Source organism: Halosolutus sp. YCN4 (assembly GCF_059736495.1).
On record NZ_JCASSM010000008.1, the window covers coordinates 1 to 56,659 of the forward strand.

The 56,659-nt window shown below is 61.5% G+C and carries 60 protein-coding genes and 2 tRNA genes (1 of these 62 cut by a window edge); 51 read left to right on the forward strand and 11 right to left on the reverse strand.

The window, feature by feature from the left end; translation table 11 throughout:
- The first annotated feature begins 176 nt into the window (after positions 1–176).
- The 5 genes from AC6I6X_RS21665 to AC6I6X_RS21685 all read left to right on the forward strand — a co-directional run bounded on the left by AC6I6X_RS21665 (position 177) and on the right by AC6I6X_RS21685 (position 3,973).
- Positions 177–500 (forward strand): DUF7969 family protein, encoded by a 324-nt coding sequence (locus tag AC6I6X_RS21665; RefSeq protein ID WP_497932651.1) that lies wholly within the window; start codon positions 177–179, stop codon positions 498–500.
- Positions 501–551: 51 nt separating this feature from the next.
- Positions 552–1,628 (forward strand): Mrp/NBP35 family ATP-binding protein, encoded by a 1,077-nt coding sequence (locus tag AC6I6X_RS21670; protein ID WP_497932652.1) that lies wholly within the window; start codon positions 552–554, stop codon positions 1,626–1,628.
- On the forward strand, positions 1,625–1,873 hold the full coding sequence (locus AC6I6X_RS21675) for a DUF7976 family protein (protein WP_497932653.1): 249 nt from the start codon (positions 1,625–1,627) through the stop codon (positions 1,871–1,873). Before AC6I6X_RS21670 ends, AC6I6X_RS21675 begins: the two co-directional genes overlap by 4 nt.
- A gap of 389 nt (positions 1,874–2,262) precedes the next feature.
- A complete protein-coding gene (locus AC6I6X_RS21680; protein WP_497932654.1) occupies positions 2,263–3,198 on the forward strand; it encodes a helix-hairpin-helix domain-containing protein in 936 nt (311 codons plus the stop codon).
- A gap of 115 nt (positions 3,199–3,313) precedes the next feature.
- On the forward strand, positions 3,314–3,973 hold the full coding sequence (locus tag AC6I6X_RS21685; protein ID WP_497932655.1) for a uracil-DNA glycosylase: 660 nt from the start codon (positions 3,314–3,316) through the stop codon (positions 3,971–3,973).
- A gap of 45 nt (positions 3,974–4,018) precedes the next feature.
- Here the strand turns inward: AC6I6X_RS21685 and AC6I6X_RS21690 are convergent, their stop codons facing one another.
- A complete protein-coding gene (locus AC6I6X_RS21690; protein WP_497932656.1) occupies positions 4,019–4,237 on the reverse strand; it encodes a hypothetical protein in 219 nt (72 codons plus the stop codon).
- 112 nt (positions 4,238–4,349) lie between these two features.
- Here AC6I6X_RS21690 and AC6I6X_RS21695 point away from each other — a divergent pair, with 112 nt between their 5' ends.
- The 3 genes from AC6I6X_RS21695 to AC6I6X_RS21705 all read left to right on the forward strand — a co-directional run bounded on the left by AC6I6X_RS21695 (position 4,350) and on the right by AC6I6X_RS21705 (position 6,429).
- Positions 4,350–5,090, forward strand: coding sequence for a hypothetical protein (locus AC6I6X_RS21695; RefSeq protein WP_497932657.1), 741 nt, complete (start codon positions 4,350–4,352; stop codon positions 5,088–5,090).
- 41 nt (positions 5,091–5,131) lie between these two features.
- Positions 5,132–5,215 (forward strand) — tRNA-Ser (locus tag AC6I6X_RS21700).
- 383 nt (positions 5,216–5,598) lie between these two features.
- Complete coding sequence (locus AC6I6X_RS21705; RefSeq protein WP_497932658.1) at positions 5,599–6,429, forward strand: hypothetical protein; 831 nt, start codon at positions 5,599–5,601, stop codon at positions 6,427–6,429.
- Between the two features lie 43 nt (positions 6,430–6,472).
- Here the strand turns inward: AC6I6X_RS21705 and citE are convergent, their stop codons facing one another.
- From citE to glmS, 5 genes are read right to left on the reverse strand one after another with little or no spacing between them, the layout of a single operon-like run.
- The gene (gene citE, locus AC6I6X_RS21710; RefSeq protein WP_497932659.1) at positions 6,473–7,516 is read right to left on the reverse strand and encodes an L-malyl-CoA/beta-methylmalyl-CoA lyase; all 1,044 of its coding nucleotides are present in this window, start codon (positions 7,514–7,516) and stop codon (positions 6,473–6,475) included.
- Between the two features lie 55 nt (positions 7,517–7,571).
- Positions 7,572–8,741, reverse strand: coding sequence for a 2-methylfumaryl-CoA hydratase (gene mch / locus AC6I6X_RS21715; protein WP_497932660.1), 1,170 nt, complete (start codon positions 8,739–8,741; stop codon positions 7,572–7,574).
- On the reverse strand, positions 8,734–10,008 hold the full coding sequence (locus AC6I6X_RS21720) for a methylaspartate ammonia-lyase (protein WP_497932661.1): 1,275 nt from the start codon (positions 10,006–10,008) through the stop codon (positions 8,734–8,736). Before AC6I6X_RS21720 ends, mch begins: the two co-directional genes overlap by 8 nt.
- Positions 10,008–11,441 carry a methylaspartate mutase subunit E gene (locus AC6I6X_RS21725; protein ID WP_497932662.1) on the reverse strand — a complete coding sequence of 478 codons (1,434 nt, stop codon included), beginning with the start codon at positions 11,439–11,441 and terminating at the stop codon, positions 10,008–10,010. Before AC6I6X_RS21725 ends, AC6I6X_RS21720 begins: the two co-directional genes overlap by 1 nt.
- Positions 11,442–11,882: a methylaspartate mutase subunit S gene (glmS, locus tag AC6I6X_RS21730; RefSeq protein WP_497932663.1), complete on the reverse strand. Its 441-nt coding sequence runs from the start codon at positions 11,880–11,882 to the stop codon at positions 11,442–11,444. It abuts the gene before it with no gap.
- A gap of 152 nt (positions 11,883–12,034) precedes the next feature.
- On the opposite strand from glmS, the gene mct reads away from it, so the two are divergent.
- The 8 genes from mct (at position 12,035) to AC6I6X_RS21770 (ending at position 17,552) form a co-directional block, all read left to right on the forward strand.
- Entirely contained in the window at positions 12,035–13,207 is a 1,173-nt protein-coding gene (gene mct, locus AC6I6X_RS21735; protein WP_497932664.1) for a succinyl-CoA:mesaconate CoA-transferase, read from the forward strand.
- 264 nt (positions 13,208–13,471) lie between these two features.
- Positions 13,472–13,798, forward strand: a complete 327-nt coding sequence (locus AC6I6X_RS21740; protein WP_497932665.1) for a DUF5785 family protein — start codon at positions 13,472–13,474, stop codon at positions 13,796–13,798.
- 132 nt (positions 13,799–13,930) lie between these two features.
- Positions 13,931–14,692 (forward strand): GTP cyclohydrolase III, encoded by a 762-nt coding sequence (locus AC6I6X_RS21745; RefSeq protein WP_497932666.1) that lies wholly within the window; start codon positions 13,931–13,933, stop codon positions 14,690–14,692.
- 90 nt (positions 14,693–14,782) lie between these two features.
- Entirely contained in the window at positions 14,783–15,388 is a 606-nt protein-coding gene (locus tag AC6I6X_RS21750; protein WP_497932667.1) for a CBS domain-containing protein, read from the forward strand.
- 100 nt (positions 15,389–15,488) lie between these two features.
- Positions 15,489–16,703, forward strand: a complete 1,215-nt coding sequence (locus AC6I6X_RS21755; protein WP_497932668.1) for a phosphoglycerate kinase — start codon at positions 15,489–15,491, stop codon at positions 16,701–16,703.
- Positions 16,681–17,187 carry a GNAT family N-acetyltransferase gene (locus tag AC6I6X_RS21760; RefSeq protein WP_497932669.1) on the forward strand — a complete coding sequence of 169 codons (507 nt, stop codon included), beginning with the start codon at positions 16,681–16,683 and terminating at the stop codon, positions 17,185–17,187. Before AC6I6X_RS21755 ends, AC6I6X_RS21760 begins: the two co-directional genes overlap by 23 nt.
- A 12-nt stretch (positions 17,188–17,199) precedes the next feature.
- Positions 17,200–17,273: transfer RNA gene (locus AC6I6X_RS21765), tRNA-Thr, on the forward strand.
- 126 nt (positions 17,274–17,399) lie between these two features.
- A complete protein-coding gene (locus AC6I6X_RS21770) occupies positions 17,400–17,552 on the forward strand; it encodes a hypothetical protein (RefSeq protein ID WP_497932670.1) in 153 nt (50 codons plus the stop codon).
- A 37-nt stretch (positions 17,553–17,589) separates the two neighbouring features.
- Here the strand turns inward: AC6I6X_RS21770 and AC6I6X_RS21775 are convergent, their stop codons facing one another.
- A complete protein-coding gene (locus AC6I6X_RS21775; RefSeq protein WP_497932671.1) occupies positions 17,590–17,715 on the reverse strand; it encodes a hypothetical protein in 126 nt (41 codons plus the stop codon).
- On the opposite strand from AC6I6X_RS21775, the gene AC6I6X_RS21780 reads away from it, so the two are divergent.
- From AC6I6X_RS21780 to AC6I6X_RS21815, 8 genes are all read left to right on the forward strand, one after another.
- Complete coding sequence (locus AC6I6X_RS21780) at positions 17,699–18,175, forward strand: hypothetical protein (RefSeq protein WP_497932672.1); 477 nt, start codon at positions 17,699–17,701, stop codon at positions 18,173–18,175. The genes AC6I6X_RS21775 and AC6I6X_RS21780 overlap by 17 nt on opposite strands.
- Positions 18,176–18,362: 187 nt before the next feature.
- The gene (locus AC6I6X_RS21785) at positions 18,363–20,453 is read left to right on the forward strand and encodes a minichromosome maintenance protein MCM (RefSeq protein ID WP_497932673.1); all 2,091 of its coding nucleotides are present in this window, start codon (positions 18,363–18,365) and stop codon (positions 20,451–20,453) included.
- A gap of 2 nt (positions 20,454–20,455) precedes the next feature.
- Positions 20,456–20,833 carry a hypothetical protein gene (locus tag AC6I6X_RS21790; protein WP_497932674.1) on the forward strand — a complete coding sequence of 126 codons (378 nt, stop codon included), beginning with the start codon at positions 20,456–20,458 and terminating at the stop codon, positions 20,831–20,833.
- 2 nt (positions 20,834–20,835) lie between these two features.
- Entirely contained in the window at positions 20,836–21,003 is a 168-nt protein-coding gene (locus tag AC6I6X_RS21795) for a hypothetical protein (RefSeq protein ID WP_497932675.1), read from the forward strand.
- Between the two features lie 130 nt (positions 21,004–21,133).
- Positions 21,134–21,364 (forward strand): hypothetical protein, encoded by a 231-nt coding sequence (locus tag AC6I6X_RS21800; RefSeq protein ID WP_497932676.1) that lies wholly within the window; start codon positions 21,134–21,136, stop codon positions 21,362–21,364.
- Positions 21,361–21,753 (forward strand): hypothetical protein, encoded by a 393-nt coding sequence (locus AC6I6X_RS21805; RefSeq protein WP_497932677.1) that lies wholly within the window; start codon positions 21,361–21,363, stop codon positions 21,751–21,753. The genes AC6I6X_RS21800 and AC6I6X_RS21805 overlap by 4 nt, the downstream gene beginning before the upstream one ends.
- A complete protein-coding gene (locus AC6I6X_RS21810) occupies positions 21,746–21,973 on the forward strand; it encodes an ArsR family transcriptional regulator (protein ID WP_497932678.1) in 228 nt (75 codons plus the stop codon). The genes AC6I6X_RS21805 and AC6I6X_RS21810 overlap by 8 nt, the downstream gene beginning before the upstream one ends.
- Before the next feature lie 2,087 nt (positions 21,974–24,060).
- Positions 24,061–25,344 (forward strand): outer membrane protein assembly factor BamB family protein, encoded by a 1,284-nt coding sequence (locus AC6I6X_RS21815; protein ID WP_497932679.1) that lies wholly within the window; start codon positions 24,061–24,063, stop codon positions 25,342–25,344.
- A 197-nt stretch (positions 25,345–25,541) separates the two neighbouring features.
- Here AC6I6X_RS21815 and AC6I6X_RS21820 read toward each other — a convergent pair whose 3' ends face one another.
- Positions 25,542–25,754 (reverse strand): hypothetical protein, encoded by a 213-nt coding sequence (locus AC6I6X_RS21820; protein WP_497932680.1) that lies wholly within the window; start codon positions 25,752–25,754, stop codon positions 25,542–25,544.
- A gap of 276 nt (positions 25,755–26,030) precedes the next feature.
- On the opposite strand from AC6I6X_RS21820, the gene AC6I6X_RS21825 reads away from it, so the two are divergent.
- From AC6I6X_RS21825 to AC6I6X_RS21950, 26 genes are all read left to right on the forward strand, one after another.
- The gene (locus AC6I6X_RS21825; RefSeq protein WP_497932681.1) at positions 26,031–26,573 is read left to right on the forward strand and encodes a hypothetical protein; all 543 of its coding nucleotides are present in this window, start codon (positions 26,031–26,033) and stop codon (positions 26,571–26,573) included.
- On the forward strand, positions 26,570–26,752 hold the full coding sequence (locus tag AC6I6X_RS21830) for a hypothetical protein (RefSeq protein WP_497932682.1): 183 nt from the start codon (positions 26,570–26,572) through the stop codon (positions 26,750–26,752). The genes AC6I6X_RS21825 and AC6I6X_RS21830 overlap by 4 nt, the downstream gene beginning before the upstream one ends.
- 137 nt (positions 26,753–26,889) lie before the next feature.
- A complete protein-coding gene (locus AC6I6X_RS21835) occupies positions 26,890–27,543 on the forward strand; it encodes a hypothetical protein (protein ID WP_497932683.1) in 654 nt (217 codons plus the stop codon).
- Between the two features lie 6 nt (positions 27,544–27,549).
- On the forward strand, positions 27,550–27,771 hold the full coding sequence (locus AC6I6X_RS21840) for a hypothetical protein (protein WP_497932684.1): 222 nt from the start codon (positions 27,550–27,552) through the stop codon (positions 27,769–27,771).
- Between the two features lie 73 nt (positions 27,772–27,844).
- Positions 27,845–28,465 (forward strand): 4'-phosphopantetheinyl transferase family protein, encoded by a 621-nt coding sequence (locus tag AC6I6X_RS21845; RefSeq protein WP_497932685.1) that lies wholly within the window; start codon positions 27,845–27,847, stop codon positions 28,463–28,465.
- Positions 28,458–30,080 carry a phage terminase large subunit family protein gene (locus AC6I6X_RS21850; RefSeq protein WP_497932686.1) on the forward strand — a complete coding sequence of 541 codons (1,623 nt, stop codon included), beginning with the start codon at positions 28,458–28,460 and terminating at the stop codon, positions 30,078–30,080. The genes AC6I6X_RS21845 and AC6I6X_RS21850 overlap by 8 nt, the downstream gene beginning before the upstream one ends.
- A gap of 3 nt (positions 30,081–30,083) precedes the next feature.
- Positions 30,084–31,988, forward strand: coding sequence for a phage portal protein (locus AC6I6X_RS21855; RefSeq protein WP_497932687.1), 1,905 nt, complete (start codon positions 30,084–30,086; stop codon positions 31,986–31,988).
- A gap of 327 nt (positions 31,989–32,315) precedes the next feature.
- A complete protein-coding gene (locus AC6I6X_RS21860; protein ID WP_497932688.1) occupies positions 32,316–34,064 on the forward strand; it encodes an XkdF-like putative serine protease domain-containing protein in 1,749 nt (582 codons plus the stop codon).
- Between the two features lie 2 nt (positions 34,065–34,066).
- Positions 34,067–34,993 carry a phage major capsid protein gene (locus AC6I6X_RS21865; RefSeq protein WP_497932689.1) on the forward strand — a complete coding sequence of 309 codons (927 nt, stop codon included), beginning with the start codon at positions 34,067–34,069 and terminating at the stop codon, positions 34,991–34,993.
- 15 nt (positions 34,994–35,008) lie between these two features.
- Positions 35,009–35,329 (forward strand): hypothetical protein, encoded by a 321-nt coding sequence (locus tag AC6I6X_RS21870; protein WP_497932690.1) that lies wholly within the window; start codon positions 35,009–35,011, stop codon positions 35,327–35,329.
- Complete coding sequence (locus tag AC6I6X_RS21875; RefSeq protein WP_497932691.1) at positions 35,329–35,751, forward strand: hypothetical protein; 423 nt, start codon at positions 35,329–35,331, stop codon at positions 35,749–35,751. The genes AC6I6X_RS21870 and AC6I6X_RS21875 overlap by 1 nt, the downstream gene beginning before the upstream one ends.
- 3 nt (positions 35,752–35,754) lie before the next feature.
- Positions 35,755–36,063 (forward strand): hypothetical protein, encoded by a 309-nt coding sequence (locus AC6I6X_RS21880; protein ID WP_497932692.1) that lies wholly within the window; start codon positions 35,755–35,757, stop codon positions 36,061–36,063.
- Between the two features lie 6 nt (positions 36,064–36,069).
- On the forward strand, positions 36,070–36,789 hold the full coding sequence (locus AC6I6X_RS21885; RefSeq protein ID WP_497932693.1) for a hypothetical protein: 720 nt from the start codon (positions 36,070–36,072) through the stop codon (positions 36,787–36,789).
- Entirely contained in the window at positions 36,786–37,250 is a 465-nt protein-coding gene (locus tag AC6I6X_RS21890; protein WP_497932694.1) for a hypothetical protein, read from the forward strand. The genes AC6I6X_RS21885 and AC6I6X_RS21890 overlap by 4 nt, the downstream gene beginning before the upstream one ends.
- A complete protein-coding gene (locus AC6I6X_RS21895) occupies positions 37,247–37,792 on the forward strand; it encodes a hypothetical protein (RefSeq protein ID WP_497932695.1) in 546 nt (181 codons plus the stop codon). The genes AC6I6X_RS21890 and AC6I6X_RS21895 overlap by 4 nt, the downstream gene beginning before the upstream one ends.
- A 40-nt stretch (positions 37,793–37,832) precedes the next feature.
- Positions 37,833–38,747: a phage tail tube protein gene (locus AC6I6X_RS21900; RefSeq protein WP_497932696.1), complete on the forward strand. Its 915-nt coding sequence runs from the start codon at positions 37,833–37,835 to the stop codon at positions 38,745–38,747.
- A gap of 1 nt (position 38,748) precedes the next feature.
- The gene (locus AC6I6X_RS21905; RefSeq protein WP_497932697.1) at positions 38,749–39,294 is read left to right on the forward strand and encodes a hypothetical protein; all 546 of its coding nucleotides are present in this window, start codon (positions 38,749–38,751) and stop codon (positions 39,292–39,294) included.
- Between the two features lie 705 nt (positions 39,295–39,999).
- Positions 40,000–44,070, forward strand: a complete 4,071-nt coding sequence (locus AC6I6X_RS21910) for a PAS domain S-box protein (RefSeq protein ID WP_497932698.1) — start codon at positions 40,000–40,002, stop codon at positions 44,068–44,070.
- A gap of 126 nt (positions 44,071–44,196) precedes the next feature.
- Positions 44,197–45,642: a hypothetical protein gene (locus AC6I6X_RS21915; protein WP_497932699.1), complete on the forward strand. Its 1,446-nt coding sequence runs from the start codon at positions 44,197–44,199 to the stop codon at positions 45,640–45,642.
- Between the two features lie 33 nt (positions 45,643–45,675).
- Complete coding sequence (locus AC6I6X_RS21920) at positions 45,676–45,855, forward strand: hypothetical protein (protein WP_497932700.1); 180 nt, start codon at positions 45,676–45,678, stop codon at positions 45,853–45,855.
- A gap of 36 nt (positions 45,856–45,891) precedes the next feature.
- Positions 45,892–46,563 carry a hypothetical protein gene (locus AC6I6X_RS21925; RefSeq protein WP_497932701.1) on the forward strand — a complete coding sequence of 224 codons (672 nt, stop codon included), beginning with the start codon at positions 45,892–45,894 and terminating at the stop codon, positions 46,561–46,563.
- Positions 46,564–46,569: 6 nt separating this feature from the next.
- Positions 46,570–47,712 (forward strand): hypothetical protein, encoded by a 1,143-nt coding sequence (locus tag AC6I6X_RS21930; protein WP_497932702.1) that lies wholly within the window; start codon positions 46,570–46,572, stop codon positions 47,710–47,712.
- Positions 47,713–49,128, forward strand: a complete 1,416-nt coding sequence (locus AC6I6X_RS21935; protein WP_497932703.1) for a glycine-rich protein — start codon at positions 47,713–47,715, stop codon at positions 49,126–49,128. It begins immediately after the preceding gene.
- Positions 49,129–49,544: 416 nt separating this feature from the next.
- Entirely contained in the window at positions 49,545–49,766 is a 222-nt protein-coding gene (locus AC6I6X_RS21940) for a hypothetical protein (RefSeq protein ID WP_497932704.1), read from the forward strand.
- Positions 49,767–49,773: 7 nt separating this feature from the next.
- Positions 49,774–52,533, forward strand: coding sequence for a carbohydrate-binding protein (locus AC6I6X_RS21945; protein ID WP_497932705.1), 2,760 nt, complete (start codon positions 49,774–49,776; stop codon positions 52,531–52,533).
- Between the two features lie 424 nt (positions 52,534–52,957).
- Positions 52,958–53,374: a hypothetical protein gene (locus tag AC6I6X_RS21950; protein ID WP_497932706.1), complete on the forward strand. Its 417-nt coding sequence runs from the start codon at positions 52,958–52,960 to the stop codon at positions 53,372–53,374.
- 284 nt (positions 53,375–53,658) lie between these two features.
- Here AC6I6X_RS21950 and AC6I6X_RS21955 read toward each other — a convergent pair whose 3' ends face one another.
- Positions 53,659–53,946 (reverse strand): amphi-Trp domain-containing protein, encoded by a 288-nt coding sequence (locus tag AC6I6X_RS21955; protein WP_497930578.1) that lies wholly within the window; start codon positions 53,944–53,946, stop codon positions 53,659–53,661.
- Between the two features lie 224 nt (positions 53,947–54,170).
- Positions 54,171–55,171 (reverse strand): IS630 family transposase gene (locus AC6I6X_RS21960; protein ID WP_497932707.1). Its coding sequence is split into 2 segments (ribosomal slippage): positions 54,171–54,679 and positions 54,679–55,171, totalling 1,002 coding nucleotides; the frame shifts between segments, so codons are not numbered across the junction.
- An 80-nt stretch (positions 55,172–55,251) separates the two neighbouring features.
- Here AC6I6X_RS21960 and AC6I6X_RS21965 point away from each other — a divergent pair.
- Positions 55,252–56,112 (forward strand): IS5 family transposase, encoded by an 861-nt coding sequence (locus tag AC6I6X_RS21965; protein WP_497932708.1) that lies wholly within the window; start codon positions 55,252–55,254, stop codon positions 56,110–56,112.
- Between the two features lie 135 nt (positions 56,113–56,247).
- Here the strand turns inward: AC6I6X_RS21965 and AC6I6X_RS21970 are convergent, their stop codons facing one another.
- Positions 56,248–56,659 carry the end of a DUF1214 domain-containing protein gene (locus AC6I6X_RS21970; RefSeq protein WP_497932709.1) on the reverse strand. 791 nt of this gene lie beyond the right edge of the window, so the window shows 412 of its 1,203 coding nt (coding positions 792–1,203); its start codon lies off the right edge, out of view; its stop codon occupies positions 56,248–56,250.

Genomic DNA, 56,659 nt, shown 5'->3' on the forward strand with positions numbered 1-56,659 from the left:
GTGTCTGCTCGCGCTCCACAAATTCTAACTGAATGTCGGTGCTAGGTAGCGTGAGGCGGTTGAATTCGGGCATGGATACCGCGAATTCCACCGCCTCGCTTCTTCAAACTCTAATCTGAACAGCGCCCGTCGCCGGAGCCCGCAGGCTTACGGTCGTCACGCACCTAGGGCCGTCGATGACCGTCACCGTCCGATACACCTGTCCATACTGTGGGGCCGTCGTCAGCGTCGAGCGCGCGCCCGACCTCGCGGACCGATCGGTCACCACGGTCCCACAGCCTGGCTGGGAGTACGCCAGACCGGACGACGACGACCTCGAGTCGGCGGACGGGATCGAGTTTCTCTGCGGCGAGGACGGCCCGATCACCGATCTCGAGGGAGAGCCGATCGAGGGCTGCGGACGGCCGTTCTACCTGAACTTCGTCCGCTACGAACAGGGGGTCGAACTCGACCCGGATCCGCCGACCTACGGCGGGCCGCGCTTCGACTTCGACGTGTAGCGGACCGGGAACGAACACAACCCTTTTCGACGGGCGGGCGTTGCTATCGGTATGGACGAAGCCGCCGTACGCGACCGCCTCCGGACGGTCGAGGATCCGGAACTCGGCGACGACATCGTGTCGCTCGGGTTGCTCAACGACGTCACCGTCGACGGCGATCGGGTCGACGTGAATCTCGCGCTCGGGGCCCCCTACTCCCCGACCGAAACGAACCTCGCCGGCGAGGTTCGCGAGGTGCTCGCGGACGAGGGCCTCGAGGTCGATCTCTCCGCGAGCATCCCCGACCGGGACGACCTCGCGAGCGAAGAACAGGTTCTGCCGAACGTCAAGAACGTGATCGCCGTCGCCTCCGGGAAAGGCGGCGTCGGCAAGTCGACCGTCTCGGTGAACCTCGCGGCGGGGCTCTCGAAACTGGGCGCGCGCGTCGGCCTCTTCGACGCCGACGTCTACGGGCCGAACGTCCCGCGGATGGTCGACGCCGACGAACCGCCGATGGCCACCGAGGACGAGACCCTCGTCCCGCCCGAGAAGTACGGCGTGAAGCTGATGAGCATGGCGTTCCTCACCGGCGAGGACGACCCGGTGATCTGGCGCGGTCCGATGGTCCACAAGGTCATCACCCAGTTGACCGAGGACGTCGAGTGGGGCCACCTCGACTACCTCGTGGTCGACCTCCCGCCGGGAACCGGCGACACCCAGCTGACGATGCTCCAGACGATGCCCGTCACCGGCGCGGTGATCGTCACGACGCCCCAGGACGTCGCGCTCGACGACGCCCGGAAGGGCCTGGAGATGTTCGCCAAGCACGACACCGTCGTGCTCGGCATCGCCGAAAACATGTCGACGTTCGCCTGCCCCGACTGCGGCAGCGAACACGACATCTTCGGCTCCGGCGGCGGCCGAGCGTTCGCGGACGAACACGAGATGCCGTTCCTCGGCTCGATCCCGCTCGACCCGGCCGTCCGCGAGGGTGGCGACGGCGGAAAGCCGACGGTGCTCGAGGACGAGACGGCCACCGGCGACGCCTTCCGGACGATCACCGAGAACGTCGCTAACAACACCGGGATCGTCCACCGGCGAAGCGTCTCCCAGACCAGACGCAGCGAAGCCGCCTCGCCCGATCGATGACCGCCGCGGACGAATCCGATCGCGAACCCGCCGGCGAGTTCGACCCGGACCCGGAGCGCGTCGACTGCCTCCGCGAGATCGCGGACGAGATCCGCGACGAGTCCAGCGAGAGCAAACAGCTCGCGAACATTCTTTACCGGACGAGCGACCTCTACGACGCGGACGAGGAGACCACGCCGGAGGAGATCGTCCGCAACGTCAAACTCATCCTCGAGGTCAAGGAACGCGGCGGCCTCGAGCGCTGAGCGCTCGTACTGACTCGTTTTTCGACGAACCGCGACGCTACTCGAAGCATCGGGAGCGTCGCCTCCAGTTCGGTCGAACGGAGAGCGCGACTCGAGGGGTGACTGCGGCACGACCGTCCGACGGCGTGGACCCCACCGCGTTTTCGCCGATCGTACGGCTATCGCGGCGACCGTTCGCGAACCTGCGTGGCGAATCGAATCTGGGCGAGGATCGCGCACCTCGAGAAGACATTTGATGGTATCTAACTACTTTTGGTACCTTGCAAGGGTGTCGCTTATCCCTTCGTGCCCGCTCTATTCGGACAGGAACGTAGCGAGGTACTCGCCTCGCACTGTCTCCAACGATATCCATGACCAACACAACGACACCGATCGAAACGACGTTCGAAATGCAGCGACAGTCTATCAAACAGAGCCAGCAACTCTTCGAGCAGGGCCTTCAGTTCCAGGAGAACATCGCCGAAACGTTCCTCCAGAACGGGTTCGCGGCCCAGCGAAGCGCACAGCGCCAGGGGACCGAACTCGCCCGAAAGGTCTTCGACGCACATCTCGAGGCGGTCGAGTCTGCCCTCGACGAAGATGCCCACGACGTCCGATCGACCGTCGACAAACAGTTCGAGGACGGGACGAAGCAAACTCAGCAGTTGATGAACGAGGGATTCGAGCAGTCCGCCGAACTGTTCCAGCACCTGCTGCACGCGCAGTTCGACGCCCTCGAGTCTGCGCTCGACGGGGACGGATTCGACGTCCGATCGGCCGTCGACCGGCAGTTCGACGAGTTCGAACAGGCTCACGAAGAGACCTGGGACGAGTTCGAGACCGGGATCCATGAAGCGGTCGACGACCTCACCGAGCAACAGAAAGCACTGCTCGCGGAGTCCACCGAGTCGCTCCTCGAGGCCCAACAGGAGACCGAACAGCAGACCGTCGACGGCGTCCGGCAGGCAGAGGAGGCCGCGGAATCCGTCCAACAGCAAACCGAAGAGATGGTCCAGACGACCCAACAGGGAGCCGAGTCGGTCACTGAAACGACACAGGAAAGCGCCCATGACCTCGTCGGCGAAGCGGCCGAGGCGACCGAAGACGTCACAACCGAGACCACTGACGCGATCGAAACCGCAGCCGAAGGCGGAACCGAAGCCGTCGAACAGAACCTGCAGTCGATCGCGGGCGTCGGACAGGTCTACGCGGATCGCCTCGCCGGGGCGGGCATCGAGACGATCGGCGACCTCGCCGACGCGCAGGCGAGCATCGTCGCCGAGGCTGCGGAAATTTCGGAAGCGAACGCCACCCAGTGGATCGACGCGGCTCAGTCCCAGGAGTAATCGCAGTACGCCGCTGGGATTCTCGAACCCGGGTCGACGGCGCTATCGTTCGTGAATCGTGTGAGAATCGCCGGTCAGGCGCGTCGTTTTTGGGTCTCTACCTCGAGAATCGACCGTGGACGCGAACCAGCAGACTCCGGCGAACCCGTACGGGATGGACGAGGAGTGCCGAAACTGTCCGGCGCTCTGTGAGACGCGCACGCAGGTGGTCCACGGCTACGGCGACGTCGGCGCGGACTTCCTGTTCGTCGGCGAGCGCCCCACGGCCCGGGCGGACGCGGTCGGCGTCCCGTTCCTCCGGGACGGGGACGATGCCGACGACGGATCCGATCCGGAGGGGACCACGCTCCGACGGATGCTCGAACGCCTCGGACTGTGCGACGCCACCTCGCCCGCCGATCGGCCCGCCGTCGAGAACGTCTACCTGACGAACTGCACCCGCTGTCGCGATCCCGATCGACATCCGACCGACGAGGAGATCGCGAACTGCGAGCCGTACCTCAACGCGGAGATCCGCATGATCAACCCGGAGATCCTCGTCCCGGTCGGCGAGCGCGCCCTCGAAGAGATCGGGACCGAGTACACGACGACGCCGGCCGACGACCTCTCGTTACCGGACGTCCACGCGACGACGATCCGCGGTCGCGGGTTCGAACTCGTTCCGATGGTCGAACCCCGGGACCAGACCGACGCACAGACCCAGGCGTGGCTCGAACACTTCGTCGACCTGATGGCCTCGGACTACCGCCAGACGAAGGGGCGACGGGAGCGATAGCGCGTTGGCGGACGATCGGAGAAACTGTGCCGGCGGACCGACCGCTCACCAGTACGGATTCTCGCGCCACCGCTTCGATCGGGCGCCGGTGGCGGCCAGCGCGCCGACGAAGACGACAGTAACGGCGAGCGTCGCGACCGTCGGCACGAGCCACTCGCCGGGCGTACCGAGCAGGTAGCTACTGACGAATCCATAGACGCCGACGATCGCGAGACAGACGATCGTGAGCGTCGCGAGCAGTCCGGAACCGGTTCGGCGGCCCATGGCCAGCAGTGAGCACCCCATCATCATAATTCGTGCGCTTTCGGCGAGAATCGAATCGGCCGTGCCGTCCGGAAGCGCCGCGTTCAAGGGCTGCGCCGACCGAGAGTGAGGTATGCTCATCGTCGTCCCGGTCGATCCGCCCCGGGAGGGACTCGTCCTGTCCGCGCTCGTCGATCGGACGCCGCTGTCGGCGTCGGAGGCGGCCGCCCTCTACGAAGCGGCGGCGATCGACGTGCTCCGCGCCGCGGCCGCGAGCGGCGGCGAACTGCTGGTCAACTACCGCGACGCCGAGACGCTCCCGGACGAGTACGCCGACGGCGATCCCGAGGCCGAGAGCAGGGCGCTGGTAGCGTCGGCGCTCGAGGACGCCGACGAGGTCCGGTTCGAGCGCCAGGTCGGTTCGACGCGCGCCGCCAGAATCGGTAACACGGTCACGCACCTGCTCGACCGCGAGGGGGTCCAGCACGTCGGCGTTCTGGAACCGACCGTCCCGCTCGTCGCTCGCACGGAACTCGACGGAGCGGCGATGTCGCTCCGTCGCCACGACGTCGTCCTCGGGCCGTCCACCGGCGGGCGGACCTACTTCGCCGGCTTCGCCGACCCGATCGACTTCACCGACGCCTACGACCCCCCCGCGCTGTCGACGCTGGCCGATCGGACCGCCGACGCGGGATTCAATCTCGGGTTCGCACCGATGCTGCCGACGATCACGACCGAATCGGGGCTGGCCGCGACGAAGGCGATGCTCGACGCGCGGGCCCAGGCCGACCGACCGGGCGGCGCGGCCACGGCCGCAGTTCTCGCGGACCTGGGAGTCGTCGTCGGGAGTGACGGGGCGATCGATCGGCGGTAGACCGATAACCATTTTGGACCGCGAGCAGAAGGGGAACTTGCGGTGGGGTGGCAGAGCGGCCTAACGCGCCTGCCTTGAGAGCAGGTGGCTGTCAAGCCTCATGGGTTCAAATCCCATCCCCACCGCTTCTGCGACGAACGGACGTGGGGAGCGAAGCGTGGACAATTAGATTTGAATCAGACCGGGGTTCTGCGAGCAATGCGAGCAGGTTCTCGGGCGTGGTTCAAATCCCATCCCCACCGTTGCTTTCGCGAACAAACTCGTGAGCGACAGCGAGGGCGATGGGATTTAAACGAGACCAGTCGCGCGCAGCGGAGCGAGCACGTCTGGGCGTGGTTCAAATCCCATCCCCACCGGTTTCCCGCAAACGAACTCGTGAGCGACAGCGAGGTCGATCGGGTTCCAATTGCAGATGGAAGCCGGGGGAGCCGACAATCCAACCGGGAATCGGCGTCAGCGACTGATTCGCGGGCACGCTCTCAAGATGCCGGAGCGCAAATCGCTACCCATGTGGCCACCGGCCGTCGCGGGTGGGCCGCCGATACACGCGATCGCCATCTCAGCACTCGGCGACGTGTTGGTCCCGACGTTCGCGCTCGGACTCGCGCTCGTTCACGTCGTCGCCGGTCGACTCCAGGTTCTCGATGCGATCCCGCGCAGCCGATGGCTGTCGATCGCGGGGGGCATCTCGGTCGCGTACGTCTTCGTTCACGTGCTCCCTCGAGTCGGGGCCGCAGCGGAGACGATCGACGAGAACGGGACGATCCTCGCGGCCCTCGACTACCACGTCTACTTCGTCACGCTCGTCGGGTTCGTCGTCTTCTACGGCCTCGAACGGTTCGCAACGGTCGGGTTCGGCTCGACGTTCGCCCGCACGGGATCGATCGTGGGCCGCGCTGTCGACGAGTCCCGACGCCCGACCGCCCGAGCGGCGTCGACCGGCGTCTTCTGGATTCACGTCGGATCGTTCGCGGCGTACAACGCCCTCGTCGGCTACCTCCTCGTTCATCCGGAGGAGCCGGGGGCGGTGAGTCTGACGTTCTTCTTCGTCGCGATGGCGTTGCACTTTCTCGTCAACGACGTCGGTCTGTACGAGCACCACGGACGAACGTACCGCGGGTACGGCCGATGGGTTCTCGCCGTCGCCGTCTTCGTCGGGGTTGCCGTCGGATACGCGACCCCCGTCAGCGAGTTCACCCTCGCGCTCCTGTTTGCGTTCCTCGCAGGGGGTGTCGTGCTCAACGTGATCAAGGAGGAACTCCCCTCCGAACGGCAGAGCCGTTTCTGGGCGTTCGTCGCCGGCGCAGGGGGGTACTCGCTCCTGTTGCTCACCGTCTAGCACCCGTCGGAGAAAGGCGACCGCGCACGCGGCCCGACGGTCGCTACTCGTAAGACAGTTCGAGTTCGCGAGCGCGCTCGAGCAGGTCCGCGTCGTAGTACTCTTCGGTCTGTTCCGGCCGGGTGTCGTCGATCGCCCGGACCTGCTGGACCGTGTTGCGGAAGACCTTGAACGTGGCCTCGTCGACCATCTGGCCGTCCAGCGTGACCGCGCCGGTGCCCTCGGCCTTGGCCTCGTTGAAGCGTTCGATCTTGCTCACGTCGCGTTCGAGTTCCTCCTGGGTCGGCATGTGGATCGTGTTCGCCTGGATCGTCTGCTTGGGGTACAGCGACCACGAGCCGTCGAGTCCGAGGTGGGCCTCGTATTCGACCTGGTCCGCGTAGGCGTCGGCGTTGTAGTAGGTCAGGCCCGCGCGCTCCTTGAACAGGTCGTCGAACGGACCGCCGATCGCGAGCAGGTCGCCCGCGCTGGCCTCGTTCGAGAGTTCCTCGAGGAGCGCGTCCCAGCGCGGGCGACCGTCGCCGAGGTCGCGCGCACCGAGTTCGGCCGCGTAGTCGACCGGCCCGAAGACGAGCGCGGTAAGCCGGGACTCCTCGCCGAATTTGGAGATCTCGTGGAGATCCGAGCGAGCACGGCCGGTCTCGACGATGATCGAGAGCTTGATCGAGCCGTCGGCGTACCCGTATTCGGCCTCGGCCTCGGCCACGGCTTCGGCGGCGCGTTTCACGTCCTCGATACGACCGACCTTGGGGACGACGACGCCGTTGATCTCGTCGCCGATCTCGCCGACGAGTCGGTCGATCTGTTCGCGGCCGCGAGACCGGAACGACTCGTCCTCGTAGCTCCACTCGACGCGGGGCCAGATCTCGCCGGGGAAGTCGTACTCGGGGACGAGTTCGATCGTGTTCTCGAGCCCCTCGGCTTTCATGTTCGGCGCGGTGCCGTCCTCGATGTCGGGAACCAGCCAGTCGGGGGCCTGAAAGCCCTCGGCCTCGAGGCCGGAGCGGAGGTACTTCGCCGAGTCGTCTTTCGGAACGGCGGCCGGTGCGGTCTGGAAGGTTCGGCAGAGTCGGATGTCCTCGGTCATGTCTGGATTGTCTGGATCTGTAGTTATCGGCAGTCAATTATAACGTTCGATCGTGTTAGTTAGAACGCTTTCGAATCTCCGCGGTTCGTGTCCCCGAATAGACGGGTTCGTCGTTCTGGTTGAACGCGATGTGTTCGAAGGTGACGGTGCCCGCCTCGTCGCTCGAGGCGTCGTTCTCGGACGACGTCCGAGAGCCAGTCGAGGTCTCCTCGACGCTGTCCTCGGCCTCGAGCACGCGGGTGAACGCGTAGACGGTGTCGCCGGCCGCGACGAACGTGTGGAACTGTTCGTCGTCGAAGCCGACCTCGCGCCACGTCCGCTCGTCCGATCGGGCGTGGCCAAGCGCGGTCGATCGCGTGACGTCGCCGTAGGTGACGATGTCGCCCGACGGCGAGTCGCTCATGACGTCGACGTTGTGGTGCTGTTTGGCCGTGTTGAGCGTCGCGAGGGGGAGCGAGGCGACGGTCACGTCGTCCTGCGTGCGTCCCCGTTCGTGGCGGTACGCGACGACGGCGTCGCGCTCCTCGGCCGCTTCGAGCGCCGCCGCGAAGTCCTCGAAGTAGCCGCCTTCGGGGGTGACGAACTCCGCGGGGAGGTCGGGACCGTCGCCGTCCTCTTCCGCGGCCGCAGCGCCGCCCCCGTCCGTCGCGACCGGTTCGCGACGGGGGATCATGTTCGTCCGCTCGTAGGAACAGAGCACCTCGCCGGTCTCGGCGTCCCTGCCGCGGGTGCGCCAGGAGACGATGCCGTACTCGGGCCGGGAACTCGAGGTGGCCGTGTTCACGACCTCGCTCTCGACGTGGAGTTCGGTACCCGCGTAGACCGGCGTCCCGGGGAACCGGACGTCGGTGCGGCCGAGGAAGTAACCGCCTTTCTCGCTCAGGTCCTCGACGGTGATCCCCAGCGTCGCGGCGGTGAGGAAGTCGGGGTGGATCGGCGGTTCCTCGAAGCCGCGGTCTTCCGCGGCGTCGGATCGCCAGTAGGCCGGATCGTGGTTCAGGGTCTGGCTCATCCAGGACTCGTTGCCCCAGCGGGTGAGCGTGAGGCCGGGGTCGTGCTCGATGAGGTCGCCTTCCTCGAAGTCCTCGAAACAGTTACCCTTCTCCCTCGTCTCGGCCTGTTCGAGCGCCTGTGCGAACGTGTCGGGATCTGTCCAGTCAACCGGTCGCGGTTCGCTCCGCTCTCCGCTCCCGTTGTCGGAATCCCGTTGCGATTCCCTAGTCATCTGCGGTAATTTCGTCGGTCTCGGTCGTCTGTTCCCGCTCGCGGCGAGCGATCGTCCGTCGCATCTCGTTCTCGACGATCATGTAGCCCTCGTCGAAGCCCATGCCGGGCTTTGCGAGCACCTGCGCGGCGTCCGTCGCGAGCGCGACGTGGGCGCATGCGCGTGCGGAGGTTTCCGTTTCGTTGCAGGTGCCGCCGAGGTAGGCCCGGGTGTCGGTCCCCTCGCAGTAGCGGACGGCCTGTCCGCTGCGGTGGATGCCGCCAAGGTCTGGCGTCTTGACCTGCACGAGGTCGGCCGCGCCCGCGTCGACGAACGCCTGCACGTCCTCGAAGGTGTTACACCACTCGTCGGCGACGATGTCGACGCCGACGCCCGCATCCGCGAGTCCCTCGCGGAGTTCGACCATCGCGTCGATCTGGTCCGCGCGATCGCCGACGTCCATCGGCCCCTCGATCTGAATCGGGTACGGGGCGGCGGCCTCCTTGAGCGCGGCGAAGTAGTGGACGACCTCGTCGCGATCGTACGGCGCGCCGAATATCTCGCCGATCATGCCGTAGACGTCGATGTGAAACCGGGGCTCGTACCCCTCCGGGCCGAGTTCCTGGGCGCGTTCGACGAGCCACTCGACGTACTCCAGCAGGGTCTCGCCGTTCTCGCCGATCTTCTCGACGCTGTTGATCAGCGCGTGGGGAAGCACCGGCACGCCCTTGACGAACATCTTCTCGGTGTTGGTGTACCGATCGTCGCCGGACTGGCCGAAGACCGGCACCGGTTCCGTCGCGGGGTCGGTGCCGAGCGCGTCGGCCATCACGTCGGTGCGCGTAGTGTTCCGGGCGTCCGCGGCCGCCGCGAGGAGGGCCTGCGAGACGCCGTAGCGGATCGCGGTGTGGAGCCGATCGCCCTGGACCCGCAGTTCCTCGAGTGCTTCGGCGTTGTCGAGGAACGCGGTCGCGTCGCGACCGACGAGCGCCTCGGCGACCGGCCCCTCGACGACGGGTTCGTACTCCGCGGCCTGGAACAGCGGGTCGCGCCCGCCGGCACCGGAGTACTGGACCGCGGCACAGTCGCCCCGCACGACGGTGCCGTCGGCGAGTTCGATGTCGACGATGAGCGTCTCGCCGGCCTGGCGTATTTCGTCGAAGCCGTCTGTGACGGGCTCGCCCTCGTAGGTGAACCCGTCCTGTTCGGCTCCGCGCTTGATCGCGCGCTGGTCGTCGAAGAAGAACCCGGAGTAGCCGGGCGTTGCGTGAATTGCCTCGATCTGCATCAAACGTCACCCTGTGGTCGACCGATGAGTTTTCCGTCGCTGATCGCGTCGACGTCGTCTGCAACCATCCGGAACGACTGCTCGCGTCCCTCCGTGTCCGCACGCCGGGAGAGGCGCGCCTTGTGGATCTCCTTGATGTCCTCGTCCATCGCGAGGTCGGCCCACTCGAAGATGCGGACGCGACCGTCGTCGTCGCGGGCCGGCAGGATCGCCCCCTTCGCGCTGTCGCTGGGGGCGAAGGGGACGTCGAGCGCGCCCGAATCGAACGCCTCGATCGTTCCCCGGACGACGTCGCCGTCGCCGTGTTCGAAGATGGTGTCCATCAGGCACCGCGTCTCGCGCTCGATGAGGTCCTGTTCCTCCGCGATGCCGTCGATGTCGATCTCCTGCTCGATCGCCATGTCGATGACCTGTCGCGTCGTGCGCAGGCCGGAGGCGTTCGCCTCCTTGGTCGGGACCCCCTGGAACTCCTGTGGGGACTTGGTGATGACCTTGTCGGGTTTTGCGATCGCGGCGGTCATGCCGCCGAGGCTGATGACGCCGTTGGCGCGGGCCTCGTCCGGCGGGAAGCCGCCCATCCACTCGTGGAAGACCGTGGTGACGACGACCTCGTCCGGGAGGTACTCGTCACCCAGCTTCTGGAGGGCGTTCAGGGCGGCGACGTCCTGGACGACGTTGCCGACCTGCCCGTAGCCGAGCGTGATCGATCGCACGCCCTGGGTCGCCGCCAGCTGGCCCTCGACGATCATGATCGCGATCGCGATCGAGGGCGGGACGAGCGTTCCCGTGAGGGGACCGAACGGTTCGCGGTTGATCCGCACGCCGCGTTCGGTGTACGCGCCCGCGAGACGATCGACGAACTGCCACTTCTCGATGGTCTCCTCGAGTCCGTGGCGCTTCGTGTAGGGAATGTTGTAGGAGATCGGCCCCCCCTCGAAGCTCTGGAAGCCGCCGGCGAACGTGATCGCCGCGAGCAGTCGGGCGTCCGGCGTCCCGTGGCGCACCTCGATCGGCGCGTCGATCGCGTCGATCAGTTCGCGACAGCCGTCGACGCCGTGGTTGACCGCGGGAAAGCCGTTCAGGGTGTCCTCGCCCGTCTCGCGGGCCTTGTCGAGGCCCTCCTGGGCCTTCCCGTACTCGTTGTCCCGCGTGTAGGAGTCGATCGTGGTCGGCAGGAGATCCGCCTGCCCCTCCCGGTGGAGGTACTCGAGGAGTTCGATCTGGTCGTCGAGCCTGGGGACCCCGGCCCGGGGCTGGAGGAGGGGTTTGTCGGCCGACTCGAGGACGTCCGCGAACCGCTTGCGGTCGGGCAGCGATTCGTGGTACTCGATCGCGTCCTCGAAGTCGACGTCCGCTCCAGTGGACCAGTTCGACCGAATCTCCTCGTCGATACGCCGTAGCTCGTCGGATGGAATCCGTTCGTCTCGTATCATTTAGGAATTGATAGTAGCACGTTCAGACTCCGTCGGACTGATCTGGAGGTCCTGTCGGAGTGCCGCGATCGCGTCCTCGGGATCGGTCTCGGAGTCGAAGACGCGATCGAACCCGAGTTCCCGGAAGGTTCGACGGGTCTGTTCGAACTCGTCCTGCCCGACGGCGAGATTGCCGCCGATGAACGTGACCGCGTCGACCCCGTATTCGTCGAGGACGTCGTGGAATCCCTGACAGTCCTGCTCGGCGTGGCCGTACAGCGACGAGACGAGTACGGCCTCGGCGTCGTGGGCTACTGCCGCCTCGGCGAACTCCTCCTGGGAGGTCTGGACGCCGAGGTTGACGACGTCGAAACCAGCTGCGCTGAAGGCCTGCTCTAAGATCGTGATGCCGACGACGTGCGCGTCGGAACCGATCACGCCGAGGACGACCGTTCGGGACATGTATTGAGAACCATGAGGAACCACCGTATAAACCTAATGATCTTCCATGATAATACTCCTTAAACATCCTAACACCCACTCTATGGGACGAAGTCACAAAGTACATTATCGATGGTAAAGGTTTAGGGAGCGGTCCGAAAACTGGGTGGTACATGGGAGCACTGTCGAACCTTCGCGTGCTGGACCTGACCCAGGTCCTGGCCGGGCCGTACTGTACGATGTTACTCGCGGACATGGGCGCGGACGTCGTGAAGATCGAACGGCCGGGCGGCGACCTGATCCGATCGAACCCGCCGTTCGTCGACGATCCCGAGGAGGAAGCCTACGGCGGCTACTTCCAGAGCGTCAACCGCGGCAAGCGAAGCATCGAACTGGACTTCGGCGACGGGTCCGATCGCGAGGACTTCCTCTCGCTCGTCGAGGAGGCCGACGTCGTCGTCGAGAACTATCGCGCGGGCACGATGGAGAAGTACGACCTCGGCTACGAGACGCTCACCGAGTACAACCCGCAACTGATCTACTCCTCGATCCGGGGGTTCGGCGACCCGCGGACGGGCGAAACCGATCGGCAGGGCCAGCCATCCTTCGACCTCATCGCGCAGGCGCTCGGCGGCGTGATGGAGATCACCGGACAGGAGGACGGGCCGCCGACCAAGACCGGACCCGGCGTCGGCGACCTCTTTACCGCGACGCTGAACTGCATCGGCATCCTCGCGGCGGTCAACCACCGCGAACAGACCGGCGAGGGCCAGTACGTCGACACCGGAATGTACGATTCGATGATCAGTTTTACCGAGCGCGCCATCTACCAGCAGTCCTACACCGGCGAAGCGCCGTCCCGGCAGGGCAACTCCCACCCCACGCTCTTTCCCTACGACGCGTTCGAAACCGCCGACGGCTACGCCGTCATCGCGGCGTTCAACGACAAACACTGGGCGGACCTCTGCGACGCGATGGGCCGCGACGACCTCGCCGAAGAGTTTCCCACGATGCCGGAACGCCTCGAGAACCGCGACAGCCTCCGCGAGGAGATCGCCGACTGGACCGCCGACATCATGACCGACGACCTCGTCGACAGTCTCGAGGGGCGGGTCCCGGCGGCACCCGTCCAGACCACCGAGGAAATCTTCGCGGACGAGCACATCCACGCGCGCGACATGCTCGTGCCGGTCGAACAGCCCGGGGCCGACACCGAGGTCGAGATCGCGGGCAACCCGATCAAGATGAGCGAGACGACGCCCCAGCCCCGCGGCCGCGCGCCGTTGCTGGACGAACACCGCGAAGAGATCCTGGGCGAGGAAGCGGAGACGACGGCCGACGACTGAGACGGTCCGTTGTGATTCGTTACCGGTGATCGCCGCCCCGGTCGGGCGATCACCGGTAAAACGTTACAACGATCCGGATGAGACGGGACCAGCCGTTCGATAGGACGTCGGTGTCGAGGCGATCGGTATCCGGTCTGCCACTCCCGTCCGGCCACCACTACACCCGTCCAACAGATCGATCGGTGCCGCGACCCGCGCGGCTGATCGGCGGTGACTCGCCGGCGGAGAGTAACCCTTTTGCGGGATCCCTGCACACGTCCCGGTATGAGCAACGATTGGCCAGTCGACCCCGACGGCGAGGAAGGCAGCGAGGGGATGCGCAAGTTCGACATGCGGATCATCGCGGACAAGGTCGACGAGGAGGAGGACTTCCCGATGGACGTCGCCGAGTTCGTCGACGAGTACGGCGACTACCCGATCCGGATCAACTACCAGCGCGTCGTTCCGATGCACGAGATCTTCGACTACGTCGAACCCGAGGAGTTCGAGACGATGGTCGACATGCACAAGGCCGTCGGGGACGCCATGCGCGCGGGCGACTTCTGGACGTACCACCCGAAGGGCAAGGATCCCGAGAAGAAACACGCGTAACGCGGCGGACGACTTGCGATCGATTTTTCGGGCCGCGAAATTCGATCGGTTCCGCGATTCGTTCGTGCCGGCCCCATCACGAATCTGGATTACGTATCACTTATACGAGGGCGTTCGAAAATTTCCCCTACCGTGACTAACACGCAGGTAACGCTGGTCCAGATCGACAACTACGGGCCGTGGACGGTGACGCCGGAACCGCGCCGCGAGGCGGACCTCCAGACGATGCAGTCCCGGCTCTTCGCCGACATCTCCCAGTTCGTCGGTTCCCGTGACGGGTACGTCTTCTTCACCCGCTTCGACAACATGATCGCGGTCACGAACGGGCTCTCGATGACCGATCACGCCCTCCTCCAGGAGTCGATCGGGAACCGGTATCCGGTGACGCTCAGCCTGGGCGTCGCGACCGGGACGAATCCCGTGCAGGCCCTCTCCGACGCCACTGCGGGGCTCCAGGAGGCCGGTAGCGCACAGGATAAGCACCGCCGCGAGATCCTCGAGGGGAGGGTCATCGCAGACGCTCACCGGACCGACGAGGACGTCCAGATCGCGCACTTCGACGTGATCGACGCGACCGGCAACTACACGGACGAACTCAACGCCTTCGACAGCTTCATCGAGATCGAACAGGGGTACGCGGAACTGATGCGCCACATGCGCTACTCCCACGACAGCCTCTCGTTCTTCGTCGGCGGGGACAACGTCATCGTCGTCTGTCCAGCCCTCGAGGAAGCCGACTACGAGGACGCGATCTACCACGTCGAGGAGGCCGTCGACGTCGAACTGCAGGTCGGCGTCGGTCGCGGCGCGAGTGCTCACGACGCGGGGTACGCTGCAAAACACGCGCTCGAAACCTGTCGGGCCGACGGAACAAGGGTCGAACTCGACTGGTAGCGGCCGATTCCCGAGACGCGAAACTTCACCACGCACCGGCTTAAGCGTGCCGGGGGTAGCTTTTAGCCCATCTGTAGGTATTGTTCACACATGGAATCGGAACTGTCGGTCAGGGACGTCCTGACGACCGAATACGTCGGCGTTAGCGAGTCCGATAGCGTTCTCGGGGCCGTCCGCCTCATGCGCGAGGAACGGGCGAGTTGCGTGCTGGTCGTTCGCGGTACCGACCCGGTCGGGATCATGACCGAGTGGGACGTGCTCGGACTCGTCGCCGAGGAACGCGAGCCAGGCGACACGACCATCGGCGAGGTCATGACCACGCCGGTTATCACCGTCTCGCCCGATCGATCGCTCTCCGACGTGGCCACGATGATGAGCCGGCAGGACGTGCGCAACATCGTCGTCGAGGAGGACGACGAACTCCTCGGCGTGGTCACCCAGCGCGACGTCATCGCCGCCGCGGGGTCGTTCCAGGGCACGGTCGCACCGGGTCGATCGACCGAGGCGACGCTCGATCGGGACCGCCCGATCGACGACGCCGCGTCGCTCGCGGTCGAGAGCACCGACGAGGAGTTGCTCCCCAACGGCGGCGACGAGTACTCGACGCAGGGCGTCTGTGAGGCCTGTGGCTCGCTCGCAGACTCGCTCTGGGACGCGAACGGTCAGCTGGTCTGTTCGGACTGCCGTTCGATGTGATCGCCGCCCGAACACCGCGCTCGTCTCTTCTCGATCCGGTCGCCGACGTGCATCACGCCGATAGTAAGACCTTTCGGGTGCCGCAATGGACTGGTCGGTAATGATCGCGACCCTCGACGACCTCGACGTCGAAGGGACGACGGTCGGCGTCCGCGTCGACGTCAACAGTCCCATCGACGACGACGGTGGGCTCGCCGACGACGCCCGACTGCGTGCCCACGTCGATACCCTCTCGGAACTGCTCGATCGTGGCGGTCGGGTCGCCGTCCTGGCCCACCAGGGCCGACCCGGCAGCGACGATTTCGTTTCCCTCGCGTCTCACGCCGATCGCCTCTCCGAACTGCTCGATCGACCGGTCGACTACGTCGACGCGACGTTCAGCGACGCCGCTCGTGACGCCGTCACGGACCTCGGGAACGGCGACTGCGTCGTGCTCGAGAACACCCGCTTCTACAGCGAGGAGTACATGGAGTTCGAACCGGAACGAGCCGCCCGGACCCACCTCGTCGAGGGGCTCGAACCGGTGCTCGACGCCTACGTCAACGACGCCTTCGCCGCCGCCCACCGCTCCCAGCCCTCGCTGGTCGGCTTTCCCACGGTGCTTCCCGGCTACGCCGGCCGGGTCATGGAGGCCGAACTCGACGTACTGGGGTCGATCGAAGAGACTCCGGAACCCCGGGTCTACGTCCTCGGCGGTGCGAAAGTGCCCGACTCGATCGACGTCGCCTGGAGCGTCCTGGAGAAGGGACTGGCCGATCACGTCCTGACCGCCGGCGTGGTCGGCAACGTCTTCCTCATCGCCGACGGGGTCGACCTCGGCGACGCCAGTTCCGATTTCATCTACGACCAGGGCTACTGGGACGAGATCGATCGCGCGAGCGACCTGCTGGACGCGTACGGCGAGCGGATCGCGATCCCGCGAGACGTCGCGGTCTCCCGCGACGGCGATCGCCACGAACTCGGCGTCAACGCGCTCCCGCCCGCGGAGGGCGAGGCCGCGATGGACGTCGGGAGTTCGACGCTCGCGTACTACCGGCGGATCCTCGACGACGCCGGGACGGTCATCCTCAACGGTCCCGCGGGCGTCTTCGAGGAGGCGGCCTTCGAACGCGGCACGCGGGAACTGTACGACGCCGCGACGGCGGTACCGACGAGCATCGTCGGCGGCGGCGACACCGCGTCCGCACTCCGTCAGCTCGGGGTCGAGGGCTTTTCCCACGTCAGTACCGGCGGCGGTGCCGCCCTCCGGATGCTCACTGCCGAACCGCTCCCGGCCGTGACCGCGCTTGAGCATGACGACCGAGCCAGCGATTGAACCGGCGACCCGGAACGACCTCGAGACGATCACGGAGCTGTGGGTCCGCCTCGCCCGCGGCCAGCGCGAGTACGGATCGGCCGTTCGCGCCGCCCAGAACCGGGAGGCGATGCGGGAGACCCTCGGAGCCCACCTGCACGCGGACGGCCTCCTCGTCGCGCGCGTCGAGGACGCCGTCGTCGGATTCGCCTCATTCTCGATCGAACGCGGCTCGCTGGCTCTCGAGACGACGCGGGGCGTGCTCTCGAACCTCTACGTGGAACCGGCCTATCGCGGGCAGGGAATCGGGACGGCGCTGCTCACCGCCGCCGAGGCGGAACTCGCCGACCAGGGTACCGAAACCCTCCTCCTCGAGGTCATGGCGGACAACGAGGATGCCCGGGAGTTCTACCGGGCACAGGGGTACGACGAGTTCCGGATCGGCATGTCGCGATCGATCGGCGATCGGTCGGAAAACGATACACACTCAAAGGAGGACGGCTAACGCACAGCCAGCGCCAGGGGAGCATGGGCGGTTCATGCACTCGACTTGTAATCGAGACTTCGTGGGTTCAAATCCCACCCCTGGCTTAAATCCTTAGGTTCAAAGCCCCTACCTTCAGGTATCGGCTGTTTCCGACATCCAAAGGAAGTCAGCAATTCGGACCCGAGGTTCAAAGCCCATTCTTCTACTGACCTGAATGGAGGTGTCAGCGCTTGAGCTCGGCGACTGGCGGGATCGGCCCGTTCTGCGGAGCACTCGGCTGTACCGACGACGCCGACGTCGTCATCCAACATCCAGAGCACGGCGAGCGGACGGTCTGCGAGGACTGCGCCGGCGATTACGAGGTGATCTGGAATGTGCAGTGAGGCCGGTGACGCGAGAGCGTCTGATGCACTCGTCATGTCACAACGCGCGCTCGGTCGATGCGTCGACCTCGAGCGCGACCTCGCCGAAGTCCGCGAGGAGATAGATGATCTTGATCGCCGAGTCGGGGCCCTGGAGCGTGATCTCGATGAGTGACGGCAGCAACGTCCGGCCGGAGGACGCACTCCAGGTCGCCCAACGGGCGATGGCTCGCTGCTCGGAACTGGAAGACATCGTCGACGAACTTCGGGAAGACAACCTCGATCTCCAGGATCGAGTCACTGCACTGGAGTTGCGCTACGAGGATATCGAGGAGAACCGCTCCTACGACGATCTCGATCGAGATGGCCGTGTCGGAGCTGTTCGCGAACACGCCTTTCGCCGGGCGACCGAGAGCCACGGGAAGGCCGCGCTTGACTACAACGACATCATGTGGAGCGTGTTCGACGGAGAGCCGAGCGCGGACTACTGCTATAAACTGATGCGTCTCGCCGCGAAGGCGCCGGGATTCGAGTACAAGAACCCCTCTGGAAAGGGGAAGCAACTGATCGTCGACGCCCACGAGGCGAGAACTGGCGCCTCGTTTTCGTCCGCGAAGAAAACGGATCTGGAGGGGGAGATCTAACGATGGGTTTCTTCCGCCGAGGTATTCCACCACCAGTTTCATAGAGTGAAAATTGCGTTGTAGTGCGGTTTGTACAAACTGTCGATTAGCTGTGGGTACGCCGAATCCGACGCCGTCCGACGCCGTCGTTCGACGTCTGGAAGGCTCGATTCGGTTTTATTCGCAGACGAAAACCGCGACCGATCCAATGTCAACAACCCAAACCCAGGACGAACCACTCACCGATCGTCTCGCGACGGAGTTCTACCGTCGCTACTACAAGGAGGCGATCGGGCAGCTGGCACAACGCTACCCGAACGAACAACGCTCGCTCGAGATCGACTGGCGCGACATTCACCAGTACGACCCTGATATCGCGGACGACTACCTCACGCAACCAGAGCAGATGCGTCGGTACTTCGTGGAGGCGCTCCGGATGTTCGACCTCTCGATCGACATCGAGTTGAACGCGCATGTACGCGTCGGGAACCTTCCAGAGGAGTATACCTACTATCCGGGCGAATTCTCTCCATCGGGGCACCTCGGCGACTACCGGTCGATCCGGGGCGAGATCACGAAGACCTCCGACGTCTACCCGAAGATCGAGGAAGCGGCGTTCGAGTGCAAACTCTGCGGAACCGTCACCCGTGTCCCACAGTCAGACGGGAGCTTCCAGGAGCCTCACGAGTGCCAGGGCTGTGAGCGACAGGGGCCGTTCAGAGTGAACTTCGATCAGTCAGAGTTCGTTGACGCGCAGAAGCTCCGGATCAAGATGCCGCCGGAGCTCGCCGACGGCGCCGGCCAGAAAATCGACGCCTTCGTCGAGGACGACATCGCCGGGAAGGTAACGGTCGGCGACCGGGTCTGCGTCTCGGGCATCATCCGGTTCGAGCAGAACACCAGCGGCTCGAAAAAGGAGCCGACGTTCGACGAGTACCTCGAAGGCTACCACATCGATATCGAGCAGACGGACCAGCAGGATCTCGACATCTCGAGCAAGGAGCGAAAGCGGATCCACGATCTCGCTGACGGGGCCGAAGGCGATCCGTTCGAGGTGGCTGCGCAGTCGTTCTCGACGAAGGTCTTCGGCTACGACCTCGAAAAGAAAGCGCTCGTCCTGGCGCTGGTCTCCGGCGGATCGATCGAGTACGCCGACGGTGACACTGACCGATCGACGGTGAACGTCTTCCTGATCGGCGATCCTGGAACTGGCAAGTCAAAGCTAATCGATCGGGCGGAAGATGTTGGATGGCGGACTGTCGGTGTGACGAGCCGCCGTGCGAGTGGGCCTGGCCTCACGGTTGCAGCTGAACAGGACGACTTCGGCGACGATGGCTGGTCGCTCAAAGCCGGCGCGTTCGTCAAAGCCAACGGCGGGGCGGTGTGCATCGATGAGCTCGACGATATGGACAGCGAGGTCCGTGCACATATGCTCGAGCCGATGTCGAAGCAGAAGATCAATGTCGAACTCGCCGGCGAGAGCGCCACGTTCGCAACCGAAGCCGCGGTGATCGCGGCGGGCAACCCGAAGCACGGCCGGTTCGATCCATATGAGCCGATCCCTGAACAGTTCGACTTCCGTTCGGACCTGTTGTCACGCTTCGACCTGATCTTCACCGTCCAGGACGAACCCGACGAAGATGACGATCGAGAGCTGGCTGATCACGTCCTGAACGTACGCGATGCCGCAAAGCGCGATGATCAGAACGAGGCCAAGGAAGACGACGGCGTCGAGCCGATCGTCGAACCGGAACTCTTCCGGAAGTGGATCGCGCTCGCGAAACAGCAGCCTGCTCCGCCGTTCGAGAGTCAGGCGGTCAAAGAGCAGCTCCGGGATAGCTTCCTCGAGATTCGCCGGCTCTATGATGTCAGCGACAACTCACCGATCCCGGTCACCTTCCGTGACCTCGAGGCGCTGGTCCGGATCGCCGAGGCCGCTGCGAAGTTCGAACTCTCGAACGTCATCACCGAGCGCCACGCACGGATCGCGACCGAGATGGCCGGTCGGTCGATGCAGGACGTCGGCAAGAACGAAGACGGCGAGTACGACGCCGACGTCGTCGAAGTCGGTCAGTCGAAAAGCCAGAAGAAGCGGATGAAACTCCTCGCGAGCGCTATCAACGAACTCGAGGACGAGTACGCCGATGGCGTTCCACGAAATCGCGTGATCGAGTACATGACCGAGGACGACGATCGGTGGAACGTCGATCGGCTTCACTCGGACATGGACAGTATGCTCGAGGATGGCATCGCGATCGAGCCGAAGACCGACCACATCCGATATCTGGGGAGGGCGTGACCATGGCGGATGATGCCTCGTCAAAAGAGATCTACGAGAGCGTGGTCGGCTACGTCAAGCACAACACGGGCGGAGAACAACCGCCGCTGATCCACGAAGGGCCGGTCGTCTCGAGTGTCTCGTGGAGCTATCCCGACGAACATCCTTCGCGGATCCGGTCGGCGATCGCGGTGGCGACGTCCCGGGGCGATCTCTTCCGCTACGTCGACGACTCGGACGGGCGTGACCGGGCGTATCTGGGGATCGACGACGCGGATACACTCGAGCGCAAGATTCGCGAGTACCACGACCGAACCGAGCGGACGACCCGTAGCGGGGCGCTCAGACTTCGGGTTGCGAATCATCGAGTCGACGACCTTCGAGGTGAGAACGATGACTGATAATGACAGCAGCAACTACAGATGCGTCACTGAGCACGGTCACGGGACTCAACCAGCGAGAAATCAGGAGACTAAAAGAGGCCAAGAAGTTCGAGCACGATGTCGACCAACTTATCGAACCATCCGGTCTCCTCTTCGTCCTCTTCCCCGGAGGCGCGGCCACCCGATGAGTTCGACATCTGCTAACTGGTACACCAATATCCATCTAAAAGATTGGGTGAAACGGTCAGTCAATACGGACACTGATCACTCGTCTTCGAATTCTGAGAACTCCACTGGAACCGAAGGGGGTGACAACTCGTGACGACCGGCAACGTGGTCAACCTCGACAATGGCCATAACGGCTACTGCGTCGAGAGCCTCATCGGTGTCACCTACTGCGGTGAAACGTTCGATCCCACGGCTCTCAAGCGCGAACCGTATGCGATCAATCGCGGCCACGACCATCCGCACAACACGCTCTGCTTCGACTGTTCGAAGGCGGACTCGCGAAAACTCCGTGACGCAGCGCGAGGTGAACTCAAGGGATGACTGTCTTCGAAGACACCCTGGAACTCTGGCAGAACGCTCTTGAGCACGATGACGTCGCGACAATCACGGGCCTGCCCTCGCTCGAAACGCTCCTGGAGGCACGCGACCGCTTCGCGGAGTTGGGTAACGAGCCCCGCGACGGCTGTCTCGTCATCTCGATCGATATCGCTCGGGAGATCTCGCTGGGCTGGGTCGAGATCGAGGGACCAGCAGTTCCGCCAGGCCACGAGAAGTTCCGGCCGTTCGACGACATAATCTCGATCATCAACGGCGCAGATCGTAGCGCGTTCGTCTGGCGATCGGACGCCGTCCGACTCGACATTACGGTCCAGGATCCCGACGGGGTCGTCGCGATCGATTTCAACAGGGGTGACCAGACCGATGTCTAAACAACAAGGACGGGACCTAGAGACCCTCCCACCGAGTGCGAAGTTCGTGTACAAAGTCCTCGAATACGAGGCACCACTCACACAGAAAGAGATCATCGAGGAGACACAGCTGACTCAGCGGACCGTCTACAATGCGCTCCAAGATCTCGACAAGATTGACGTCATCGACAGCCATCCCCTCCGGACAGATCTTCGTCAGGACGTTTACTACCTAAAGTAATCCTCGTCGTTTCTGGATGATCGCTAAGTGCAAAGGATGAGTTCAGCACGACGGCATCGTTTGTTTCACGCCGAAACAGGTGAACCACCTGTTCAGTAGTTCTGCGAACTGAGCGGTATACTGTTACTCGTCGTATCCTGGAATCGAGATGGGTTCCCCGGCCTCGTTTAGATTGGCCCAGACATCACCGGTGTGCTTAACGACAACTTCGAATTGATACGTATCTCTCCCATCCTGTGCTCGGGAGTTAAACGATACTACTTCGTGATTGGCGTGACGCTTTGAGGCCGCGGTCAGGCTGTAGACACCATCTCCCGTATCCAAGCCTTGAACTACCGTCTTGGGTTCGCCACTAGCGGGCGTATCAACCGTCGTCCAGACTGGACGTTCGGTATTCCCTTCGTGGGAGCCGTAAACCAGTGTCAGCCGCACCGGTTCTGTATTCCCGGTATCGCTTCGAACGACGATTCGTTCAAGGGGAGGGTCCGAGGTGGACGCTGCGTCGGTACCGCCGTCAAAAGAAAGGGCAGAACAGCCAGCCAATGCGGTCAGCGTCGTCACTCCGCACGCAAGAAGGCTTCTCCGCGATGTGGACGGGGACAATTCGACCATATCACCGATGTACTACGTCTCGTAGATGAAAATTTCGATACTGCTATTTACACACTCTGAATTGAACGATTGAGAGCATGAGTGCAGCACGTCGACTTCGTTTCTTCCAATCGTGCTGCGCTGAATCTGCCGATCGGTAGACCTGTGAACTGAACACTGGTACAGAAAACATATATGTGGTATTGAAATAACAGAACTTATGAAAATAAAGAAAGTAACTCATATCGGTATCCTCATTGATATCGTCATCTTCCTCTCGATTACCGTTTTGATCTGGGGGTTAGATACCACACGCGTAGTCCCGCTAGAACTCTCGTATTACACTATTGACTTTATCATAGGAACCCCTTTGTTTAATATTTCTAACAGAGGGGCTGCTTTGTTGTACTGGTTAGGTTTGGGTATTGTTTACACTGCTATCTTTTCGACGGTTGTGGTGTTAGTTTTCCGGCGAATCAGAGGGGATATCATATAGTATTCGATCGGTGTTTAAAATCTCTCTACTGCCCGATCACGACCACCACTCGATCAGCCTTTGACCTGTGCGACATTTGCGCTGTGAGTTCAGCACAGGTCGTTCGAACTGCTTGGTCTCTGTCAGGACTGGCATGACCGACTCAGAGGTTGTATTCCTCACAGAGAGGCGTTTATTTCTGAGTCTTCTCCCCTAGATCACCTGTGAGAATGCGCTTGCGTATTGATCGGCGTTCGGTGGTGCAAGTTCCGTGATGGTTCTGTAATCGCCACACTTTCGTTCAGTGCTGTTATAACCAACTTCGTGGTAACTTGCTTATGAATCGGCGGGGATTCTGTGTTGCAGCAGGTGGGGCACTCCTCGGGACATCAGGATGCTTAGAGGCCGATTTCGAGCAAGGGCTTCGTCTCAGTGGTGTTGTATTGGCCAACCAGCGAACAAGCCACATTGTGGTTCAACTTCGGATACAACAGGGAGACACAACGGTCGTCGATAGTGAGTATTCACTAGAACCATCCGACAGTTCTGGATCTGGTATCACTATAGACGACGAGTGGAGCGACCGTGTGGATCAATACACGGTCACAGTAGACCTCGACGATGGGATGACAGACTCTTTTATTTACACCGGAGATCACAGTCATGGAGACTGTACGGTAGCATACATCGGAATACGGCCTTCGACTTTCCACTTCTCCACTCACGAAGCCCCTGATGGGGAATTCTGCTCTACAACCAGTGATTGATAGACACATATTCTGTCTTGAGCGATTCGCTTGCCTGAGAATTGCACCAGACCCCGTTCAAGATACGCGCCCTGTATTCAGCAGAGACTGAACGTTCTACTCAGACTCTGTCAGAATATGCCTGCTGAATATAGAGGATGAATACAGCAAGCTACCCTTGTTTCTGCCAAGAATTAGTGCTGAATCATCCGGTCAGTAGCCCTGTGTCCCTTATAGTAAAAAGGGTTTTATTTCCCTGATGAAAACCCGCTATTATGCCCTCCACTGATCAAAGTCACGCTCTGACGAAGCGCCAACTTCTGGCTCTCTGCGGCTCCTGCGTGGGGGGCGGTGCACTCGGTGGATACGCATACGGGTCGGGATTCTTGCCCGATGACGACTGCAATCCCGCACCGCTGGATACCTCGCCGACTGACTGGCCCCTCCCCAACTACGATGGAGGGAACACTCGCACTGTCCCGTCCGAACACGCACCCGAGAGCGGGTTGTCCGAAAAATGGAGTGTCAGCGTCCAAGACCCTGGACAACCCACCGCAATCAACGGTTCCGTTTTCGTCGCGGGAATACGGCCGGATTTCGTCATCTCGTACGATCTGTTCACCGGCGAAGAACGATGGACGAAACCAATCACCACGACACAGCCGGGACTGCGACTTTCGCCCATGGCAGGCGGCGATTCTCTCGTGATACCGCAAGATAGCGAAGATGGAGACACTGTCTCGAGGGTATGGGCCACAGCCGACGGAAGCGAACAGTGGACGAGTGAGATAACCAGCGGACACGTCACACCGGTACTTGATGCAGGGCTGCTCGTCTTCCGGGATTCTCCTGATCTGATCGCAATGGACGCTCGTACCGGTGAAGAATGCTGGCGGGAACGCTTCACAGATCATCTCCGATCAAGTACTATCCACGCCGGAGAAACCGTTGTAATGGATACCGGCAGGGACGGCGAAATCATCGCGCTTGACGCGAGGACGGGAGAACAGCGGTGGAATACCGATATTTCTGAGTATTTTCATCCGAAGTTCGACGCCATTCGAGATCCCCTCGTCGCCGGGACTGATCGCCTCTTTTTCGGGACGTTCCGTGGGATGTTGATTGCCCTTGATGCGGCCACCGGTGAAACGGAGTGGGTGACGCCAGAGACTCATCCAGAACTTCCTACCGAAGGCGGACGGGAGCACGCTCCGCTCACACTCGAACCGATTGCCTTTTCGAATGATACACTGGTGGTCATCGAATCGGATGGTACAGATCGGTCGGATAGCCTGCACACGATTGATCCGACGACAGGACGCAAACGGTGGACATTCGAACCGGAGGAGGACGAAGACGTACGTATCCGCTCGGCGGCAGTGGGCGGAAAGACGGTGTTTCTTCCCGTGATGGATGCGTTCCACCTCGTCGACCTTGCGAGTGGAGAGATTCTCGAAACGCACGAACTTGACGGATACGCCCAATCGGTATCTCTCGCTAATGGTCTCTGTCTCGTTGCCACCACTGAGGGAATCATAGCCTTCGAAGAGGAATCATGACCGGTCACTACCCTCACAGATCGGCACTCAGTCTGTACCACATTCGCGCACTGTATTCAGCAGGAACTGAACGCTTTATTCAGATTCTGTCAGAAAATGTCTGCTGAATATAGAGTATGAGTGCAGCACGACGACTTCGTTTGATTCACGCCGAAGTCAATGAATCAGCTGTTCAGTGGATATGCGAACTGAGCGATTCACTCAAACCAAATCGACCAGATGATTAAAGCCAGAACAGCAAACAGGGTACTTGTCAGCCACACTGCTGTTGTCTCCTCGGAGACGAAGTGGGTCGTGAAGAAAAACCCAAACAGGCTTCCAAACGGTGCGGTAGCGATAACGATTGAAACTGCATTCAGAAGCGATATTTCTGACCGTCCCACGGCAGTCAGAGTATCTCCAACGCTCATACCATACGTATTTTGTTGAGTCACTATAAATTTCAGTGGGATATTGTTTGCTCACTACTTCGCCTATACGTAATACGGCCACCGGGAACCTATTATGGCTGGAGGATTTCAACAGAGTCTGGTTCGACAAAGATAGTAGAATAATCCGCTTCTTTCTCACAATTTAAGACTCACAATCGCCATTACTGACAGCAACGGCCTCTTCGCCCATGATCCCGGTCCGAGGCAGCGATGACGTCCGGGGTTGGCCGACAGCCAGCGGTCTCTCCTGTACTCATGTCCACAACAGTCCAACCCCTCGGCGAGGGTCAGGATTGCGACGAATCCGATCAGATCTTCCGGCGCTACGTGTTCGAGGATCCTGACTGCTGTTCGTCGTGCTTCCGTCGCATCAAGAGCGATCACGTCCGGATCACGTGGGGCTCGACCGGCCACGACGTCGAACCCAAGGCGACGCGCGCCAAGCCGATCCGACTTCACGAAACCGAGGAGGACGAGATCGGGCCCGAAGGCATCTGTATTGGTTCGCGGCAGGTCGCCAACACGGCGATCGCCAAGTACCCAGTCCGTACGGTCTGCGAGGACTGTGGCGCCGTCGCTGGCCGTGCCGACTCGGATCCACTCTCACGAAGAGAGGCACTCCGCCGGGCGGAGAACCTGGTCGACCGACTCCACGAGCTCGGCGAGCCGGTGGACGTGGACAACCTCAAACACGCCGTCGGTCACCTGAAGTCCCTCGAAGAGTTCGCCAGCTACGACACGGAAGTCTTCGAGGCCGCGACGACGGTCTGTGTCCGACGGGCCCGGAAGCGATCATGACAGTCCACTCGATCGACGAAGGCCAACCCGTCGAGGTCCGCTTCGCCGGTCGCGACGTCAAGGGCGTCGTCGACGAAGTCCGCTGGCGGCCGTCCTGGAACCAGCCGATCGAGGAGATCGTCGTCGTCGCCAACGGCACACGGATCGCGACCGGCCGTGCGAAAGTTCAACCACAGTAATCGAGTCCCCGATGTGGCCACGGCCTGGCACCCGCTGTGGCTGAAGGGGACCGCTCCCGCTGGATCGCTTCGGGACGAATGACACACCGCGACTGGCAGACTCCAACGGCCCGTCCCGACTTGCGCCGGGATTCGGCATGAACCTCCCGGACGGGACCCGGCGCGCCCATTTTCATGCACTGATCAAAATGTTCGAGAACGTACCCGATGACGTCGTCTACGTCGGCGGCGTCGCGATCGTATCGCTTCTAGTAATCGGTCGGCTCTACGTCGGTGAATACTACTTCAACGACCGAGCCCGGTTCTGGAACCCGCTTCGCCGGCACGTCATCCCGCTACTCCACCGACTGTTTCAGCGGCAGGACAGCGATCTCTACGCCGAGACTCGAGTCCAGAAGTCCGAACTCGTGGACGTCGTCGACCGCCGGCCTGAAGCAGTCTTGGAAGACCTCGCTGCCGCCGGCTACGAACCGAACCCGCTGGCATCTCTCGCGACCGACTGGACTGGTAAGTCGGAGATCGCCAGTTGGGCACACTACGAAGGCCCGCGACCGTTCCATGGAGCCCCACACTTCCTGAAACATCGCCAGGTCCATGTCCGACTCTTCCCTCGCGAGGAGGGGACGGCGATCACCGCCCATGAAGAGGCAAACCCGTGGCGGCCAGACCAGTGGCAGGACCACTACCGCGGCGAGACGCTGGACGTCGAACACGGCGTCGCTGTGGCTGCGTTCGATCTCGGCCTTGACCACATCTTCGAAGAACACGCGAACGCCCACGCGGAGGCCTGACGAGTGATGGTGGCCACGAGCACACTTCGGGTTGTTCTCTGGGGGACCAGCCTCCTGACCGCTGGCGCGGCGTTCGGAATGGACTGGGCGATCCAGACAGTACAGATCCCGCTGTGGGCCTTGCTCGTCGTGACGTTCGTCCCGACACGAGACCTCGTCGACGCGGTGACCGACGTGCTCGATGCAACCGTCCAGAAGGTAACACCGGGAGAGGGTAGTGAGCGCTGACTCAGGTGGCCATCGCGATCGAACCAGTCCACGCCGAACATGCGATGACACTGGGTTCAGTGACGATCTCACTATGACAGACAACGACCTTGAGATCTCGGGTGAAGCGCCCACCGACGAGGTCGGCCATCCGATCCATCCGGACCCAGACAAGGACCACCGCATCTGCGCCGCCCAGAAATCCGATCGGACGACACCGACCGAACACGGCCGCGAGCGCGACGACATCTCCTACTGCACACTCGCCGCCGGCTGGGGCGTCGACGACAAGTCCGAAGGACCGTGCAAACACCACACCGGAGCGATCGACAATCAGGGCGAGAACAACCCGAACTACAAGCACGGCGCTTACTCGGAGTTCATCGACTTCATGCAGCAGTCGCTGACCGACGACGAGCAGGCGGCGATGGACGCACTCGATCTCGAGGAGAGTGGCGATGAGTTCGCGACGGACGTCGTCAAAGAGGTCTACCTCAAGTACCTCCGAACTGACGACGATCGGTTCCTCCGCGAGGCTCGTCAGTGGGCCAGCGAATTCGGCGTGATCGAAAGGCCGGCCGAGAAACTCGAGGCGACCGTCGACGCCGACATCGATCAGACGACTGCTCACGAACTCGGTGAGGATGAGAAGGAGATCGCCCGGGAGCTGATCCGTCAACAGCAACAGCAGATAGCTGGTGGTGGCGATGAGTAGCATCCTTCAAGCCGACGACGTCGACACCGGCGCCAAGCAACTGCTCGAGATCGTCTCCGATCCTGAGCTCAAACGCAACCTCCTCAACCCGTTCGAGACGGGGGACTGGATCACGTACGCCAACGAACTGACGCGCAACTACATGGCCGAGGAGATGGAGGAAGACCAGTATCACCTCCTCGGCGATCACCACGAGCGCTGGCTCGAGTCGTTCGACGGCGGCGACCGCGTCCTGTTGTGCCATCGTGATGGTCTGAAGACGACGATCACGCTGGCCTACCTGATTGCGTCGCTCGAGTACAAGGACGGCTTCCGGGCGATCTGGGCGATGAACAACCAGGGGTCGGTCAAGAAGAAAGCCGACACCGAGTTCTGGAAGATGGTCGAGCGCAACCCGTGGCTCACGAACCTCAACGGACCGCGAAAGAAGGACACGATCGAGACGAAAGAGTTCGCGAACGGTTCGATCCTGAACTCGGGCTGGCTGTTCGGCGGGATCGAGGGCGATCGTGCCCACCTGCTCGTCCTGGACGACATCATCAAAGAGAAAGGCGACGGGGATACCGAGGACGTCCTCGACTGGATCCAGGCTGTCTCCGTCCCGATGGTCAAAGAGGGCGGCCGGACCGTCATGATCGGGACCCGCAAGCGGCCAGACGACATCTACAACGACTACCGCGCCCTCGAGGGCTACGAGTTCGACGAGTACCCTGCGATCCTCGACTACTGGGATCAGCAGTTCGGTGCTGACGACGACTGGGAGGATCGTCGGCCCGACGAGGACCTCTACACCGAGGTCGAGGATCCCTGGAACGATGGCGAGACGCTGCAGGTTCTCTGGCCCGACGCTCGAGGCCCGGAATGGCTCGCAAACAAGCGCTCGCAGATGTCCGATCACCGCTTCTGGCGGGAGTACTGCCTCGTCATCATGGGCTCGAGCGGGAACCTGATCGAGGCGACAGACGTCCGACAGTCGGCCGCCGAGGGTGGCTGTTCGATCGACGATCGGGGCCCGCCGCCGAAGTACCGTGCCGGTCCGGGCGAGGCCGTCATCCTGAGCCACGATCCAGCGAACTCCCCGACCGGGGACGATGCAGCATTTACTGTCTGGCTACTCCAGCGCGACGGGCGTCGTCGTCTCCTAGACGCCCACGCCGAGGCTGGGATGCAACCCAGTCAGGTGAAAAACCAGCTCGTGGAGTTCGATCGGCGGTATGACCCGGCGATGATTGTCATTGAGGACAATGGGATGCAATCCTACGTAGCCGAGGACGCGATCGAGTTTGACGCGCAGCTGGCGGCCAAGGTCACCGGAATTCCGACTACCGGTCAGAAACACAGTTGGGAGAACGGCATCCCGCGGCTGCGGACGCTCGTCGAGAACGGCCAGATCCTCTTTCATCGTGGCCACCGCCCAGCCGAGGACTTCGTGACGGCGATGCAATCGCTCGAACTTCGCGATGGGAAACTCCACGGCCACACGCCGGACCTGATCGCGGCCTGGTATATGGCCGAGAAAGGGTTCCGAAAACTCGAGGAGATGGGCATCGGCGCCGACAACGATCAGGACGCCGGTGAGGGTAGCGAGACCGTCTCCGGGGCTTCAGGTATCTAAACAATGAGCACGGACGACGACACGTACACGAGAGACGACGGGCCTGTATCGGACGTCGACACCAAGGGGGCCTACTCCGAGATCACGCAATCGATCGCGGAGAAGGCAACCGAGACGCAGCAACTCGAGGAGCGCGTCAAGGGAAAGATCCGCGGCGGGGCGATCCTTCCTCCGTTCCATCCCGCGCGGATGGCGAAACTCCTCGAGATCAACACCACTCATGCGAAGTGTGTCTACTCCAAGGCTCGCAACGTCGCGGGCTACGGCTTCGAAATCGTGCCACACCCGGACGTCGACGATCCCGACGAGGAACAAAAGGAGATCGCTGAGGACTTCTGGTTCAGTTCGGACTCGACGTGGCAGGTCGGGCCCGTCTCGTCCGAACGGGCAACGCCAGCGGACGTCCTCGAGATGGGGTGGATTGACTATGAGGGCATCGGCTGGCTCTCGCTCGAGATGCTGACCCGGAATGACGGGAAACCGACCGGACTGGCGTACGTTCCTGCGATGACGATCCGACACCGCAAGAACGAGCCCGGATACGTCCAGATCCGGAAGGCGAAGATTCGGTACTATGGCAGTGCTGGCGACCGATACCGCGGTCTCGAGCCAACGCTCACCGGCATGGGCGACGATCTCGACGTCTCGTACGAGAGTGATCCCGACGACGATCGCGACCCGCAGTTCGTCGATGCCGAGTCAGGCCAGGTCGGTGAGTCGGTCGAGAACCCAGCGAACGAACTCCTCTTCAAGCGCAACCACTCCCCGCTGTACACCTACTACGGCGCGCCAGATATCGTCCCTGGCATTCCGACGATCGAGGCCGACGACGCCGCTCGCGACTTCAACATCGACTTCTTCGAGAACAACGCCGTCCCACGGCTGGCGATCATCGTCGAGGGCGGCGAGCTCACGCAGGGTGCTCGGAAGGATATCCACGACCTGCTGCACGGGATGCGGGACGAGGACCACCGAACGATCGTCCTTGAAGTAGAGAAACTGCTCGAGGACTCGGACGGTATCGATCTCGACGGTGATCGCAACGACCTGAAGATCCGCGTCGAGCCGTTGACCGTCGGAATCAACGAGGACGCCTCGTTCCAGGACTTCCGTGATCGCAACGAGCACGAGATTCTCAAGACTCACGAGGTCCCGCCGATCGAGGCGGGCCAGATCAAGTCCGGCGCGTTCTCGACGGACGCTCAGGCCCAGCGTAAGGGCTACATCGAGACCGTCATCCAACCCAAGCAGGAGGCGTACGCCCAGTTACTCTACGAGACCGTCCACGCAGCGCTGGGCGTGACAGACTACACGATCGACTTCAAAACACGCGGTGTCGACACGCGGCTGGCTGACGCAGACTACGTCTCGAAGGTCATTCAAGCGTCCCAGGGCACGCTCCGGGTCAACGAAGCCCGCCAGATCCTCGCGAACGAGACCGGCGTCGACCTCGAACCGATCGACGGCCCTGAAGGCGACCAACTGCTCGCGAACCTCGACGATCGCGGTGCCGGCGCCGACGATAGTGAAGACGGTGAAGACGATCGTCCCGAGGATGCGCCCTCGCAGCGGATGAAGATCGGCGAGCGCTCGAGTGTCGAGATCTCAAAAGAGGTCGACATGATGCAGTTCGACTCGAGCAACCTGCGATCTGGGCTGTACGATTACGACTCTCGAGATCTCTACATCCGGTTTATCGGTGACTCAACAGACCGGATCTACGTCTACCGGTTCGTTGAACCAGAGACGTGGGAGGCGCTCAAGGACGCTTCGAGCCACGGCAGCTACCACTATCACAACATCCGGATGGACTACCCGTACGAAGAGCTCTCGGCAAGTGACTGGCCCCAGCAGGGCCGGGCAGCACCGACGCGAAACAACGTCGTCCAGGCGTTCCTCGAGGCTTGAGATCCGATGCCCAACGACGACCCTGTATTCTGTGGCCGGTGTAAGGCCGAACTCGACCTCGATCGCGAGAACTGCCCGAACTGTGGGGCGTGGATCGAGGCAGTCACTGACGAAGTGTAGCGGCGACAGATAACGGGCGATCACCGATGACCGCCGGGACGTACCCGACCCGGCGCGAGGCCCCGATCGGAAGACACTCCTCACAGATCATACATGACCAACAGTGACAAAGAGAGCGGCCGAAAGTGTGGTCTTCTCGAGTTCGATCAAGTCCAGAAACTCGACAAGACTGCCAACGCCGACGACGACAACGAAGAGGAATAACACATGACGGTACAGAAGGGCGAAACGTTCGAGAAACGCGTCGAATTCAAGGCCACTGACGGCGATCGACGCGTCGCGACTGGCGGTGTCCTCATCCCCAGTAAGGTTGACCTCCAAGGTGACTTCGTTCAGGAGGAGACCATCCGCGAACTCGCCGACGACTTCATGGCGCGGCTCCAGGCTAACGAGGGTGAAGAGGTCGAGGTCGACGCGATCCCCGGCGTGATGCATGCAGTGTTTCCGAGCGATCACGTCACGCTCGTCGAGAACCGAGTGCTGGAGAACGATCAGGAGATCGGTGGCAAGGAGTTCCCGGCCGGGTCCTGGATCCAGTCCTACCGGTTCGACGACGACGAACTCTGGTCGCTCGTCGAGGATGGCGTCCTCTCGGGCTATTCGATCGGCGCAATCGACGTCAAGTGGGAGGGGCCGTACGAACAGTCCGAGCTTCCCGACAACGTCGACGTCGCTGATGGCTACCCCGAGGATGAATCTGCGTGGCAGATCACGACCGCGACGATCGCTGAGGTCTCGAGCGTCGACATCCCTGCAGTTCCCGATGCCGTGATGGCATCAGTCAAGGCCGCCGGCGTCCGCACGCAAGACAAGAACGTCCTGGATCGCGTGGAAGGCAAGGACGAGTTCCTCGACGTCATGGCCGAGCGCGGCCACGACGAAGAGGCGGCCACCCGGATGTGGGAGTACCTGCAGCGGGCAGCCGACTCGGGTGCTGACCACCATCCCACGGACAAGGCATCCGACGGCGTCCTCCGACGCGTTGGACGGGCCGCTCTGAACGCCTTCGGCGCCGGTGGCAATACTGATGACTCGAGTACAGCTGCGAAGGCGGCCGATGACGGCACTTCATCGCCCGAGGCGACCGCAGCAAAAGAGGGTCGAACTCTGTCGCGGGCCAACCAGGAGCGACTGTTCGCGACTATCGACGCGTCGCTGGACGTCCTCCAGGACGCCGGCGTCGAGCACGGGATGACGCGGTTTACCGATCGCGATGACGTTGATTGGACGCTCGACGATCACACCGCCGGCGAGTGGTCGAGCCCTGGGTCCGAAGAAGATGAGTCACCGTCGTCACCGTTCGAGGCATCCGCCGGTTCCTCCGAGATGAAAGACGTCACGTCGGAGCAGGCCGAGATCGCGCTGTCCGTCCTTGAGGACTTCGTCGAGGCCCAGGGTGATGCGCCGATCGGTGATTTCGAGGAGTGGCTCTGGAACTCCGAGGACGATCTCGACGCCGACGAACTGACTGCGGCACGCAGTGCACTGTCGGACTTCTTCGACGAGTGGCGTGCGACCCAACTGACCGTTTCCGACCAGTTCACTGACTGGCTTGAGCAGCAGACCGACGACGACACGACTACCATGTCAGACGACAATCCCGACGACCCCGAGAAAGGGCTCGAAGATGCCCCCGAGTGGGCGAAGGCGCTCTACGAACAGACCCAGGAGAACAGCAAGGCGATCGACGACCTCGCCGACGACTCCGAGAAAGACACTGACGATCCCGAGGAGTCCGAGAAGGCCCTCGAAGATGCACCCGAATGGGCGAAGGCGATCGCGGAACAGACCGAAAAGAACGCCGAGCAGATCGAGCAGGTGGCGAAGGCTTCCGGCCACAGCCAGCAGCTCGACGAGTCGGACAAGACTGAGGAACCGTCCAACGACAACCGCAAGTTCTCGGCCGACTGGGACCAGACGTTCGGGATTCCCAGCGGCACCGGAGGTGCTAACTAATCATGGCTAATGCACGACGATCCCTCGACAAGGTAACGACCGGTGACTTCAGCGCGGGCGGGATGCTGAACCGCCAGCAGTTCGAGGAGTTCTTCCGCGAGGTTCAGGAAAACGCCCAGATCCTCGATCTGGTACGCTTCGAAGACGTCGACGCGCCGAAGGGACAGATCGACAAGATCGGCGTCGGAGAGCGACTGCTGCAGTCTGCGACGGAGGCGACCGAAGGCAGTCTTAATTCGCCTAACACGGGCAAAGTCGAATACGACACCGAGAAAGTCGAACTCCCGTGGGAGGTTTCGACAGAGACCATCGAAGATACCATTGAGGGTGAAGGGACTGCCGACACGCTCGTGGACCTGTTCGCAAACCAGATGGCGGTCGACCTCGAGGACCTCGGCACGAATGGCGATACGAGCAACGCGGACAGCTTCATCTCGATCGTCGACGGCTGGGTCACGTTCGCCGAGAACGACACGGACACCAACACCTACGACCACCAGGGTGGCGCGATCGAGAAGGACGTCTTCAAACAATTGAAGATGGCGCTGCCAGTGCGCTATCGGCGCGACGCCAACAACCTGCGCTGGCTCATGCACGAGGACCAGAAAGAGGAGTACAAGGACTACCTCACCGATCGCAACACCAGCGGGGGCGACGCGATGCTCATGACTGGCCAGGAGCCTGAGCCGCTCGGGATCCCGATCACGACGCCGGTCAACTGGCCCGAGGATACGATCATGCTCACGCCCATGCAAAACCTCATCTGGATCGTCCAGCGCGACGTCAACATGCGGTTCACCGACGAGGGTGAGGCAGTCGTCCGGCGTGACCTCTACGGCATCTACAACATGCTCGCCCGGATCGACTACGTCATCGAGGATACCAAGGGCATCGGCCTGGCGCAGAACATCGCCTCCCCGACCGCGTAACTGGGGTGATCTGATATGGGAATTACCTACACCGAGCAGGATCACCGCTGGACTGGCGGCGGACAGCGTGAGAAGACTATCGAGGCCAGCTTCGATAGCAGCTACACGGCCGGCGGTGAGAGCTTAGCGCCGTCTGACGTTGGGCTCGGAACGATCGAGAACGTCACGATCGAGTCCGGTACGAGCGACTCAGGCTACGTTGTCGAGTGGGACGACGTCAACGAGGTCCTCATTGTTCGCGAGGAGTCCGACGCCGGTGGCGGGCTGACGGAGGTCGCCGATGCCACCGACCTGTCGGGTGAGAGTGTCCGTCTCAGCGTCCGGGGGCGATCGTAATGGTCCGTGTTCGCCTTCGCGAGGACGGGCCCCGGCAGTATCGAAACCGTGACGGCGTCTACGCCGACGAAGACGATCCCGAGGTCGACGTTGACCCTCATCAAGCGACATACCTCGTCGATGAAACGGGCTACTTTGAGTTCGTCGAGGATGACCCGCGGCTCCAAGGCGCCAGCGACGAACTCGGATCACCCAATGGCACTGCTGGCTCAGAGAATGAGCCACCCGACGAAGACGAAGCCGAGGACGGCTACGAGTTCGACCCAGACGTCTGGTTCGACGACCACGACGACTACAAAGCTCGCGAGGAGCGCGTCCTGTCTGGCGATGTTGACGAGCACCTCGATGGGATCGCCGAGATCGAGACCAGCGAGAACGTCACTGACGCTGTTGGTGTCCGTCGCGCTGAGTTGGAGGAATGACCAATGACTCGCTGGGATAGCGCAGTCGTCGTTGTTGATTCTGTCAGTCTTACTGCCGGTGAAGTGGAAACGGCCGACATCGATGGCCTCCGGAATCCGACAGTCTGTGTTGCCCTCGAGGACCTCGAGGGTGCGGCGGACGACACAGTCACCATCGAGTTCCTCGGCGAGGCTGCCACGTACAAGGCTGACGAGCGAACCCTGTCGGAAACAGGGACCTACACAGTCGAGATTCCTCAAGCAAATCAGGTCCAGATCACGAGCGCGAACGGTGTGACGTACTCGATCGAAGTGCGCGCGAATCCGTGGTGATCTCCGATGGCTGATGTCGGCTACTGCACTGTCGAGGATCTTCGGCGAGCACTGCGTGCGGCCGACCTTCCCGGGGACGCAGCACAGGATCGCGATATCGCGATCGACGCGATCACGGCTCAGACCGAGTGGCTCCAAGAGGAGACCAACCGCCACTGGTACGAACCTACCGGGCTCGACGAAGACACGGACAATCTCATCTCGACTGAACCGTTGACTCACGAACAGGACGAGCAGGACATCTCGACGAGCACGGTCATGTTTGCCGGCGACGAGATCTCACCGTCGACGCGGATCGGCTCGTACACTGAGGTCGAACTGTTTCGCCGTGACGTCCGTACTGTGACCGAACTACTCGTCCTCACCGACCAGGGGACGTTCGACGACTGGGTCGTTAGCGACGAGTATACCGAGGGCCGCGGCGAGGACTACTATCTGCAGGTCGACGATGCTGACGGATGGACGACACTGTATCTCGATACCGACGCGATGGACGATGACGAGCTGACGGACTACCGTAACGCCGTCGTCGCGACTTACGAGTATGGCATCGAGGGAATCACGAAAACCGTCCGGCGTGCAGTCGCGATGAAGGCGGCGGCACAGCTACTGACCGACGACGCCGCCGCGCTGGGAATTCCGGACAATGGCAACCTCGTCCCTGCCGAGAGCAAGATTCAGACGATCGAGCGTCAGGCTGAGGAACTGCTAGGGATCCACCAATGAGGATCGAGGCTGGCTTCGAGGCCGACCTTCGCGAGGTGCTCTTGGATGATGTCGAGCAACGGGTCCGCGACGAGATCGTGCCGGAGGTCCAGGAACACGCTCACGAAATCCTCGAGACGTACGGATCTCGCCATGCCTACGACGTCTCGACGCTGATTGAGGGTGGCGAGACGTGGGTCAACCGGACCGATCGCGATGTCCGCGTCCGCTGGGGGTGGCCGGAGCCAGCGATCTACTTCGATCGCGGCACGGCCGATCACCGTATCGAGGCGACGAATGCGGACGTCCTCTCGTTCGTCTGGGAGGACCGCCACGACCCGCCGACGTGGGTTCGGGAGGAGTTCGACCGCGAGGGCAACGGCTACCGCGTGTTTCTTCCCGAGGTCAACGTCGAGGGGCTTCCCGAGTCGCGGTTCATCCGTGACGCACTACACTTCGTTCGGAGGTGGCTCGAACGATGAGCTCCGAAGTGGATTGGGTCATCGATCAACTCGGAAGCGTCGTCGACGGCGTCAGCACCGACTACACCCTTCGGAACGGCGATCCCGTGACGGTCAAGCGGATCAACCGGGATGACAGCGGGATCTACGAGGGGTCGAGCGGTGTCAACATGACCGAGCCGATCCACACACGCACAGAGGACCTTGAGGGCGGGGTATTCATCGGGGCTACACTAGTCGATCGGGACACCGACCCAGTCGGCACCGAGTACGACCACCAAATCGAGGCGGTCGTCGGGCTCACGATCGAGGGGCTGACGAGCCGTGGTGGGAACTACGGCCACATCGATCCGGACGGCGAGAACGGCGTGCCGTTCGACGAGTTGACGCGACGGGTCCGGCGGACACTTCTGGAGGGACGCGGCTACCCGGATCCCAGCGTTCCCGACACAACGTACACGGACCTGCTGGTCACGAACGACGACCCGCAGTCGGCCGAGTATCGCGACTTCTACCGATACCAGGTGGACTGCGTCTTTCGCGGTTACGAGGGGCTACCATAACGATGATAGACGACACCCGAACTAACGGAGGTATCGACAGATGACCGGTGCCGGATCGGCACTCCCGGTCGCGTTCGCACTCGAGGAGACGTTCATTGGGTCGATCGTCGACGAAGACTCCGACGGCACGCCCGAGTTCTACGTCCCCGGATACAACCCGACGGTGGAAGAACTCGACCTGCAACGCGAACTCCAGCGGATCCGCGAGCCCGACAGTGCGTTTCCGCTGACGTCGCTCACCCAGACGATCGAGGGTGCGGTGTCGGTCTCTTTCGACCTCGCGACCGACACCTGGCACGATCTCGTGTTCTCGAACAGCACGATCGAGCCTGGTCTTCGCCCCTCTGGGCGCTGGTACTTCGGCGTCGATCTTGCCAGTGAGACGCCCCAGCGGGTCACGCTCGGGACGATCGTCACGCAGGTCCAGATCCAGTACCAGCAGGGCCAGAACGTCCGCGTGTCGTTGACGATGCTGTACGCCGACGAGGCAGACGAGACGTCCACGGAAGCGGACGAGTTCTCGGCGACCGACGTCCAGAAACCGAACGCGTCCGACGTCTACGCCCATCACGGGACGACGCTCACGATCGACGCCTCGACTGTCGAGACCTATCTCCAGTCGGCCGACCTCACGATCTCGAACATCGCGCGCTTCCGCGAGGGCGCCAGCGTTCGTCCCGTCGATGCGGTCACGGACGCGGTCGAGCCGTCGCTGTCGACGAACGCGACCTTTACCGAGACCAACCGACGCGACCTCGCCTACGGTGGGTCGACGCCGGCGTCACAACTGAGTGAGGTCGACGCTACGCTCGACTTCACCAACGACGCCGGTACGACGATCGGCTACTCGTTGTCGCTCAAACCGGAGAACTACGCCTGGAACGACCTGGTCGAAGCCGAGACAGACCTGAGCGACGACATCAACTGGCACGTCTCGGATGTCCTGGTGGTCTAACATGGCCCGCGACACAGAGTTCTTCGAGTTCGAGGCTGAACTCGAGCAGATCCGGGATCAGAAAGAGGAGGTCACCGACAGCATGGTCGAAGTCTCGCGAGACAACCCTGCGTTTGACAATCTCTCGCGGACCTGCAACGACCTCGATACCTACGATGACGCGATCGTCTGGGCCCGTGACGCCCACGAAGACGACGCCCAGCCCGAGTGGGAGGAAGAGGTCGACGGCGTCACGCTCGGGGGGCTCACTGGCGGCGAGGAGGCCGAGGCGATCGATCGCCTCCGATCGGCTGGGGGCGGCGAGAAGGCCCGGCGCAACTACTACGTCGCGGCGGGGACGGTCGAAGCACCCTACTGCAACGCACTCGACGACTGGGGGAGTGCGAGCGTCGACGAACGCGTCGCGATCGTCTCTCAACTCCCGCCGGCATATCTCGAGTGGGCCGATGCCAAGGTCGACGAGATGACGTCGGTGGGCGAGGGAAACGAGAACAGCTCCTGGCGGTTGTACACGGAGAAACTTCGGGCCACGTCGACGGCCAAGTGATGCTCGATTATCTGGTCGGCATCGCGATGGTTCACGGTCACGACCCTTGCGAGGCACGTCAGTACAGTCGGCGTGATCTCGAGATCCTCGCACTGATGCACAACGAACAAGTCTTGTAGAAATCTCTTTGCGAGGATATGTTTCAACAGTCATGCTGAATACAGTGCTCTGTAGGATCACTAGGCTGCGGCGACTTGGGAGCAATTGGAGCTGGTTAATTGTGATGTGATTTGGACGAATATTTCCCTGAGGCTGATGGCTGGATGAACAGATTCCTGCAAAATCAAGAGACTGCGGTGGATTCCAGATACTGGTCCAGTGGGTGACTGTTCTCCGACGAGAATAGGCTAATCACAGCGTCGTCTAGCGATCCTACAGAGCAGAATACAGAGGATGAGTGCAGTACGACTGCTTCGTTTGTTTCACGCCGTGGCTAATGAACCAGCCGTTCGGTAGATCTACGAACTGCCCGTCGCCCATATTCTTGTTGTAGAGATGTTCAAATTCTCCTCATCGAAAAATGATTCTCCCAGTCTAATTCGCGCTTCAAGGCTGAGGTATTCGACGGATGCCTATCAGAGGTGTGAAGTCGCAACGAAGAGTACGTGATTTGGACTCTGAGACCCCCTGTAATCTCCAGACAAAAATGCCGACTCTTGCACGACCGGCGAGTGTCTTAAGTTGGACGCGGATCATAGGCGGGTAATGAGTACACGAGCGGGCAGCCCCGACGGGGCATTTTGGGGAGACGTCGACGACGACGTGGCGCTCCACCGGTATCGGACGCTCGTCAACACGATCGACGACGGCGTGTATCAGCTCGATTCGGACGGACACTTCGTTGCGGTCAACGACGTGATCGTCGAGACGACGGGATATTCACGCGAGGAACTCCTCGGTGAGCACGTCTCACTTGTTCTCACCGACGACGACGTCGACCGCATCGAACGAGAACTCGAAAGTCAGATCGGAACAGAAGACACGGAAATCGCGACCTTCGAACTCGGTATCCAAACTGCCGATGACGGTGTGGTGCCCAGCGAATTACGGATCAACCTGCTGATCGAAGCGGGGGAGTTTCAGGGAACGATTGGCGTCGCACGAGACCGCTCCGACGAAAAGCAACGTCTGGAGTCACTCGAGTCAGCACGGGCATCGGTCGAATCGATCACGGGCGTTCTCGACGAAGCGAATATCGGCGTCTTCGTTCTCGATGACGAATTCACGATCGCGTGGGCCAACGAGACGATCGAACCGTATTTCGGCCTCAATCCGGACGACCTTGTTGGCCGCGACAAACGACAGGTCGTCCACGAACTCGTCGCGGATACAGTCGCCGATCCAGACAGATTTGCAGAGATGGTCTTGGCGACGTACGACGACAATAGCTACATCGAGGAGTTCGAGTGCCGCGTCACGGCAGGCGACGACCGTGAGGAACGCTGGCTCGAACACCGGAGCAAACCGATCGAATCGGGGCAGTACGCCGGCGGTCGAATCGAACTCTACTACGATATCACAGATCGGAAGCGATCGGAGGGTGCCCGCCGTGAAACCGAAGAGCGGTTTCAGTCACTAGTCGACGCCGTCGAGGAGGACGCGATCCTTCGACTCGATGCGAAAGGTCACGTCGTCAGCTGGAACGCGGGGGCGAAGGAGATCAAGGGATACGAGTCCGAGGAGATCATCGGCGAACACGTCTCGACGTTCTACACCGAGGAGGATCGCGCAGCGGGCGTCCCCGAACGGAACCTCGAACGGGCCGCCGAAGCGGGATCGATCGAAGACGAAGGTTGGCGTGTCAGAAAAGACGGGACACGCTTCTGGGCAAGCGTGACGATTACAGCGGTTCGCGACGAGAAGGGAATCCCCCAAGGGTACCTGAAAATCATCCGCGATATGACCGATCGGCATCGGCGCGAGCAGGAACTCGAACACGAACTACAGCAAGTGTTCGAGAGGGTCTCTGACGCCTTCTACACAGTCGACGAGGAGTATCGATTCACGCACGTCAACGAACGGGCCGAGCAACTTCTCGACCACTCCGAAGAAGTGCTGCTCGGTGAAACCATCTGGGAAGCGTTCCCCACTATCGACCGGATGGACGACGTTCGGGACGCCTTCGAAACGGCGATGAACTCACAGGAGCCGACCAGCCTCGAATTCTACAACGACAACCTCGAATTCTGGGTCGAGGCGAATCTCTTCCCCTCCGAGACCGGTATCTCGGTTTATTTCCGAGACATTTCCGAACGGAAAGAGCGCGAGCGGGAGTTAGAGCGGTACGAACAGACCATCGAAACGGTGTGGGACGGCGTGGTGACGCTCGACGCCGACGATCAGTTCGTGATGGTAAACGAGGCGTTCTGTGAGATGACCGGCTACGACCGCGACGAGTTGCTTGAGGAACACGTCACGCGCATCCACGACGAGGCAGTCAACGAGAAAGCCGAGAAATTGCACGAGGACGTTCTCGCAGACGAAATGGAATACGCCTCGATCGAATTCGACCTCGAGACTGCGGATGGTAACATCGTTCCCGTCGAGGGACGATTCGGGCCGTACGAGCTCGAAGACGGATCGATCGGTCGAACGAGCGTCGTCCGCGATATCACCGAGCGCAAGGAACGCGAGCGGGAACTGGCGAAGTACGAAACGATCGTTGAGACCGTCAACGACGGAATCTACACGGTCGACGAGGATGGCCGTTTCACAATGGTCAACGACGCGTACACCGAACTGACCGGCTACTCCCAGGAGGAACTGCTCGGGTCACACGCCTCGCTGGTCGTCGACGAAGAGACGATCGAGCAAGCGAACGCGGTGGAGACCGAGATTACGGAAGGACGCGCCGACGATCGCAAGCTGGAAGCAACGGTACAGACGGCAGATGGCGACCGTGTTCCCGCTGAAGCGACGTTCTCGATATTACCCGGCGATGAGCGCAAACGAATCGGTGTCGTACGTGACATCACTGAACGGAAAGCGCGCGAACGTGCGCTCGAGGAATCCGAACGGCGCTACCGGACGCTCGTCGAGAACTTCCCGAACGGTGCAGTCGGCCTCTTCGACGAAGACGTGCGGTACACGGCCGTCGGCGGGGAACTCGTGAACGCTGTCGGCGTCTCTCCGGAAGATCGGATCGGAAACAGGGTCTACGACATCTACCCGGACGAACTCGTCGAAGAGGTGGAACCGTACTTCGAGGCCGCGCTGGAGGGTGAGGCAAATTCGTTCGAGGTCGAGTATCGCGATCGACACCTGTTCGCCTACACCGTACCAATTAGAACTGATGCCGGAGAAGTGTTTGCGGGGATGCTCGTCGTCCAAGACGTAACTGAACGCCAGGAATTCCAGCGCCAACTCGAAGAGTACCGGCGCTGGAATCAGACGCTCATCGAAAACTTCCCCAACGGTGCCGTCGCCCTCGTCGACGAGAATCTCCACTACATCACCTTCGGCGGTTCACCAGCAGGTGATGCAGACGTTCCGAGAGAAGATCTGGAGGGAGCCTCTGTTCGTGACGTATTGCCGCAGCAAATCGCTGACGTCGTCGTCCCTCGATACGAGGCCGCTCTCGAGGGCGAACCCGCCGAATTCGAAGAAGAAATCGATGATAGCGTCTACCAATTCCACTTCGTCCCGGTTCGAGACGACGATGGAGACGTCTTCGCCGCCACGGCAATGTCGCAGGACATCACCCAGCGCAAGGAGCGCAAGCGTGCGTTGGAGGAGTCCGAACGGCGCTACCGGACGCTCGTCGAGAACTTCCCGAACGGTGCAGTCGGTCTCTACGACGAGGAGTTAACCTACAACGTTGTCGGCGGTGAACTCCTCGACGATCTTGGCTTTTCCCCGGACGAGGTCGTCGACACGACGATTTACGGGCGCTATCCCGACGAACTTGTCGACCGTATCGAACCGAACTTCCGCGCCGTCTTCGACGGCGAATCGAATTCGTTTGACATCGATCTCGGTAAACGCACCCTGTTAGCGCATACGCTTCCCGTCCGGAATGCCGACGACGAGATTTACGCGGGGATGGTCGTCGTCCAAGACATTACCGAACTTCGAGAGTACCAGAGCCAGCTCGAGGAGTCGAACGAACGCCTCGAACAGTTCGCCTACGCCGCCTCCCACGACCTCCAAGAGCCCCTGCGGATGGTGACGAGCTACCTCCAGTTGATCGAGAATCGGTACGACGATGCGCTTGACGAAGACGGCGAAGAGTTCCTCGAGTTCGCCGTCGACGGCGCCGAGCGGATGAGCGAGATGATCGATGGGCTGCTCGAATACTCGCGCATCGACACGCGTGGCGATCCGTTCGAACCGGTCGAGCTCAACGATGTTCTCGATGACGTTCGCGAAGATCTCCAAATGCGGATCGACGAGAGTAACGCCGAGATTACAGCCGACGATCTCCCGCGTGTAGATGGCGACGACAGCCAGTTGCGCCAAGTCTTCCAGAACCTGCTGAGTAATGCGATCGAGTACAGCGGGGACGAGCCGCCGCAGGTCGATATTTCCGCCACGCGTGATGACGAACAATGGATCATTTCAGTGCATGACGAAGGTATTGGGATCGATCCTGATGAACAGGAACGTATCTTCGAGGTGTTCCAACGACTGCATACACACGAGGAACACTCTGGGACGGGCATTGGCCTCGCGCTGTCCCGGCGGATCGTCGAGCGCCACGACGGCGAGATTTGGGTCGACTCCGAGCCCGACGAGGGATCGACGTTTTCGTTTACCCTTCCGACTGTCGATACCTAAACGGTCTATGCTGACGTCGCCATCCTCGCTAATGCATGGTCAGAGAGTGCTGCATTCGCGCTCTGTATTCAGCACGCCACTCATCTCAGATCTGAATGATCGCAACAGAGCCAACTGATACTCACCATGAGCGAATTCGAATCCGAAGCCGCGTTAGACATCGTCGTCGAGCAACAGTCGCTCCGTTCAGCTCGCCAGCAGGTCGAGCAGGAGTTCGCACAGACGCCGATCACCGTCGACGTCCAGACGGACACCGACCGATCGGCCCAGGCCAGACAGACGACGTCGCCGAATGAGACTCGCTCGGAATCGCGCGAGATGGCCGCCCGCGATCGAGCGCGAACGCGGCAACTGCTGACCAACCAGACAGCCGTCCTCGAGAACATCACCGCGCAGATGGAGACGCTATCCGCCGAGAGTGAGCCAGCGGCCGGTCCCGATCCCGCGACGTCGCCGAGCGCGACCCCAGGAGTCCCTCCCCGGCGGGCGGATGGTGGACAGAACGAGGGCCGTCGACGTCGGCGAGAACGGCGACAGTATCGATGGGACCGGCAACGGACAGAGAGTCTCGAGACGGCCGTCGAACTCCTCGCTGGCCTCGAGGGAGAGGACGGCGGCGGGGCCGGAGGGATCCTCGACGAACTGCTCGGTGTCGGTGCCGGCGCCGGCGCTGGTCTCCTCAGTGGTGCGATCGGGCCGACACTCGGCGCCGGGATTGGCTCGGCTGTCGGCACGGCCGTCGGCGATGCCCTCTCCGACGAGGAGGTCGCCCTCAACACCGAGGACGTCGAGGAGATCGGCGTCGACGTCCCCGACGATCCGCTGGCGGTCGATCATCCCGAGAACCCATACGCAGTCGACCACCCCGACGACCCGTACGCGATCGATCACCCCAAGGACCCCTACGCGGTCAATCACCCCGAGGGGCCGTACGCCGTCGACCATCCAGACGACCCCTACGCGGTCGACCATCCTGACGAGCCGTATGCGGTTGAGGACCCCAGTCCGCTCGAGGTCGAAGAGATCGAACCGCTCGAGGTGGAACCTCTGGATCCGACTGGCGTGGATGTTGCAGTCGATGTGACGTCCGAGACAGAGACAGCTGGTGATCGCGAACTCCCTGATGACATCCCAGAGGTCGAGGAGGCCCCTGGCATAGGGGAAAGTATCAGAGATGAAGCGAACAGCTGGGGTGATGTTGTCCCAGTAGCCGGCCATCTCGTAGGTGGCCTCAAGGGATTGGGCGCGGGGTTGGGCTCACAAATTCCTTATAGCAGTCCGCAACGGCGTGAGGAACGGACGAGGAGGGAGCGTCGCGACGCACTTCTGGAGGAGGCCGCGCGTGGTGGTGGCGGCCAAACCCAAACCTCTGTCCGTGTTGAGACAGGCACCTCGAGTCCCCAACCAGCCGAGATCAACACCGAGGTCGGCGACATCAACGTCAACGTCAGAGACCTCGATCGGATGGTAGACGAGGTGACGAGAGCGTTCGAAGATCGGATTCAGGTGGCCCGAGACGACCTCGAGCGCCAGATCGACGATCTCGAACGGCAGATCGAACGATCGCGGTGATATTTATGCTCGATGCAAGACAAGACAACTCATATGGAAATTTCAACGCACGTGACAAAGTGGCTCCGGGCAGTGGGTCTCGTCTCACTCGCGATCGTCCTCGCCGGTGCCGTTACCGCCTACATCGGCGGCGGGTGGTACGTGTTCCTGGCCCTCTTTGCCGTCGCCACTGTCGGCTACATCGTTTACCAGAGGGATCCGACTCCCGAATAGCAGGCCAACCTCCCTGCGACGCTGTTTTCGATACACATGCCCGGACTGAGTGACAAAGCCGTCCTCGAGATCGACCTGGATAACCGGACCGGCGTTTTCGAACTCCGTGGCGGTCTCGGCGAGAGTGGCGAGATCACCCGCGAATTCATCCTCTCCAACCGTGGGCAGTATCTCCGCCAGGCTTTCGACCTCGCCTCGGGGGCGATCGATGACATCCAGGACGTCGACTTCGAACGGCGTCGCGGATACCACGTCGACGGCGGCGCCGGCGAGCATACGTTCTCGGTTTCGTTCGAGGCCGGCTTTAGCGACGGCCAGTGGGGCGACGGGTCGAGCGATCCGGCCAACCCAGACGACGTCACGCAGTACGACGCCGCCGGTTGCGGCCCGCTTGATCAGAAACAGATTCTCGAACACTACCTCGCCGAGGCGCGGACCGACTCCGGTGGCCGGGCCCGCCTCTACCACGGTCAGTTTACCGACGGGACCTACGCCGATACGGCGGGGGTCTTCGGCGAACCACTCGTCGTCGCGGTCAGCGAGGCACGAATCGAGTGGGACGGCGGCGACAGTCCCTCGTCGATCGAGGGGACGATCGAACTGACGCGGACGGCACTGCTCCCGGAGGTCGAGGAGGCGCTCGACGACGTCCAGTCGGCGATCGACGACGTCGTCGACGAGCTCGCGGACTACGTCCCGGACGTGTGATCCACCATGAAACTGCTCTACAAGATCCCGCTCGAAGAGGCGTCGCAAACCAACCAGCGCGACACACGCCGATCGCAACTCGCCGAGGCGGGTATCCTCGGAGGGAATGCCGTTGTTGAGCAGGTGTCGAGTGGTGCTGCCGATCTCACTCTCGAGGGCCAGTGGCGGACTGGCACGTGGCACGCGGAACTGTTCGCGACGGAACTCCAGGAACTCGCCAACTCGGCGATCGAGGCGATCCCGCTGTTCCGAAAGGATGGGAGCACCGCAGAGGCCGGCTACTACGAGGTCGAGAGTGCCGACGTCGAGCCGGCACACGCCAACGCCCAAGACGTCTACGCGTGGACTCTCTCGCTCAAGAAAAAAGGCACCACCCGGGAGAGCTTCCGACAACTGGCGACTAACAGACGCCAGGTCGACCACGGATTCGGCACTGATCAGACGGCACTGGTCGGCGTGCCGGCATCTGCACAAAAGGTCCAGTGGTTTAATCCGACCGACGGCTCACGCTCCCCAGCGTCGGTGTTCGAGACGCAATCGGGAGAGTTCGCCGACATCGAGATGTACGACCTCGACGCCGGCGAGACTGCTGTCGGGAGTGAGGCGACGCTGATCTATGAGGTCGACTACGGCGACGAGCGCTGGCCGGACTGTCGCGTCTACGACACGCTCGGCGAGGCCGAGAAGTACATCGAGAACGTTGACGGCCGTGTCCGTGTCTGGGAGAGCGTCTTCGATCCGACCCACGACCCGGAGGGCAATCTTATCCTCGACACCAACCGGCTACGCCTCGAGCTCGACGAGGCCAACGCGACGATGTCTGCCGAGCGCTGGGACGTCACCAACGACGTCTGGAGCGCGGTCGGGTTGAGCAAACCCAGCACGGTCGATCTTTACGATGTCGACATCACGGAGATCGGCATGGTCCGGGTCGTCGCGCAGTTGACGTTCGATGTCGACGGATCGTTGTTCGCCCTCGACGCGATCGTCGCTCGCGGCGACAACGACGTACTCTGGCACATCCCACCGGACGAAAGCGGCCCGATTCCGACCGACCTCGAGTCCTGGCTCTCGCCGATCGCGAAGACGACGATCGTCGATCCGCAGGGATCGAAAGCACTCGTCGCTCGGAGCGAGGTGCGTCGATAAATGCCGACCGAGAGCTTCAGCACTCAGCAGGAGCACTCGTGGACCGTTCCAGATAACGTCAGTGAGATCACGATCCGGTGCTACGGTGCTGGCGCCGGGCAGGGTAGCGATGGCGGGACTCCCGGCACTGGTGGGTACGCAGAGGCCTCGTTCGAATCTACCCCCGGGGAGACGTACTATATTCGCCCCGGTGGCGTCGGCGGTGATGGATCGACGGATAACCCGGGCGAAGGCGGCTGGAACGGCGGCGGGGCTGGCAACGGATACGATGATGCGTGGTCCGGTGGCGGTGGTGGGGCGTCTGACGTTCGATACGGCGGGACGACGCTCAACGATCGGATCATCGTCGCCGCGGGAGGGTCTGGCTGTGGTCGGCATAGGACGGGAGGTTCCAGAGATGGCAACGACGGCGGGGCCGAAACCGGTGAGTACGACGACGCGGACATCCACGGCGAAGGCGGGACTCAAGACAGTGGTGGCGCTGGCGGTACCGACGTGAGCGTCGGTGGGAACGACGGATCTCTCGGCACTGGCGGCGACGGGATCGAATACGGTACTGCCTACGGCGACCACGCGACCGGCGGTGGCGGTGCAGGACTGTACGGTGGTGGGTCTGGTGGTGCTGAGTACCAGGGCGGTACCGGAACTTCGGGAGGTGGTTCAAACTACATCGGTCCGACTGGCTACAACACCACCAGCGAACGCGGGACTGGCAACAGCGGTGACGGCGTCGTCGAGATCGAGTATGCGGCAGAACCGAGCGGCGCTCCGCAGAACCTCACGTCGGTGTACGACGAATCAAACGACGAGGTCGACCTCGAGTGGGACGCAGTCGAGACCACCGATGGCTATCGAATCTACCGATCGACCGAGTCGGATCCGTACACCAACGGTACTGAGATCGCGGACTTCGGATCGGAAACAACGTCATACACCGACACGGATCTGTCTGAAGGTACAGTCTACAACTATCAGGTCGTCGCGTACATCGACGTCGAGTCTGACCCGTCAAACGAGGAGCAGGCGCTCGTCTCCCTCCCAGCTGCAACGGACGTGACGGTCGACACGTCGGGCGGTCGGTACGTCGATATCTCGTGGACCGACCCGTCGACAGGAGCAGACGGATACCGTCTCTACCTCCGCAAAGACGGCGACAGTCAGTACACGCAGGAGGGAAGTGACATCGGTCCAGTCGCACCGGGTGAGACGGTCTCAGTGACGACGTCGGAACTCCTCGACGGCCAGCAGTACGGATTTGTCATCGAGACGTTCACGGCAGCCGCGTCATCCTACGCCGTCGCCGATGTCCAGAGCGGTGAGATCGTCTCGATCAGTAGCGGATCGGGTCAGACCGGTGTGTCGCCGTACGCGAACTCCGGGACTGTCGAAAACAGCGGAACACACACGATCGAATAACCATGCCACAGGAACCACAATACGTACTCCAAGACTCGGAAGGCACCGTTCTCGGCGTCGTCTACGTCGACTCAAACGATAACCTCGTCCTCCATAACGCGGTGGACGGGAGTGACGTCATCGCGGTCAACTCGGACGGCTCCGCGGGTATCGATGGCCCCGCGACCATCAGTGGCGACGTCGACCTCTCGGGGAATACCGTCACGAACCGAGGCGGCGTCTTCTCCGGGTATCTCACGAACACCCAGTCGAATGCGAACGACGGTATAAACTCGAATTTCGCCGAAAACACCCCGGTTACTGATTCGGACATTATAACAGTCGACTCGGACTCGCAGATCACGGTCCAGAAGGACGGAAACTACCGTATCTCGTACACTTGTACGTTCAACCAGTCGAGTGGCGATCGGCAGATCATGGCCGGTGCCGTCCGTCTTAACGGAACCGATCTAAACGACCGGACGGAGTCGTCGTGTTACATCCGGAACGACACGTACGGCGACGAGGAGTCGGTCGGAGCAGATCCAATCCTCGATCTCGTGAGTGGTGACTCGATCAACATCCGTGTCTGGGAGAAACGCGGGGGTGAGACGTGTGCCCTGATCCGGGCACACACCCATATCGAATACCTCGGGTGATCGTCTGATGGTCCAGACGTTTACGACTGAGTTCCCCGACCCGACTGGGCTCGTCCTCAACAGTTCGGTACAGGGCGAACTCGCTGTCGACTGGGATGCGAATCTCAACAATGGCGAGTATCACATCGAACTCCGGGATGATGACCCGGATGGGAACCACCCTGACTACCAAGACGAAGCCACGATCAACTGGGACGCGACGATCGGGCATACGATCTCCGGACTCGTCGACGGGGAGCAGTACTCGGTCCGGCTTCGGCACCAATCAGCCTACGCGACCGGCTCATGGCTGAGCGCCGAGGAGATCACGAAGCTGGTCGCGGCCGACGGGGTGTCGTTTCCGAGTCGCGGCGAGCACTCGATTACGGTCTCGTGGAACGACAACTCGGACTTTAGGGGATCGTATCAGGTCTGGCGAGATCGTGGCGACTGGAACCTCGGCGATCCGAAAGGGAAGCTGATCGCGACCGTCTCGGACACCACGACCAGCTACGTCGACGACAGCAACGGGCTTGTTCCAGACCGAGAGTACGCATACACAATCCGGGCACAGACCCAGTGGGTATACGCAGACAGCGCCCGGACGTCGACGGAGACCGCCAGCGCTGGCCTCGCCCAGCAGGCGGCATCGCCGCGAGGCTGGTACGTCGAGGTCGACCATCCGAGCGGGCGAACGCTACGACCACAGATCCTCGACGACGCGACGCTCGAGCCATCACTCAACGAACAGCGCAAGGTCTCAATTCCGGTTCCACGATCGGAGCGCTGGCTCGACGACGCTCTCGACGGCCAGCCGATGCGCGTGTTCAAGGACGGGCGCCAACTTGCGGTCGATCGCCTCGACGAGCGTGAGATCGAGCCCGATCGGGTCGTTCTCCACGGCCTCGGCGGCGAGCAGTTGACCCGGCGCGTTCGCGAGGACGTCGGCGTCGAGGCGGCCCACGATCTGGCCGAGCGGTTGATTCAGGAGCACACCGACTACACGCCGAACGTCGACGCGCCAGCGACCACGGGCGAGACGGATACCGTCCAGGACGTCTCGACGGCCACGGACTGGCAGGACGTCTTCCAGGAGACCGATCTCAGCCAGTACCCGGTCGGCATCGACGACACGACCGACGAGTTGGTCCTCCAGCGAACAGGATGGACCGACGTCGGCGGTGTCCCCAACGCCTCCTATTCTGGATCGATCTACTCGAACCCGGACTACTCCGGCGACTCGCCAGACGATGGGAACGGTGAGGCGATCGGCATCGAGGCGCTCGGCGACTACGCCGAGTGGTCGTTCGACGTCGAGCACACGATCCCCGGCGACGACCTCCACGCCTACATGCGCGTCGAGACGCCCAACGACAACGGCCGGCCGGAGGTCGAGTTCTCGGTCGACGGGACGGTCGTCGCGACGCTCCCGTACGACGACGCCATCGGCGGCGTCTCGCTCGGCTGGGACGACATGATGCACGGGCCCTACGGGAGCGACACCGCCTCGATCACTCTCAATCCCGGCACGCACACGCTTCGAGCCGAGGTTATGCAGTCGGCCGGCGAAGTGTTCGTGATCGATCGAGCGACATTCGTCGACGGGCGCTACGATCACACGGCTTCGGGCGACGTCACGACTGGGCCAGACGGCGCGAATCATCTCCCGGGCCCCGAACTCTATCCAGTCGCGACAGTCCGGACGGATCCGGTCCGGACAGTACTGAGCGTAGTTGGCGGTGATCTGACGAGCGTATGGAGTGATACATCCAACAATCAGGCCATCGGGATGACGAACGGCACGAACCTCGTCACGGCCTCGAACACTGGCTCGATCACGCACGACTGGGCCGACCCGGGCGATCGGATCCAGGCCGAGTTTACGCTCTCGCGGCACGGCTCGCGCGACGACGCCACGCCGACGCAGGGCTACCTCAACCAGACGATCGACTCGTTCCAGTTGACGGCCACGCTCGACGACACGCCGCTGGTCATCAACCAGACGTTCGACGGTGACCTCGGGGACGTCCTCGCGGAGATCGCCGAGGACAGCGGTGCGATCTGGGAGGTCTGGCGGGACGACATCGGACAGATGGCCATCGAGTGGTCCCAGCCCGGCCAGCGAACCTCCACGGAGACGATCGACGTGGCCGAGTATTTGGTCCGGAAGATCCCGCCGCAGTTCCAGCGCGCCGAGGTCAAGGGTGGCGCTCAGCCGGTCCGCGACGAGTCGGTCACCGTCTCGATCGGCTCGGCGGTCGACCTCGAGGAGAACGAGATCGTCCCCGCGAGCGAGATCGTTCGCGACGACAGCGGCGTGCGCTACACACGGGGCGACGACTACGAGATGGACTACCAGAACGGGACGATCACGGCCCTCTCCGACGGCAATCTCACCGACAGGGCCACCTACTCGATCGACTACGAGTACAAGGCGATCGGCGGATTCGAGACAGACAGTTACTCCGGCGCGCCCGAAGAGGAGTTCGTCGAGACGATCCCGCAGCTGACGAGTTCGAGATCGTGCGGACTGGCGGCGAAGATCCTCGTCGACGATGGCTCGGTCCCGCGGACCGAGGCCGACGTCCGACTCCCACCGTCGCTCCCGGCGACGCTGTCGCTCGTCGAGGCGATCGATTCGCCCGAGATTCCCGGTGAGGTGATGAGCGTATACGAACTCCAACAGACGCCCGATGGTCTGTCGTTGCGACTGGGATCGCGGAGTCGGGTTCGCGACACCGTCAAGCAGATCCAGTCGCGCCTGTCAGAAGCGCGGGATCGAGTTTGAGAATCTAACGCTGGTACTTCATCAGCTATCGGTGATGTTGGCAGAGCCGTGCTGAATACAGTGCTCTGTAGGATCACTAGACTGCGTCGACTTGGGAGCAATTGGAGCTGGTTAATTGTGATATGATTTGGACGAATCTTTCCCTGAGGGTGATGCTGGATGAACAGATTCTTGCAAAATCAAGAGACTGCGGTGGATTCCAGATACTGGTCCAGTGGGTGTCTGTTCTCCGACGAGAATAGGCTAATTATGGCGTCGTCTAGCGATCCTACAGAGCAGAATACAGGGCGCGAATGCGGCACGAGATTGTAATCGCTCTACAGAAGTAGTGATCACTCAGTACAGGCGACTCACGGGATAGCCAATATGGCCATCATTGATATTATTCCAAAGATACTCATTTCCATAATTTGAAAATACTAATATGAAACGACGACAGGTTCTTCGTATTGCTGGAGGCTTGGGAATCGGTCTAACAGCGGGCTGTTCATCCAATGACCGTGAGGAATATGCGACGATGCAGGAACTCAGTTTCGTAAATCCACACTCTACTCCTGTATCAGCAGAGTTACGGATAGAACGAACAGATACCGATGAAGTCGTTCACACTGAGGCTCGTGAACTGACAGTAGACCCTGATTGGATTATTCTTGATTGCGTCTGGCCAGATGCGCCCTTGACAGTAATGGCCCGTCCTGAAGATGGAGAATGGAATAGCTTCAATACGAAAGATAAGGACGGCTGTGTAGGTGTTATAGCCGAAGTGCGTGAACAGAGAGCGTCATTTTTCGTGCATAACGCTGAGTGCCCAATTGATGATCCAAGTTGCCATATCGATTAATTCGCATATCTACAGAACGGCTGGTTCATTATATTTGGCGTGAAACAAACGAGATCATCGTGCTGAACTCATCCTCTGTATCTCGCAGACTGGTTCTGGCAGTTTCTGGAGAGGTTGATCCGGGACGCGCAAGATACAGAACGAACAGTTACCGAAGCAGCTGTCGATCTAACCTAACTATGCCAAAGCCGCCTGCTGAATATAGAGGATGAATCCAGCACGTCGGCATCGTTTGTTTCACGCCGAATCAGGTGAACCAACTGCCCAATAGAGCTGCGAATTGCTCACTCGATTTCCAACTGGCCGCTCCCACCGTCCTCCCCATTGCCGTTCTCGGCCCATTCGAGTTCGAACTCGATACTCAATTCGCCAGGTCCGTCTGTCGGCCCCTCGCGTTCGGCTTTGACCTCAAACGTCGGGCGGGCTGGCGGCTCCATTGTCACGGACTCGGAACCGGATTTCAGAGTGACCGCTTCTCCTTGTTCGAGTTTATCAGCGACACTACGAAGATACGACGCGATTTCTTCTCGGGTCTGGCCGCTCTCGGATTTGAACAGGACTTCTTCAGGCATACAAAGGATACTACACGCCTGCATGTATAAGTCCAATCACTATCCCTTGCAGATCGCCTCTCAGTCTGTGCCACATTCGCGCTATCTATTCAGCAAAGACTGAACGTCCTACTCAGATTCTGTCAGAATCTGCCTGCTGAATATAGAGCATAGGCCTTGTTTAGACGCTCGAACTTCGGCAGTCGGAGGCATGTAGAACTCGTATCGTCGTGCTATAGTAGACGTTAGAAATAATTGCTCACTTTTGGAATGGAGAGTTGATCAAGTGCGGTATCGATCGCCGTTGTCAACTCGCCAAGTGAGTCGAAGAACCGGTTGCTGAGAGCCGTTTGTAACTGTCTCCAGCACTCTTCGACCGGATTGAGTTCCGGCGAATACGCCGGGAGCGTGACGAAGGCGAGGTCGTCACGGGCCGTCAGGTCCGTGACGGCCGACGCCTGAAAGTACGATGCTCCATCCAACACAACGATCAAGTCATCCTCAAACTCTTGGCATAATGCGAGAATGAAATGTTTTGCGTGATCGGCGGTAACGTACTCTTCAAATCGAGAGAAAAAGCGATCACCGTCTTCGGTGATCGCGCCCAAGAGACACGTCCACTCACGTTGTCCGGATAATTCGACAGACGGCCGCGTGCCGCGAGGAAACCACGCGGCACGCGGCTCAACTTGCACAGATTTCTTGGTTTGATCGATGCAGACTACCGTGGCATCCATTTTCCGCCGCTTTTTTTGAGATTCTCACGGAACGCTTCTTGCTCATCAGCATCAGATTCAGCGGCTGTACGGCGAGGTTTTTGATAGCTCAATCCCGCTTCGTTAAGCAACCGCCGACAACTCGGGATTGAGTACTCGACGTCGTACGTCTCGTCAAGATATTGCTGGACGAGCGCCGGCGTCCACGCCGGCGCGTCAACGCCAATTTCTTCGGGAGATTCGTGGACAATTTCTTCGAACTCTTGTTGCTCTTGTTCTGAAAGCTTTCGATTTCTCCCAGATCGATGAGCATCAGTAACAGCCTGCTCAAGCGACTCGTCGGTGTCGAGTCGCTTGAGCCAACTGTAGATCGTTCGCCGCTGAACGTCGTACCACTCAGCTAGTTCAGTTTGCGTAAGACCGTTTTTGTACGCTATTGCGGCTAAGAGCCGTTGTGTCGGCTTCTTTCCTTCCACATTGTCGAGGGCAGTTTGTAGTTCCTCGACAGAGATCTCGTCGAGATGATCCACTACACTCAACAACAGTATTTGAGTAAATAGTTCTAACGGTTACTATAGTAGCTCAGGGGAAATACCAAATCTACTAGGAAGTGAAGCGGGACGGATTCGTTGTGCACACGAAGACCTCCCGCTTCACAGAGAAGGTTGTATCGCTCGCTCAAAAAGCCGTCGTTGGTCCGCCAGCTCCGGCGTACCGACCGGGAGAAGCAGGCTACGCTGACTGGGTGATTCTCGCCGTTCAGGGATTGAAAGAGTATCTCGGCCATCCGTACCGGAAGCTGATGGACGTCCTCCGTGAGATGCCGAGAGTGACGGAATCACTCGGATTGACGCCTGAAACGGTCCCACACTTCTCGACGGTGTGTACGCGAAAGCAAGCGATTCCGATGAAGCGGTGGCGAGCGATCCTCGATCAGTCCGTCGAACTGTATGATCTTGGTGATGTGCAGGCGATCGACGCAACCGGTGTCGATCGCGTCCAGGCCAGCCAGCACTACGCAAAACGGACAGACTACACGTTCGAGGCGGTGAAGACGACGCTGCTCATCGATTGTGAAACCAGTGCGATTCTCGATATACACTGTTCGATGAAACAACCGCACGATACACAGGTCGGCTGGCAGGTATTAGTGCGGAATCTCGACGAGTTGGCGACTGTCGCTGCCGATAAGGGCTACGACTGGGAGGAACTTCGCACGAGGTTGCGTGCAGAAAGTATCACACCGCTGATTCCGCAGCGAGATCCTGGGATGCTGGGGTGGGCGAGAAATTTGCTCATCAGGGACCGGGCGTATCACCAGCGCTCGAACGCTGAATCGGTGTTTTTTGGGCTCCGACGCAGATACGGTGATACGCTCTGGTCGAGAACCTGGTTCGGTCAATTCCGGGAACTTGTCATGAAATCCGCGGTCCGAAACATCGAACGCGCCATCGAGGACTCACACCCGTGAATTCACGCGTTCAAACAAGGCCTAGAGCATACGTTCAGCATATGACCGTCGGTAGAAGGGGGCGGACGAGTCGATGTTCGATATCGCGGCGATTCAGTCGCCTAAAGCGTCAAGACCGATATCCGCGCGTTTGCCTCACTCGACCGGCTGGGCTTCGGGGAACTGATAGCTCCCGTCGAGAATGGGGTCGCGCGGCTGGTAGAGCCGAACCGTGTAGTTCCATCCCTCTGGTGTATAGAGGAAGTTCGGCTGGTCGGGGTCACCACCGAAATGGATCGTGACACTGCCGTCGTCGTTTGGCTCTGCGGTCGCGTTACTCACAGTATAGGCATCGTACTCGTTCTCCTCGAAGTAGAAATCGCTGTTGTAGACGCTGATCGACCAGAACCCGTCGACGGGGACGTCCTCGACGGTAAGTGTGTGTGGCGTCGTGCCGTCATTCTGGGCGGGAGTCCGTTGAAGGATGAACGCTTCTGATGGGTTCGGAACGCCGGTCCACCCTGCCGTACTGGCGATGAAAAATTTCACGGGGTCGACCTCATCGACG

Coding starts and splice junctions, on each gene's coding strand:
- AC6I6X_RS21665 (WP_497932651.1), top strand. CDS start 177: ATGACCGTCACCGTCCGATACACCTGTCCATACTGTGGGGCCGTCGTC.
- AC6I6X_RS21670 (WP_497932652.1), top strand. CDS start 552: ATGGACGAAGCCGCCGTACGCGACCGCCTCCGGACGGTCGAGGATCCG.
- AC6I6X_RS21675 (WP_497932653.1), top strand. CDS start 1,625: ATGACCGCCGCGGACGAATCCGATCGCGAACCCGCCGGCGAGTTCGAC.
- AC6I6X_RS21680 (WP_497932654.1), top strand. CDS start 2,263: ATGCAGCGACAGTCTATCAAACAGAGCCAGCAACTCTTCGAGCAGGGC.
- AC6I6X_RS21690 (WP_497932656.1), bottom strand. CDS start 4,237: ATGGGCCGCCGAACCGGTTCCGGACTGCTCGCGACGCTCACGATCGTC.
- AC6I6X_RS21695 (WP_497932657.1), top strand. CDS start 4,350: ATGCTCATCGTCGTCCCGGTCGATCCGCCCCGGGAGGGACTCGTCCTG.
- AC6I6X_RS21705 (WP_497932658.1), top strand. CDS start 5,599: ATGTGGCCACCGGCCGTCGCGGGTGGGCCGCCGATACACGCGATCGCC.
- citE (WP_497932659.1), bottom strand. CDS start 7,516: ATGACCGAGGACATCCGACTCTGCCGAACCTTCCAGACCGCACCGGCC.
- mch (WP_497932660.1), bottom strand. CDS start 8,741: ATGACTAGGGAATCGCAACGGGATTCCGACAACGGGAGCGGAGAGCGG.
- AC6I6X_RS21720 (WP_497932661.1), bottom strand. CDS start 10,008: ATGCAGATCGAGGCAATTCACGCAACGCCCGGCTACTCCGGGTTCTTC.
- AC6I6X_RS21725 (WP_497932662.1), bottom strand. CDS start 11,441: ATGATACGAGACGAACGGATTCCATCCGACGAGCTACGGCGTATCGAC.
- glmS (WP_497932663.1), bottom strand. CDS start 11,882: ATGTCCCGAACGGTCGTCCTCGGCGTGATCGGTTCCGACGCGCACGTC.
- mct (WP_497932664.1), top strand. CDS start 12,035: ATGGGAGCACTGTCGAACCTTCGCGTGCTGGACCTGACCCAGGTCCTG.
- AC6I6X_RS21740 (WP_497932665.1), top strand. CDS start 13,472: ATGAGCAACGATTGGCCAGTCGACCCCGACGGCGAGGAAGGCAGCGAG.
- AC6I6X_RS21750 (WP_497932667.1), top strand. CDS start 14,783: ATGGAATCGGAACTGTCGGTCAGGGACGTCCTGACGACCGAATACGTC.
- AC6I6X_RS21755 (WP_497932668.1), top strand. CDS start 15,489: ATGATCGCGACCCTCGACGACCTCGACGTCGAAGGGACGACGGTCGGC.
- AC6I6X_RS21760 (WP_497932669.1), top strand. CDS start 16,681: ATGACGACCGAGCCAGCGATTGAACCGGCGACCCGGAACGACCTCGAG.
- AC6I6X_RS21780 (WP_497932672.1), top strand. CDS start 17,699: ATGAGTGACGGCAGCAACGTCCGGCCGGAGGACGCACTCCAGGTCGCC.
- AC6I6X_RS21785 (WP_497932673.1), top strand. CDS start 18,363: ATGTCAACAACCCAAACCCAGGACGAACCACTCACCGATCGTCTCGCG.
- AC6I6X_RS21790 (WP_497932674.1), top strand. CDS start 20,456: ATGGCGGATGATGCCTCGTCAAAAGAGATCTACGAGAGCGTGGTCGGC.
- AC6I6X_RS21795 (WP_497932675.1), top strand. CDS start 20,836: ATGACAGCAGCAACTACAGATGCGTCACTGAGCACGGTCACGGGACTC.
- AC6I6X_RS21805 (WP_497932677.1), top strand. CDS start 21,361: ATGACTGTCTTCGAAGACACCCTGGAACTCTGGCAGAACGCTCTTGAG.
- AC6I6X_RS21810 (WP_497932678.1), top strand. CDS start 21,746: ATGTCTAAACAACAAGGACGGGACCTAGAGACCCTCCCACCGAGTGCG.
- AC6I6X_RS21815 (WP_497932679.1), top strand. CDS start 24,061: ATGCCCTCCACTGATCAAAGTCACGCTCTGACGAAGCGCCAACTTCTG.
- AC6I6X_RS21820 (WP_497932680.1), bottom strand. CDS start 25,754: ATGAGCGTTGGAGATACTCTGACTGCCGTGGGACGGTCAGAAATATCG.
- AC6I6X_RS21825 (WP_497932681.1), top strand. CDS start 26,031: ATGTCCACAACAGTCCAACCCCTCGGCGAGGGTCAGGATTGCGACGAA.
- AC6I6X_RS21830 (WP_497932682.1), top strand. CDS start 26,570: ATGACAGTCCACTCGATCGACGAAGGCCAACCCGTCGAGGTCCGCTTC.
- AC6I6X_RS21835 (WP_497932683.1), top strand. CDS start 26,890: ATGAACCTCCCGGACGGGACCCGGCGCGCCCATTTTCATGCACTGATC.
- AC6I6X_RS21840 (WP_497932684.1), top strand. CDS start 27,550: ATGGTGGCCACGAGCACACTTCGGGTTGTTCTCTGGGGGACCAGCCTC.
- AC6I6X_RS21845 (WP_497932685.1), top strand. CDS start 27,845: ATGACAGACAACGACCTTGAGATCTCGGGTGAAGCGCCCACCGACGAG.
- AC6I6X_RS21850 (WP_497932686.1), top strand. CDS start 28,458: ATGAGTAGCATCCTTCAAGCCGACGACGTCGACACCGGCGCCAAGCAA.
- AC6I6X_RS21855 (WP_497932687.1), top strand. CDS start 30,084: ATGAGCACGGACGACGACACGTACACGAGAGACGACGGGCCTGTATCG.
- AC6I6X_RS21860 (WP_497932688.1), top strand. CDS start 32,316: ATGACGGTACAGAAGGGCGAAACGTTCGAGAAACGCGTCGAATTCAAG.
- AC6I6X_RS21865 (WP_497932689.1), top strand. CDS start 34,067: ATGGCTAATGCACGACGATCCCTCGACAAGGTAACGACCGGTGACTTC.
- AC6I6X_RS21870 (WP_497932690.1), top strand. CDS start 35,009: ATGGGAATTACCTACACCGAGCAGGATCACCGCTGGACTGGCGGCGGA.
- AC6I6X_RS21875 (WP_497932691.1), top strand. CDS start 35,329: ATGGTCCGTGTTCGCCTTCGCGAGGACGGGCCCCGGCAGTATCGAAAC.
- AC6I6X_RS21880 (WP_497932692.1), top strand. CDS start 35,755: ATGACTCGCTGGGATAGCGCAGTCGTCGTTGTTGATTCTGTCAGTCTT.
- AC6I6X_RS21885 (WP_497932693.1), top strand. CDS start 36,070: ATGGCTGATGTCGGCTACTGCACTGTCGAGGATCTTCGGCGAGCACTG.
- AC6I6X_RS21890 (WP_497932694.1), top strand. CDS start 36,786: ATGAGGATCGAGGCTGGCTTCGAGGCCGACCTTCGCGAGGTGCTCTTG.
- AC6I6X_RS21895 (WP_497932695.1), top strand. CDS start 37,247: ATGAGCTCCGAAGTGGATTGGGTCATCGATCAACTCGGAAGCGTCGTC.
- AC6I6X_RS21900 (WP_497932696.1), top strand. CDS start 37,833: ATGACCGGTGCCGGATCGGCACTCCCGGTCGCGTTCGCACTCGAGGAG.
- AC6I6X_RS21905 (WP_497932697.1), top strand. CDS start 38,749: ATGGCCCGCGACACAGAGTTCTTCGAGTTCGAGGCTGAACTCGAGCAG.
- AC6I6X_RS21910 (WP_497932698.1), top strand. CDS start 40,000: ATGAGTACACGAGCGGGCAGCCCCGACGGGGCATTTTGGGGAGACGTC.
- AC6I6X_RS21915 (WP_497932699.1), top strand. CDS start 44,197: ATGAGCGAATTCGAATCCGAAGCCGCGTTAGACATCGTCGTCGAGCAA.
- AC6I6X_RS21920 (WP_497932700.1), top strand. CDS start 45,676: ATGGAAATTTCAACGCACGTGACAAAGTGGCTCCGGGCAGTGGGTCTC.
- AC6I6X_RS21925 (WP_497932701.1), top strand. CDS start 45,892: ATGCCCGGACTGAGTGACAAAGCCGTCCTCGAGATCGACCTGGATAAC.
- AC6I6X_RS21930 (WP_497932702.1), top strand. CDS start 46,570: ATGAAACTGCTCTACAAGATCCCGCTCGAAGAGGCGTCGCAAACCAAC.
- AC6I6X_RS21935 (WP_497932703.1), top strand. CDS start 47,713: ATGCCGACCGAGAGCTTCAGCACTCAGCAGGAGCACTCGTGGACCGTT.
- AC6I6X_RS21940 (WP_497932704.1), top strand. CDS start 49,545: ATGGCCGGTGCCGTCCGTCTTAACGGAACCGATCTAAACGACCGGACG.
- AC6I6X_RS21945 (WP_497932705.1), top strand. CDS start 49,774: ATGGTCCAGACGTTTACGACTGAGTTCCCCGACCCGACTGGGCTCGTC.
- AC6I6X_RS21950 (WP_497932706.1), top strand. CDS start 52,958: ATGAAACGACGACAGGTTCTTCGTATTGCTGGAGGCTTGGGAATCGGT.
- AC6I6X_RS21955 (WP_497930578.1), bottom strand. CDS start 53,946: ATGCCTGAAGAAGTCCTGTTCAAATCCGAGAGCGGCCAGACCCGAGAA.